Source organism: Pontitalea aquivivens (assembly GCF_046507575.1).
Lineage (GTDB): Bacteria > Pseudomonadota > Alphaproteobacteria > Rhodobacterales > Rhodobacteraceae > Pontitalea > Pontitalea aquivivens.
Window position 1 is genome coordinate 57051 of sequence record NZ_JBKFEY010000002.1, and the last position, 54981, is coordinate 112031.

General features: G+C 63.4%; 56 protein-coding genes, 2 tRNA genes and 1 pseudogene (2 of these 59 running past the window's edge). 26 read left to right on the plus strand and 33 right to left on the minus strand.

Annotated features, from left to right (window positions below; translation table 11 throughout):
- The 4 genes from ACK8OU_RS03820 to ACK8OU_RS03835 all read right to left on the minus strand — a co-directional run.
- Positions 1 to 260: the beginning of a hypothetical protein gene (locus ACK8OU_RS03820; RefSeq protein WP_410302068.1), read on the minus strand. It extends 457 nt beyond the left edge of the window; 260 of the gene's 717 nt are visible here — the first part of the coding sequence; the start codon lies at positions 258 to 260; the stop codon falls past the left edge of the window.
- Positions 261 to 320: 60 nt separating this feature from the next.
- Entirely contained in the window at positions 321 to 1754 is a 1434-nt protein-coding gene (locus tag ACK8OU_RS03825; protein WP_410302069.1) for an NAD(P)-dependent oxidoreductase, read from the minus strand.
- Between the two features lie 148 nt (positions 1755 to 1902).
- Positions 1903 to 2700, minus strand: coding sequence for an undecaprenyl-diphosphate phosphatase (locus ACK8OU_RS03830; protein WP_410302070.1), 798 nt, complete (start codon positions 2698 to 2700; stop codon positions 1903 to 1905).
- A complete protein-coding gene (locus ACK8OU_RS03835) occupies positions 2701 to 3690 on the minus strand; it encodes a complex I NDUFA9 subunit family protein (protein WP_410302071.1) in 990 nt (329 codons plus the stop codon).
- Between the two features lie 161 nt (positions 3691 to 3851).
- Between ACK8OU_RS03835 and ACK8OU_RS03840 the strand changes: the two genes are divergently transcribed.
- The 3 genes from ACK8OU_RS03840 (at position 3852) to cysN (ending at position 7082) form a co-directional block, all read left to right on the plus strand.
- Positions 3852 to 3936: transfer RNA gene (locus ACK8OU_RS03840), tRNA-Leu, on the plus strand.
- A 288-nt stretch (positions 3937 to 4224) separates the two neighbouring features.
- Positions 4225 to 5160, plus strand: coding sequence for a sulfate adenylyltransferase subunit CysD (gene cysD / locus ACK8OU_RS03845; protein WP_458524348.1), 936 nt, complete (start codon positions 4225 to 4227; stop codon positions 5158 to 5160).
- Positions 5160 to 7082: a sulfate adenylyltransferase subunit CysN gene (cysN, locus tag ACK8OU_RS03850; RefSeq protein ID WP_410302072.1), complete on the plus strand. Its 1923-nt coding sequence runs from the start codon at positions 5160 to 5162 to the stop codon at positions 7080 to 7082. Before cysD ends, cysN begins: the two co-directional genes overlap by 1 nt.
- A gap of 48 nt (positions 7083 to 7130) precedes the next feature.
- Here cysN and msrA read toward each other — a convergent pair whose 3' ends face one another.
- Positions 7131 to 7637 carry a peptide-methionine (S)-S-oxide reductase MsrA gene (gene msrA / locus ACK8OU_RS03855; RefSeq protein WP_410302073.1) on the minus strand — a complete coding sequence of 169 codons (507 nt, stop codon included), beginning with the start codon at positions 7635 to 7637 and terminating at the stop codon, positions 7131 to 7133.
- 1 nt (position 7638) lies between these two features.
- Entirely contained in the window at positions 7639 to 8085 is a 447-nt protein-coding gene (gene msrB, locus ACK8OU_RS03860) for a peptide-methionine (R)-S-oxide reductase MsrB (protein WP_410302074.1), read from the minus strand.
- A gap of 253 nt (positions 8086 to 8338) precedes the next feature.
- Between msrB and ACK8OU_RS03865 the strand changes: the two genes are divergently transcribed.
- From ACK8OU_RS03865 to ACK8OU_RS03895, 7 genes are all read left to right on the plus strand, one after another.
- Positions 8339 to 8953 (plus strand): ribonuclease D, encoded by a 615-nt coding sequence (locus ACK8OU_RS03865; RefSeq protein WP_410302075.1) that lies wholly within the window; start codon positions 8339 to 8341, stop codon positions 8951 to 8953.
- Complete coding sequence (locus tag ACK8OU_RS03870; RefSeq protein WP_410302076.1) at positions 8934 to 9899, plus strand: KpsF/GutQ family sugar-phosphate isomerase; 966 nt, start codon at positions 8934 to 8936, stop codon at positions 9897 to 9899. Before ACK8OU_RS03865 ends, ACK8OU_RS03870 begins: the two co-directional genes overlap by 20 nt.
- Positions 9899 to 10504, plus strand: a complete 606-nt coding sequence (locus tag ACK8OU_RS03875) for a hypothetical protein (RefSeq protein ID WP_410302077.1) — start codon at positions 9899 to 9901, stop codon at positions 10502 to 10504. Before ACK8OU_RS03870 ends, ACK8OU_RS03875 begins: the two co-directional genes overlap by 1 nt.
- Before the next feature lie 7 nt (positions 10505 to 10511).
- Positions 10512 to 10997, plus strand: a complete 486-nt coding sequence (lptA, locus tag ACK8OU_RS03880) for a lipopolysaccharide transport periplasmic protein LptA (protein ID WP_410302078.1) — start codon at positions 10512 to 10514, stop codon at positions 10995 to 10997.
- Positions 10997 to 11758, plus strand: a complete 762-nt coding sequence (gene lptB, locus ACK8OU_RS03885; protein ID WP_410302079.1) for an LPS export ABC transporter ATP-binding protein — start codon at positions 10997 to 10999, stop codon at positions 11756 to 11758. Before lptA ends, lptB begins: the two co-directional genes overlap by 1 nt.
- 224 nt (positions 11759 to 11982) lie before the next feature.
- Positions 11983 to 12558: a ribosome hibernation-promoting factor, HPF/YfiA family gene (gene hpf / locus ACK8OU_RS03890; protein WP_250044302.1), complete on the plus strand. Its 576-nt coding sequence runs from the start codon at positions 11983 to 11985 to the stop codon at positions 12556 to 12558.
- Between the two features lie 33 nt (positions 12559 to 12591).
- Positions 12592 to 13056 (plus strand): PTS sugar transporter subunit IIA, encoded by a 465-nt coding sequence (locus tag ACK8OU_RS03895; protein WP_410302080.1) that lies wholly within the window; start codon positions 12592 to 12594, stop codon positions 13054 to 13056.
- On the opposite strand, the gene ACK8OU_RS03900 is transcribed toward ACK8OU_RS03895, so the two are convergent.
- From ACK8OU_RS03900 to cysQ, 9 genes are all read right to left on the minus strand, one after another.
- Positions 13044 to 14450: a nodulation protein NodH gene (locus ACK8OU_RS03900; protein ID WP_410302081.1), complete on the minus strand. Its 1407-nt coding sequence runs from the start codon at positions 14448 to 14450 to the stop codon at positions 13044 to 13046. The two genes, ACK8OU_RS03895 and ACK8OU_RS03900, sit on opposite strands and share 13 nt — an antisense overlap.
- A gap of 4 nt (positions 14451 to 14454) precedes the next feature.
- A complete protein-coding gene (locus tag ACK8OU_RS03905; RefSeq protein WP_410302082.1) occupies positions 14455 to 16152 on the minus strand; it encodes a DUF5927 domain-containing protein in 1698 nt (565 codons plus the stop codon).
- Positions 16153 to 16162: 10 nt separating this feature from the next.
- Positions 16163 to 17149 carry a glycosyltransferase family 2 protein gene (locus tag ACK8OU_RS03910; protein WP_410302461.1) on the minus strand — a complete coding sequence of 329 codons (987 nt, stop codon included), beginning with the start codon at positions 17147 to 17149 and terminating at the stop codon, positions 16163 to 16165.
- A gap of 72 nt (positions 17150 to 17221) precedes the next feature.
- Positions 17222 to 18445, minus strand: coding sequence for a glycosyltransferase family 4 protein (locus ACK8OU_RS03915; protein WP_410302083.1), 1224 nt, complete (start codon positions 18443 to 18445; stop codon positions 17222 to 17224).
- Positions 18435 to 19421 (minus strand): UDP-glucose 4-epimerase GalE, encoded by a 987-nt coding sequence (galE, locus tag ACK8OU_RS03920; protein WP_410302084.1) that lies wholly within the window; start codon positions 19419 to 19421, stop codon positions 18435 to 18437. The genes ACK8OU_RS03915 and galE overlap by 11 nt, the downstream gene beginning before the upstream one ends.
- Before the next feature lie 4 nt (positions 19422 to 19425).
- Positions 19426 to 20319 carry a UTP--glucose-1-phosphate uridylyltransferase GalU gene (galU, locus tag ACK8OU_RS03925; protein WP_410302085.1) on the minus strand — a complete coding sequence of 298 codons (894 nt, stop codon included), beginning with the start codon at positions 20317 to 20319 and terminating at the stop codon, positions 19426 to 19428.
- A gap of 150 nt (positions 20320 to 20469) precedes the next feature.
- Entirely contained in the window at positions 20470 to 21711 is a 1242-nt protein-coding gene (locus ACK8OU_RS03930) for a glycosyltransferase family 2 protein (protein ID WP_410302086.1), read from the minus strand.
- Positions 21708 to 22508, minus strand: a complete 801-nt coding sequence (locus tag ACK8OU_RS03935) for a 3-deoxy-manno-octulosonate cytidylyltransferase (protein ID WP_410302087.1) — start codon at positions 22506 to 22508, stop codon at positions 21708 to 21710. The genes ACK8OU_RS03930 and ACK8OU_RS03935 overlap by 4 nt, the downstream gene beginning before the upstream one ends.
- Positions 22508 to 23302, minus strand: a complete 795-nt coding sequence (gene cysQ / locus ACK8OU_RS03940; RefSeq protein ID WP_410302088.1) for a 3'(2'),5'-bisphosphate nucleotidase CysQ — start codon at positions 23300 to 23302, stop codon at positions 22508 to 22510. Before cysQ ends, ACK8OU_RS03935 begins: the two co-directional genes overlap by 1 nt.
- Before the next feature lie 138 nt (positions 23303 to 23440).
- Here cysQ and ACK8OU_RS03945 point away from each other — a divergent pair, with 138 nt between their 5' ends.
- Positions 23441 to 24262, plus strand: coding sequence for an ABC transporter permease (locus ACK8OU_RS03945; RefSeq protein WP_410302089.1), 822 nt, complete (start codon positions 23441 to 23443; stop codon positions 24260 to 24262).
- Between the two features lie 23 nt (positions 24263 to 24285).
- Here ACK8OU_RS03945 and ACK8OU_RS03950 read toward each other — a convergent pair whose 3' ends face one another.
- A complete protein-coding gene (locus ACK8OU_RS03950; protein ID WP_410302090.1) occupies positions 24286 to 25317 on the minus strand; it encodes a LacI family DNA-binding transcriptional regulator in 1032 nt (343 codons plus the stop codon).
- 225 nt (positions 25318 to 25542) lie between these two features.
- Between ACK8OU_RS03950 and ACK8OU_RS03955 the strand changes: the two genes are divergently transcribed.
- Together ACK8OU_RS03955 and ACK8OU_RS03960 are read left to right on the plus strand one after the other, a co-directional pair.
- Positions 25543 to 25619 (plus strand) — tRNA-Arg (locus ACK8OU_RS03955).
- Positions 25620 to 25741: 122 nt separating this feature from the next.
- Positions 25742 to 26038 (plus strand): hypothetical protein, encoded by a 297-nt coding sequence (locus ACK8OU_RS03960; RefSeq protein WP_410302091.1) that lies wholly within the window; start codon positions 25742 to 25744, stop codon positions 26036 to 26038.
- A gap of 299 nt (positions 26039 to 26337) precedes the next feature.
- Here the strand turns inward: ACK8OU_RS03960 and ACK8OU_RS03965 are convergent.
- From ACK8OU_RS03965 to ACK8OU_RS03985, 5 genes and pseudogenes are all read right to left on the minus strand, one after another.
- Positions 26338 to 26547 (minus strand): annotated as a pseudogene (locus ACK8OU_RS03965) (hypothetical protein); the annotation flags it as partial.
- A gap of 104 nt (positions 26548 to 26651) precedes the next feature.
- Positions 26652 to 27887 carry a saccharopine dehydrogenase family protein gene (locus tag ACK8OU_RS03970; protein WP_410302092.1) on the minus strand — a complete coding sequence of 412 codons (1236 nt, stop codon included), beginning with the start codon at positions 27885 to 27887 and terminating at the stop codon, positions 26652 to 26654.
- A gap of 47 nt (positions 27888 to 27934) precedes the next feature.
- The gene (locus tag ACK8OU_RS03975; protein ID WP_410302093.1) at positions 27935 to 29029 is read right to left on the minus strand and encodes a carboxynorspermidine decarboxylase; all 1095 of its coding nucleotides are present in this window, start codon (positions 29027 to 29029) and stop codon (positions 27935 to 27937) included.
- Between the two features lie 77 nt (positions 29030 to 29106).
- Complete coding sequence (locus ACK8OU_RS03980) at positions 29107 to 29811, minus strand: winged helix-turn-helix domain-containing protein (protein WP_410302094.1); 705 nt, start codon at positions 29809 to 29811, stop codon at positions 29107 to 29109.
- Complete coding sequence (locus ACK8OU_RS03985; RefSeq protein WP_410302462.1) at positions 29783 to 30076, minus strand: hypothetical protein; 294 nt, start codon at positions 30074 to 30076, stop codon at positions 29783 to 29785. The genes ACK8OU_RS03980 and ACK8OU_RS03985 overlap by 29 nt, the downstream gene beginning before the upstream one ends.
- 168 nt (positions 30077 to 30244) lie before the next feature.
- Between ACK8OU_RS03985 and ACK8OU_RS03990 the strand changes: the two genes are divergently transcribed.
- From ACK8OU_RS03990 to ACK8OU_RS04000, 3 genes are all read left to right on the plus strand, one after another.
- Positions 30245 to 30766: a hypothetical protein gene (locus ACK8OU_RS03990; RefSeq protein WP_410302095.1), complete on the plus strand. Its 522-nt coding sequence runs from the start codon at positions 30245 to 30247 to the stop codon at positions 30764 to 30766.
- A 51-nt stretch (positions 30767 to 30817) separates the two neighbouring features.
- Complete coding sequence (locus ACK8OU_RS03995; RefSeq protein ID WP_410302096.1) at positions 30818 to 31453, plus strand: ribonuclease HII; 636 nt, start codon at positions 30818 to 30820, stop codon at positions 31451 to 31453.
- Positions 31454 to 31549: 96 nt separating this feature from the next.
- A complete protein-coding gene (locus tag ACK8OU_RS04000) occupies positions 31550 to 32665 on the plus strand; it encodes a site-specific DNA-methyltransferase (RefSeq protein ID WP_250045491.1) in 1116 nt (371 codons plus the stop codon).
- A gap of 113 nt (positions 32666 to 32778) precedes the next feature.
- Here ACK8OU_RS04000 and ubiG read toward each other — a convergent pair whose 3' ends face one another.
- On the minus strand, positions 32779 to 33522 hold the full coding sequence (ubiG, locus tag ACK8OU_RS04005) for a bifunctional 2-polyprenyl-6-hydroxyphenol methylase/3-demethylubiquinol 3-O-methyltransferase UbiG (protein WP_410302097.1): 744 nt from the start codon (positions 33520 to 33522) through the stop codon (positions 32779 to 32781).
- Positions 33523 to 33589: 67 nt separating this feature from the next.
- Between ubiG and pip the strand changes: the two genes are divergently transcribed.
- The 5 genes from pip to infB all read left to right on the plus strand — a co-directional run bounded on the left by pip (position 33590) and on the right by infB (position 40085).
- The gene (gene pip / locus ACK8OU_RS04010; protein WP_410302098.1) at positions 33590 to 34561 is read left to right on the plus strand and encodes a prolyl aminopeptidase; all 972 of its coding nucleotides are present in this window, start codon (positions 33590 to 33592) and stop codon (positions 34559 to 34561) included.
- Between the two features lie 139 nt (positions 34562 to 34700).
- A complete protein-coding gene (gene rimP, locus ACK8OU_RS04015; RefSeq protein ID WP_410302099.1) occupies positions 34701 to 35294 on the plus strand; it encodes a ribosome maturation factor RimP in 594 nt (197 codons plus the stop codon).
- A 5-nt stretch (positions 35295 to 35299) separates the two neighbouring features.
- Positions 35300 to 36913 carry a transcription termination factor NusA gene (gene nusA / locus ACK8OU_RS04020; RefSeq protein ID WP_410302100.1) on the plus strand — a complete coding sequence of 538 codons (1614 nt, stop codon included), beginning with the start codon at positions 35300 to 35302 and terminating at the stop codon, positions 36911 to 36913.
- A gap of 14 nt (positions 36914 to 36927) precedes the next feature.
- A complete protein-coding gene (locus ACK8OU_RS04025; protein ID WP_410302101.1) occupies positions 36928 to 37557 on the plus strand; it encodes an RNA-binding protein in 630 nt (209 codons plus the stop codon).
- Positions 37554 to 40085, plus strand: a complete 2532-nt coding sequence (infB, locus tag ACK8OU_RS04030; RefSeq protein ID WP_410302102.1) for a translation initiation factor IF-2 — start codon at positions 37554 to 37556, stop codon at positions 40083 to 40085. The genes ACK8OU_RS04025 and infB overlap by 4 nt, the downstream gene beginning before the upstream one ends.
- Before the next feature lie 50 nt (positions 40086 to 40135).
- On the opposite strand, the gene ACK8OU_RS04035 is transcribed toward infB, so the two are convergent.
- The 4 genes from ACK8OU_RS04035 to ACK8OU_RS04050 form a co-directional block, all read right to left on the minus strand.
- Complete coding sequence (locus ACK8OU_RS04035) at positions 40136 to 40273, minus strand: hypothetical protein (RefSeq protein ID WP_410302103.1); 138 nt, start codon at positions 40271 to 40273, stop codon at positions 40136 to 40138.
- Between the two features lie 70 nt (positions 40274 to 40343).
- Positions 40344 to 40742, minus strand: a complete 399-nt coding sequence (gene mutT / locus ACK8OU_RS04040; protein WP_410302104.1) for an 8-oxo-dGTP diphosphatase MutT — start codon at positions 40740 to 40742, stop codon at positions 40344 to 40346.
- Entirely contained in the window at positions 40739 to 42115 is a 1377-nt protein-coding gene (argJ, locus tag ACK8OU_RS04045) for a bifunctional glutamate N-acetyltransferase/amino-acid acetyltransferase ArgJ (RefSeq protein WP_410302105.1), read from the minus strand. Before argJ ends, mutT begins: the two co-directional genes overlap by 4 nt.
- A gap of 18 nt (positions 42116 to 42133) precedes the next feature.
- Positions 42134 to 42979, minus strand: coding sequence for a peptidylprolyl isomerase (locus ACK8OU_RS04050; RefSeq protein WP_410302106.1), 846 nt, complete (start codon positions 42977 to 42979; stop codon positions 42134 to 42136).
- Between the two features lie 186 nt (positions 42980 to 43165).
- Between ACK8OU_RS04050 and secA the strand changes: the two genes are divergently transcribed.
- Both secA and ACK8OU_RS04060 read left to right on the plus strand, forming a co-directional pair.
- On the plus strand, positions 43166 to 45826 hold the full coding sequence (secA, locus tag ACK8OU_RS04055; RefSeq protein ID WP_410302107.1) for a preprotein translocase subunit SecA: 2661 nt from the start codon (positions 43166 to 43168) through the stop codon (positions 45824 to 45826).
- A 52-nt stretch (positions 45827 to 45878) separates the two neighbouring features.
- Positions 45879 to 46373, plus strand: coding sequence for a hypothetical protein (locus tag ACK8OU_RS04060; protein WP_410302108.1), 495 nt, complete (start codon positions 45879 to 45881; stop codon positions 46371 to 46373).
- Between the two features lie 11 nt (positions 46374 to 46384).
- Here ACK8OU_RS04060 and radC read toward each other — a convergent pair whose 3' ends face one another.
- The 3 genes from radC to dnaK form a co-directional block, all read right to left on the minus strand.
- Positions 46385 to 47152 (minus strand): RadC family protein, encoded by a 768-nt coding sequence (radC, locus tag ACK8OU_RS04065; protein ID WP_410302109.1) that lies wholly within the window; start codon positions 47150 to 47152, stop codon positions 46385 to 46387.
- An 80-nt stretch (positions 47153 to 47232) separates the two neighbouring features.
- Entirely contained in the window at positions 47233 to 48378 is a 1146-nt protein-coding gene (dnaJ, locus tag ACK8OU_RS04070; protein WP_410302110.1) for a molecular chaperone DnaJ, read from the minus strand.
- A 63-nt stretch (positions 48379 to 48441) separates the two neighbouring features.
- Entirely contained in the window at positions 48442 to 50412 is a 1971-nt protein-coding gene (gene dnaK, locus ACK8OU_RS04075; protein ID WP_410302111.1) for a molecular chaperone DnaK, read from the minus strand.
- Positions 50413 to 50529: 117 nt separating this feature from the next.
- On the opposite strand from dnaK, the gene ACK8OU_RS04080 reads away from it, so the two are divergent.
- Positions 50530 to 51165: an alpha-ketoglutarate-dependent dioxygenase AlkB family protein gene (locus tag ACK8OU_RS04080; RefSeq protein ID WP_410302112.1), complete on the plus strand. Its 636-nt coding sequence runs from the start codon at positions 50530 to 50532 to the stop codon at positions 51163 to 51165.
- Positions 51166 to 51170: 5 nt separating this feature from the next.
- Here ACK8OU_RS04080 and ACK8OU_RS04085 read toward each other — a convergent pair whose 3' ends face one another.
- From ACK8OU_RS04085 to ACK8OU_RS04100, 4 genes are read right to left on the minus strand one after another with little or no spacing between them, the layout of a single operon-like run.
- Positions 51171 to 51611, minus strand: coding sequence for a MarR family winged helix-turn-helix transcriptional regulator (locus tag ACK8OU_RS04085; RefSeq protein ID WP_410302113.1), 441 nt, complete (start codon positions 51609 to 51611; stop codon positions 51171 to 51173).
- Complete coding sequence (locus tag ACK8OU_RS04090; RefSeq protein ID WP_410302114.1) at positions 51608 to 52438, minus strand: carbon-nitrogen hydrolase family protein; 831 nt, start codon at positions 52436 to 52438, stop codon at positions 51608 to 51610. The genes ACK8OU_RS04085 and ACK8OU_RS04090 overlap by 4 nt, the downstream gene beginning before the upstream one ends.
- A gap of 3 nt (positions 52439 to 52441) precedes the next feature.
- Positions 52442 to 52699, minus strand: a complete 258-nt coding sequence (grxC, locus tag ACK8OU_RS04095; RefSeq protein ID WP_410302115.1) for a glutaredoxin 3 — start codon at positions 52697 to 52699, stop codon at positions 52442 to 52444.
- A gap of 35 nt (positions 52700 to 52734) precedes the next feature.
- Entirely contained in the window at positions 52735 to 53493 is a 759-nt protein-coding gene (locus ACK8OU_RS04100) for a ComF family protein (RefSeq protein WP_410302116.1), read from the minus strand.
- 1 nt (position 53494) lies between these two features.
- On the opposite strand from ACK8OU_RS04100, the gene ACK8OU_RS04105 reads away from it, so the two are divergent.
- Both ACK8OU_RS04105 and hemH read left to right on the plus strand, forming a co-directional pair.
- Positions 53495 to 54331 (plus strand): methyltransferase domain-containing protein, encoded by an 837-nt coding sequence (locus tag ACK8OU_RS04105; RefSeq protein ID WP_410302117.1) that lies wholly within the window; start codon positions 53495 to 53497, stop codon positions 54329 to 54331.
- Positions 54332 to 54440: 109 nt separating this feature from the next.
- Positions 54441 to 54981 carry the 5' portion of a ferrochelatase gene (hemH, locus tag ACK8OU_RS04110; protein WP_410302118.1) on the plus strand. It continues 527 nt past the right edge of the window, so 541 of the gene's 1068 nt are visible here — the first part of the coding sequence; it begins with the start codon at positions 54441 to 54443; the stop codon falls past the right edge of the window.

Here is a 54981-nt window from a genome sequence, read left to right on the forward strand (position 1 = left end):
GCATGGCTGATCGATTCCATCCAGCGGGTTTCGGTGTCGATGCGGCTGGTGAAGAACAGGCCCTGCCCGTCTCCATAGGCGATCCAGCGGTCGCCGGGGGTGTCGCTGGCGCAACCGTAGTGATTGGCGACGGTGCATTGGCGATATTGCACCGTCACCAAAAGCGTGCAGCCCGGCGGCGGGGTGAAGGTCGCGCCGTGCGCGGGCAGGGCGGCCAGAAGCCCGCCCATCAATGCCGCGAAGGTGCGAAAGCCGAACATCTTGCGATCCTTCCAGAAAAGCGGGTCACGGGGACCCGCAAAGCACATGTGCAGGTGGCGCTATTCAGCGGCGACCATCGCGGGCTGGCCCAGGAACGACAGGATCGAGGCCCCGGCTTCGCGCCCGTCGCGGATCGCCCAGACCACAAGGCTTGCGCCGCGCACGATGTCGCCCACGGCATAGACGCCCGGCAGGCTGGTGGCATGGGTGCCGAAATCGGCACGCACGGTGCCCCAGCGGGTGACCTCCAGCCCGTCGGTGTTCCACAGTTTGGGCAGGTGTTCGGGTTCGAAGCCAAGGGCCTTGATGACCAGGCCGGCCTCTTCCAGATAGTCGGCGCCTTCGATCACCTCGGGGGCCTGGCGGCCGGTCGCATCGGGGGCACCAAGGCGCATCTTCTGCACCTGAACCCCCGTGACGGGGTTTCCGACAAAGCCCTTGGGCGCGGCCATCCAGACGAATTCGACACCCTCTTCCTCGGCATTCTGCACCTCACGCTGGCTGCCGGGCATGTTGGCGCGGTCGCGGCGGTACAGGCACTTCACGCTGGTTGCCCCCTGGCGGATCGCGGTGCGCACGCAATCCATCGCCGTGTCGCCGCCGCCGATCACCACCACACGCTTGCCCTCGGCGTTCAGCGTGCCATCGTCGAATTCCGGCACATCGTCGCCAAAGCTTTTGCGGTTTGAGGCGGTCAGATAGTCGATCGCCCGCACGATGCCGGCGGCATCGGCGCCCGGGTCGGTCAGTTCGCGGGTTTTGTAGACGCCGGTGGCGATCAGCACCGCGTCATGCTTGCCGCGGATCGCGTCAAAGGAAATGTCGGTACCTACGTTGCAGTTCAGCACGAATTGCACGCCGCCCTGTTCCAGCTGGCCGATGCGGTTCATCACCACGTCCTTTTCCAGCTTGAAGCCCGGGATGCCATAGGTCAGCAGCCCGCCCGCGCGGTCGTAGCGGTCATAGACCGTGACCTGCACCCCGGCGCGGCGCAGCACGTCCGCCGCCGCAAGCCCCCCCGGCCCCGCGCCGATGATGCCCACGCTTTCGGCCCGTTCCGTCACAGGCTTGATCGGTTGCACCCAGCCCATGTCCCAGGCGGTGTCGGTGATGTATTTTTCCACCGCGCCAATCGTCACCGTGCCGTGGCCGGATTGTTCGATGACGCAGTTGCCTTCGCACAGGCGGTCCTGCGGGCAGATGCGGCCGCAGATTTCCGGGAAGGTGTTGGTGGCCTGGCTAAGCTCATAGGCTTCCTGCAACCGGCCCTCGGCGGTCAGGCGCAGCCAGTCGGGGATGTTGTTGTGCAGCGGGCAATGCGCCTGGCAATAGGGCACGCCGCACTGGCTGCAGCGGCTGGCCTGTTCGGCCGCCTTGGCATCGGCGAATTCGCGGTAGATTTCGTGGAAATCATGGGCGCGCTGGATGGCATCCCGCTTCTCCGGCATTTCCTTCGGAGTCGAGACGAATTTGAGCATGCGTTGCTGAGCCATGGCTGCGCCCTCCATTCTTGGTGGGGCAGTGCTACATCGGCGCCGATTCAAATAAAAGTCAGCTGTACTGACCTAACCGCAGGAATTTTCCCTTGATGCGCCCAGTGGATCAAAAAATTCTCAAAAAATAGGTCAGCAGTAATTACCTTTATATCGCCAGGGCAATCAGAACGATGCTTCCAACGATGATTCGCCACCATCCGAAGGGCGCGTAGCCGTGGCGCGACACGAAGGCCAGCAGCCCGCGGACCACGAAAACCGCGGCGACAAAGGCCGTGACGAACCCCACCGCGATCAGGTTCAGATCGTCCGCGGACAGCACGTCGCGATTCTTGTACAGATCATAGGCAAAGGCACCGGCCATCGTCGGCATCGACAGGAAAAAGGAAAACTCGGCCGCCGCGCGTTTGGATACGCCAAAAGCCATGGCGCCAACGATCGTCGCACCCGACCGCGACACCCCCGGCACCATCGCAAGGCACTGGCACAGACCGATCCTGAAGGCCGTGCCAAGGGGCAGGCGCATCGCGTCGTCCTCGGTGACGGTCAGGTTCATCCGGTCAACCATCAGCAGGATCAACCCGCCAATGATCAGCATCACCGCGATCAGGACCGGGGTTTCAAACAACACCGTCTTGATGAAGCCATGTGCCATCACCCCGATCACGACCGACGGCAGGAAGGCCAGCAGAACCGACAGGATGAAACGCCGGGCGGCCGGGTCACGGGGGGCGGCGCCGAACACCTCGATCAGGCGTTTGGCATAGACCCCCAGGATCGCAAGGATGGCGCCCAGCTGGATCACCACCTCAAAGGCGCGCCCGGTGCTTTCAAATCCCAGGAAATGCCCGGCCAGCAGAACGTGCCCGGTCGAGGACACGGGAATGAACTCGGTCAGCCCTTCAAGAAAACCCAGAAGCGCCGCGACAAGCGTGGCATGTTCCATTCAGGACGGCTTGCGCAGGTTCTTGGCCGAGGCATGAATTGCGTCATATTGCCCGTCGGGCCGGAACCGCCACAGATAGTCGGGCAGAACGGCGGCCATCGGCGTGGGCGTGATGCCCAGATCGGCAAAGCCACGGGCACCTTCGGCCACGACGTTGTCGGTCCGCAGGTTCTTGACCTGATCGCGGGTCAGCACCCGGTTGGTAACCAGGCCGCCGGTGATGAACTGGACGAAATCGAACAGACCGCCGATGATCGAGGCTGCGAAGAACGGGGTGTTGATCACCAGCCGGCGGCGGTTGATGACCTTCAGCATGTCCGCCATCAGGTCGCGGAAGCGGCGCACATCCGGCCCGCCCAGTTCATAGATGCCGGGGGTGGCGGCGCCCAGAACGCCGGCAACGGCGGCGCGGGCGACATCGTCCACATAGACCGGCTGGAACCGTGTCCCGGCGCCGACGACCGGCAGGATCGGGCCAAAGCGCGTCATGCCGGCGAAGCGGTTGAAAAAGCCATCCTCGGGCCCGAAGATGATCGACGGGCGCAGGATCACCGCATCGGGATAGGCGGCCAGCACGGCGGCTTCGCCTTCGGCCTTGGTGCGGGCATAGGCGCTTTCGGACCCGCCGTCCGCCCCGATCGCGGAAATCTGCACAAGCCGCGGCACGCCGGTTTCCGCGGCGATCCGTGCGACCCGGCCGGCGCCTTCGGCCTGCACGGCGTCAAACTTGTTGCGGCCTTCGTTGACCAGGACGCCCACGCAATTGACCACCGCATCGGCGCCGCGCATTGCGGTCCGCACACTGGCATCATCACGGATGTTGCACAGAACAGGTTCCACCTGGCCAACCGCGCCATAGGGCTTGACGAAAAGCGCCTCATTCGGGCGGCGCACGGCGACGCGCACGCGCCACCCCTCTTTCGCCATCCGGCGCGCGATATAGCGCCCGACAAATCCCGAACCGCCGTAGATCGTGACCAGCTTTGTCATGGCCGACTGCCTTTCGTTCCCGAAAATCCGCCCCCTGATTAGCGCCAAGGCCCAAGCGGAACAAGGGCAAAGGGGGGGTCGTGGATCGCTGCGGAAAAAATCTTGCAGAACCCCCGTTGACACTGTCACGGCGGCTCTGTAAATCGCCCCTCACGACACCTGCCCAGGTGGCGGAATTGGTAGACGCGCACGGTTCAGGTCCGTGTGCCGCAAGGCGTGGAGGTTCGAGTCCTCTCCTGGGCACCATTAAAAAACCGCGCGGTGCAAGCCGCGCGGTTTTTTCTTTCCGTCCACCAGATTACCACCACAGCGCAAATCGGGCCGTCTTTCCGGGCGCCGGGCGCCGGGCCAAACACCGCTCCCTGCCGTGCAAGGCGATCGGAACCCGTGTTTCGCCTTTGCATGGCGGCGGGGAATATCCGCCCCGCAAAAAGGCGCGAAAACCGCCCCCGATACCCGTCTGGCGGGAATTATACCTTGGAAGCCGGGGGGAAATCTGCGAAGCCCTGCAGGCAAAATGCACGTTTGCGGAAGATGCCGATGACATTTGATGAACGCCCGCCGGTCAGCCAGCAAACGCTGACCCACCTGCAGCGGCTTGAGGCTGAAAGCATCCACATCATGCGCGAGGTTGTGGCCAATGCCGACAACCCGGTGATGTTGTATTCGGTGGGCAAGGATTCGGCCTGCATGCTGCATCTGGCGAAAAAGGCCTTCTACCCCGCGCCGCCGCCCTTCCCGCTGTTGCATGTGGACACGACCTGGAAGTTCCGCGCGATGTATGATCTGCGCGACAAGGCCGCGCGCGAGGCGGGGATGGAACTGATCGTCCACCAGAACCCCGAGGCGCTGGAACAGGGGATCAACCCCTTTGATCACGGCAGCCTGCACACCGACATGTGGAAGACCGACGGTCTGAAACAGGCGCTGACGAAATACAATTTCGACGTGGCATTCGGCGGCGCGCGGCGGGATGAGGAAAAATCCCGCGCCAAGGAACGGGTGTTCTCATTCCGCTCGGCCAATCACCGCTGGGACCCCAAGAACCAGCGCCCTGAATTGTGGAAGCTTTACAACACGCGCAAGGGCAAGGGCGAATCGATCCGCGTCTTCCCGCTGTCGAACTGGACCGAACTGGACATCTGGCAATACATCCATCTGGAAGGCATTGAAATCGTGCCGCTGTATTTCTCGCAGCCGCGCCCGGTGGTGGAACGGGGCGGGCTGTTGCTGATGGTCGATGACGACCGCTTCCCGCTGGCGCCGGGCGAGGTGCCGCAGATGCGGTCGATCCGGTTCCGCACGCTGGGCTGCTATCCGCTGACCGGCGCGGTGGAATCCACCGCCGCCACCCTGCCCGAGGTGATTCAGGAAATGTTGCTGACAACCACATCGGAACGTCAGGGCCGTGCCATTGATCACGATCAGGCCGCCAGCATGGAGAAGAAAAAGCAGGAGGGGTATTTCTGATGACCGCCGATCTGACCCCCAAGTCCCCCGCCTATGTCGCCGACCGGCTGATCGCCGAGGATATCGACGCCTATCTGGAACAACACCAGCACAAGACCATGCTGCGCTTCATCACCTGCGGCTCGGTCGATGATGGCAAGTCCACGCTGATCGGGCGGCTGCTGTATGACAGCAAGATGATCTTTGAAGATCAGCTGGCCTCGCTGGAAAAGGACAGCAAGGCCGTTGGCACCCAGGGCGGTGACATCGACTTTGCCCTGCTGGTTGACGGGCTGGCGGCGGAACGCGAACAGGGCATCACCATCGACGTGGCCTACCGCTTTTTTGCCACCGACAAGCGCAAGTTCATCGTGGCCGACACGCCGGGCCATGAACAATACACGCGCAACATGGTCACCGGCGCCTCGACCGCGGATCTGGCGGTGATCCTGATCGATGCGCGTCAGGGCGTTCTGACGCAGACGCGGCGACACAGCTATCTGGTCCACCTGCTGGGTATCCGCAACGTGGTGCTGGCGGTCAACAAGATGGATCTTGTCGGCTATTCCGCCGAACGGTTCTATGAAATCGTCAAGGATTATTCGCATTTTGCGCAACAGATCGGGATGGAATCGTTCCTGCCGATCCCGATTTCCGGGCTGAAGGGCGATAATATCGTGGCGCATAGCGCCAATATGCCCTGGTATCAGGGGCCGACGCTTCTGGCCCATCTGGAAGAAGCGCCGCTCAACGATGCGCGGATGCAGGACTATGCCTTCCGCATGCCGGTGCAATGGGTCAACCGCCCCCATCTCGATTTCCGCGGTTTCGCCGGGCAGATCGGTGCCGGCACGATCCGGCCGGGCGATGCGATCCGGGTGCTGCCCTCGGGCAAGACCTCGACGGTCAAATCCATCGTCACCTTTGACGGCGATCTGGATCAGGCGGTGGCGGGGCAATCGGTCACGCTGACCTTTGCCGATGAAATCGACTGTTCGCGCGGCGATGTCATCGTGCAGGCCGATGAACCCTGCGAGGTCGCCGATCAGTTCGAATGCACCCTGGTCTGGATGGCCGAAGCCGAGATGCTGCCGGGCCGGCCCTATCTGCTGAAACTGGGCACCCAGACGGTGACCGCCAGCGTGACCGAACCGAAATATGAAATCAACGTCAACACGCTGGAACATCTGGCGGCGCGGACGCTGGGGTTGAATGCGATCGGGGTGTGCAACATCTCGACCGACCGGCCGATCCCGTTTGAGGCCTATGCCGCAAATCCCGATCTGGGTGGTTTTATCCTGATTGACCGGATCACCAATGCCACCGTCGCCGCCGGGATGATCCATTTCGCCCTGCGCCGCAGCCAGAACATCCACTGGCAGGCGCTTGAAATCGACCGTCAGGCACATGCCGCGCAGAAGAACCAGGCGCCCAGGGTGGTCTGGTTCACCGGCCTGTCCGGTTCCGGCAAGTCGACGATCGCCAACCTGGTGGAAAAGAGGCTTTATGCCCTTGGCAAGCATTCCTTCCTGCTGGACGGCGACAACATCCGGCACGGGCTGAACCGCGATCTGGGCTTCACCGATGCCGATCGGGTGGAAAACATCCGCCGCGTGGGCGAGGTGGCGCGCCTGATGGCGGATGCCGGGCTGATCGTGCTGACGGCCTTCATCTCGCCCTTCCGGTCGGAACGGCGGATGGTGCGCGACCTGATGCCCGAGGGCGAATTCATCGAGGTTTTCGTCAACACCCCGCTGGAGGTGGCCGAAGCCCGCGACGTGAAAGGCCTTTACAAAAAGGCCCGCGCCGGCGCGCTGAAAAACTTTACCGGCATCGACAGCCCCTATGAGTTGCCCGAACTGGCCGAGATCGAGGTTGATACCGTCAGCATGAGCCCCGAGGAAGCCGCCGAACGGATCGTCAGCTACCTGCTGAACCGCTGAGCGGTGGCCCGGCCCGCGCGTGGCAGCCTGGGCCGGGGCGGCGGCTGATCACCCGGTCGCGCGCCTGGGCAAGACCCAGCCGGGTCGCGGGAAATGGCAGGTATAGCCGTTCGGGTGGCGTTCCAGATAATCCTGATGCTCAGGCTCTGCCTGCCAGAAATCACCTATAGGTTCCACTTCGGTCACCACCTTGCCGGGCCACAGCCCCGAGGCGTTCACATCGGCGATCGTGTCCAGCGCGATACGCTTTTGTGTCTCATCGGTATGGTAGATCGCCGAACGGTAGGACGGGCCACGGTCATTGCCCTGACGGTTGGGCGTGGTCGGATCGTGGATCTGGAAGAAGAATTCCAGCAATGTGCGATAGCTCAGGCGCGCGGGATCAAAGATCACCTCGATCGCCTCGGCATGGGTGCCGTGGTTGCGGTATGTGGCATTGGGCACATCGCCACCGCTATATCCCACCCGGGTGCGGATCACGCCGGGGCGCTTGCGGATCAGATCCTGCATCCCCCAGAAACATCCCCCCGCCAGAACGGCGCGTTCCTCGGTCATCCTATTTCCCCCTGACAAGATCGACATAATCGCCATAGCCTGCGGCCTCCATCTCCTGCAGCGGGACAAAGCGCAGCGCGGCTGAATTGATGCAATAGCGCAGGCCCCCCCGGTCGCGCGGGCCATCGGGAAAGACATGGCCCAGATGGCTGTCGCCATGGGTCGAACGGACCTCGGTCCGGGTCATGCCGTGGCTGGTATCGGCCAGTTCGCGCACATGCGCCAGCGTGGCGGGGCGGGTAAAGCTGGGCCAGCCGCAACCCGATTCGAACTTGTCGGCCGAGGTGAACAACGGCTCGCCCGAGACGACATCGACGTAAAGGCCGGGGGCGTGGTTATGCAGATATTCGCCGGTGCCGGGCCGTTCGGTGCCGTTCAGCTGCGTCACGCGGAATTGTTCGGGGCTAAGCGCGGCAAGGGCCTCGGGGGTTTTGGCGTAGGGTGTCATCATCCTCTCCTGCGCGGCGGGGCGTGTGGTGGCTCAGGGTCAAAGATGGGCCTGAATGGCGGCTTGTCCAGCCCCGTCGCCCGCGTGGCAGCGTTGACGCGCCCGCAGGCGGTGCCTAAAAGCAAAGCCATCCGGGCGCGGACAGTGGTGCGCGCCAGCAGTGCCGGACTGACCGGAGACATCGGCCCGAAAGGGCCATCACGGCGGGGGTTGCCGTCCCGGGCGCCGGACCCCTCGCAGCCAGGGGTTTGAAGTGACCGTATATCTGCACAAGCACGACCTTCCCGAAGGTCTGGACCTTGGTCCTGTCGTGGCCATCGACACCGAAACGATGGGCCTTGACCCGCGACGCGACCGGCTGTGCCTGGTTCAGCTGTCGTCGGGCGATGGAAACGCCCATCTGGTCAAGATCGCCAGGGGCCAGACCGGGGCGCCGAACCTGTGCCGGATGCTGGCCGATCCGGAAACGGTCAAGCTGTTCCATTTCGCCCGGTTCGACATCGCCGCACTTTATGCGGCCTTCGGCGTCGTCACGGCCCCGGTTTTCTGCACCAAGATCGCCTCAAGAATGGTGCGCACCTTCACCGACCGGCATGGACTGAAATACCTGTTGCAGGAACTGGTCGGGGTGGACATTTCCAAGCAACAGCAGACCTCGGACTGGGGTGCCGACGAACTGACCCCGGCGCAGATGGAATATGCGGCCTCGGACGTTCTGTATCTGCACCGGCTGAAGGCGGAACTTGAAACGCGTCTGGTGCGCGAAGGCCGCACCGGGCTTGCGCAGGCCTGTTTCGATTTCCTGCCCACGCGCGCCCGGCTGGACCTTCTGGGATGGGAGGAGCCGAATGACATCTTCCACCACTGATTATCTGGCCACCGCCCGCCGTGTGATCAGCATTGAGGCCGAAGGCCTGGCGCAGCTTGCCCAGACGCTGGACGACAGTTTCGCCCGCGCGGTCGAAATGATCCTGAAGGCACGGGGCCGCGTCATCGTGTCGGGCATGGGAAAATCGGGCCATATCGGGCGCAAGATCGCGGCAACACTGGCCTCGACCGGGACGCCCGCGCAATTCGTTCATCCGGCCGAGGCCAGCCATGGCGATCTTGGCATGGTGACACAGGATGATGTGGCGCTGGTTCTGTCGAACTCGGGCGAGACGCCGGAACTGTCGGACATCATCGCCCATACGCGCCGTTTCTCGATCCCGCTGATCGGGGTGGCCAGCCGCGCGGAATCAACCCTGTTGCGGCAATCCGATGTGGGAATCGTGCTGCCGCAGGCGGCCGAGGCCTGCGGGTCGGGCATCGTGCCCACCACGTCCACCACGATGACACTGGCACTGGGCGATGCGCTGGCGGTGGCGCTGATGGAACATCGCAGCTTCACGCCCGAACATTTCCGCACCTTTCATCCCGGCGGCAAGCTGGGTGCGCGGCTGGCACGGGTGGCCGACCTGATGCACCTGCAGATGCCACTGGTCAATGAGACCACGCCCATGGGCGAGGCGCTGCTGGAAATCAGCCGCAAGGGTTTTGGCGTGGTGGGGGTCACCGACACGGCAGGGCGGCTGACCGGCATCATCACCGATGGTGACCTGCGCCGCCACATGGAGGGGCTTTTGTCCCATACCGCCGTGCAGGTGATGACGCGCGATCCGCGCACCATCGACCCCGGCGCGCTGGCGGAACGGGCGGTCGCGGTGATGAACGAACGCAAGATCACCTGCCTGTTCGTCGTGGCGCCCGAAGGCGATGGCCGACCGGTCGGCATCTTGCACATCCACGATTGCCTGCGCGCCGGGGTGGCGTGATGGCCGCCTATGACAACAGCCATTCCTGGTTGGTGGCGGGTGCCAAGATCGCCCTGCCGCTGGCCGCACTTGCGCTGTTGTCGACCCTTTTCCTGCTGGCGGAACGGGTGGACCCCACCGCCGCCATTCCCTATGCGCGCATCAATGTCGAGGAACTGGCCCGCGAACAGCGCGTCACCGCCCCCCAGTTCGCCGGCATGACCGAGGATGGTGCCGCGCTGAGCATCACCGCCGAAACCGCACGCCCCGATCCCGATGGCGGTTCGGGGGCCAGTGCCGCGAAACTTCTGGCGCATATGGAAACGGCTGGCGGTCTGGTGGCGGATCTGTTTTCGCTTTCGGGGCGGATCGATCCATCGGCGGGGCATGTGATCCTGTCGGACGGGGTGCGGATAGAAACCTCGACCGGCTATCTGCTGACCACCCAGCGCCTTGAGGCGCGCACCGACCGATCCGAAATGATCGCGCCCGGCCCGGTGCAGGCGCAATCGCCGCTGGGCAGGATCGAGGCCGGTTCCATGGCCCTGATCTCGAATGACGGGGGCGTGACGCATCAGCTTGTTTTCAAGGATGGCGTCAAGCTGATATACCAGCCCGAGAAATGAGGTTCCGATGCGTCGCCTGATTCAGACCCTTGCCCTTTGCCTTTGCCTTGCCCCGCTTGCCGCGGCGGCGCAGCAACTGGCCTTTGGCGGCATCAAGGCCGATACGACCGCCCCGGTCGAGATCGTCTCGGATACGTTTGCGGTCGATCAGACCGACGGCACCGCCACATTCACCGGCAATGTGATCGTGGTCCAGGGTGACATGCGGTTGCAGGCCGAGACGGTGGTGGTGGATTATGTGGACAATGACAACAGCCGGATCGACCGGCTGCATGCAACGGGCGGGGTGACGCTGGTATCGGCCAGCGATGCGGCCGAATCTGCCGAAGCGATCTATGAGGTGGCGGCAGGCCGGGTCACGATGACCGGCAACGTGCTGCTGACGCAGGGGGCCAACGTGATGTCCGGCCAGCGGCTGGCGGTTGATTTGAACAATGGCACCGGCCAGATGGAAGGCCGCGTCCGCACCATCCTGCAGCCGGGGGGCAATTGATGGCCCCCGCGCCCGATCTGCGCCTTACGCCGGGCGAAGGCGGCCTGCGCGTCATCGGCCTGCGCAAAAGCTATCGGCGGCGGCCGGTGATCCGCGATGTCTCGCTGGATCTGAACCGGGGCGAGGTGGTGGCGCTGCTGGGGCCCAACGGATCGGGCAAGACCACATGTTTTTATAATATCGCCGGCCTGATCCCGCCCGATTCCGGGCAGGTGCTGATCGACGGGCGCGATGTGACCGCGCTGCCGATGTATCGCCGCGCCAAGCTGGGTATCGGCTATCTGCCGCAAGAGGCCTCAATCTTCCGCGGCCTGTCGGTTGAGGGCAACATCATGGCGGTGCTGGAAATCGCCGTGTCCGAACCCCATAAACGGCGCGAACGGCTGGAGGAATTGCTGGGCGATTTTTCCATCGGCCACCTGCGGCAGGCCCCGGCGCTGGCGCTGTCGGGCGGCGAACGCCGCCGCGTCGAAATTGCGCGCTGCCTTGCGGCAGATCCGAAATACCTGCTGCTGGATGAACCCTTCGCCGGCGTCGACCCGATTGCCGTGGCCGAGATCCGCCATCTTGTCGCGCAGCTGAAGGACCGCGGCATCGGGGTGCTGATAACCGACCATAACGTGCGCGAAACGCTGGAAATCGTGGACCGCGCCTATATCCTGCACGACGGCAAGGTGCTGATGTCGGGCACCACCGAAGAGGTCGTGCGCGATGAAAACGTTCGCCGGGTCTATCTGGGGCAGAACTTCCGCATCATCTGACGGCAGGGTTCCGCGCTGCGGCGAAGGATGGCCGTTGACACCCCCGCCGATCCGTTCCCAAATAAGACAAATGCGTGAACACCGCCCCCTTGCCAGAGCGACCGCGCCGCACGATTCCCGGCAGCCGTCAGGCATTGTGCCCATCACGCCCTTTCCGAATTTAACCGGTCCGAAATCCGCGCCATGCAAGGCTCGGGCTTGGCCATACACGTGAAGGAGAAGCCATGCGTTACCAGATCAGCGGAAAACAGCTTGACGTCGGTGAAGCGCTGCAAACCCATGTCAAATCCGAACTGGGCGAGACGGTGGAAAAATACGCCCAGCGCCCGACGGATGCGATCGTGGTGTTTTCGCGCAATGCGCATGAATATCTTTGCGAGGCGACGGTGCACCTGTCCACCGGCCTGACCGCGACGGCCAAAGGCCACGCGACGGAAATCTATGCCGCCTTTGAATCGTGCCGCGAAAAGATGGACAAGCAGATGCGCCGCCACAAGCGCCGCCTGAAGGACCATCACCGCGACCGGGTGGAGCCTGTTGAATTCGGCCCGGCGGGGATGTATGTGCTCGCCGCAGAAGAGGATGAGACAGAGCACAACGGCACCAGCCTGGCCCCCGTCATCGTTGCCGAGATGGAAGCCAAGGTTCCCACCCTGTCGGTCGGCGAGGCGGTGATGCAGATGGAACTGGCCGGTGCGCCGCTGCTTGTCTTCCGCAATGAAAAACATGGCGGTGTCAACGTTGTCCACCGCCGCGATGATGGCAATGTGGGCTGGATCGACCCGCGCAACAGCAAATAAGCGCCTGTATTGGGCGCGGAAGTGACAGGACTCATGGAACTTTCCAATCTGCTCAAGCCGGCGGCCGTCAAGGTCCTGGCACATATCACGAGCAAGAAGCGCCTTTTTCAGGATCTTGGTGAAATCGCGCATTCAGTCTACGGGCTGAATGCGCCCGAAACGGTGGATGCGCTGCAGGAACGCGAAAGCCTTGGGCCGACGGGCGTGGGGCATGGCGTTGCCCTGCCGCATGCCCGCCTGCATGGGCTTAGCCAGGTCGTAGGCGTGTTCCTGCGGCTGGAAAAGCCGCTGGATTTCGACGCGGTGGACCGCCAGCCTGTGGACCTTGTGTTTTCGTTGTTCGCGCCCAAGGATTCCGGCGTGGAACACCTGAAGGCGCTGGCGCTGGTGTCGCGCACGATGCGCAACAGCGAAACCTGCGCCAAGCTGCGTGCCAACAGCGACCCTGCCGCGCTGCATGCGGTGCTGACCGATGCGACCGGCGTTCAGGTCGCCTGAGCCTGCCAATCCGTAAATCCGAACTGGATGAAATCGCGCGCATAGGTCTCACGCGCGGCGCTTTCCATTTCGGGGGTCCAGATATCGGCCAGACGCCGGGCTGCGGGGTCAGGTTCTGCGGAAAAGGGTGGCGCGGTGACACCGGCCGCCTGCGCCAGATGATCAAGGTCGCGGGCCAGCCGGTCTTCGCGCGCGATCAGGTCGGGCGGGGATATCTGCGCCAGCCCCTGCAGCGCCACCGACTGGCTGGCCCAAAGCGGGTTGACCGGCAGGCTGGTCTGCGTGTTCAGATTCTGTTTCAGCCAGCGCAGAAAGGCCAGAAAGGCCGTGCCATGATCGGTGGTGGACGCCGGTACCTGCCCGTCGGGGATGTCGATGCCATAGTGTTTGCCCAGAACCTGCCGCTGATCGGTCATGGCGGGATTGGCGGCGAAGGTCTCAAAGGCCAGAAAGGCGCGCAGCAGCGGGTGGCGCAGGACGGTAAAGCTGCGATGACCGGGGTGGGCGCGACGCCACTGCCGCAGGGTTTTTTGCGAAAAGCTTTCCGCAAGACCGCCCCCGCCCAGGGATGCCAGCCAGTCGCGCAGCGCCGCATCAAGGCCCGGCCGGATCGGCATGTATAAAAGCCCCGCATCCGCCGCGGCCACAAAGCCCGGCACATTGGGCCCGCGCCGCGGTTCGAAATTGGGGGTGCGCGACAGGTTGAACCGATCAAGCCGCGCCAGCGAGGCCTCCATATCCGCGAAATTCTCGACCTTTTCTTCCAGCGCCTCGGGGTTTTGCGGCACCAGCGTGTCGGGCAGGCTGTCCAGACGGCCCTCGACCCCAAGCCAGGCGGCAAGCCCGTTCAGAACGCCAAGATCCTGCGCATCTTCATAATCCAGATAGAAGGCGGTCTGGCCCGATATCTGCAGCGCACGCAGGATGCGCAGCTGAAACCCCTGCAGCATGCCAAGGTGGTCTTCGAAATCCTGCGGGTCAAAGCGGGCGCGGGCGGCTTCGCGGTTGCGGGCATCGCGCAGCTTCCATTGGCCGGTGGCGCGGGCGATCTGCAGGCTGACATAGCTTTCCGCCGGATTGCGGGTCAGCACGATCTTGGCGCAGGATCGGTCAAACAGCAGTGCGTCCAGCATGCGGGGGTCGTGATCGTGGAAATATCGGCAGCCGTTCAGCCCGTCCGCCGCTACGATCCGGGCCCATAATGCAAAGGGGTCGGAATCGCGTTCCTGCAGGGTCAGCCCCAGCAGCGCGGATGTGCCGGGATAGCCGATCATTACGGGGTTGAACGCCTCGCCGTGGCAGGTCACGCCCGGCAGGCGGTTCAGCGCCGCTTCGACCAGGTTGGACCCGGTGCGCATTTCCGCCAGCAGGACAAAGCTTTCAAACCGCGCCATCGGATCACTTTACGACATAGGGGCGCCTGCGGCGCAGGCCTTGGGCGGGCAAGGCATCGTTGACCGTGAAGTCACCCATCAGCCGTGGCTGCATGCCCTGATTCTTGAGATTCTGAAGGAACCGGCCAAAGCCCGTCAGGTCAACCATTTGCGGCGCCTCGGTCAGGCGGCGCAGGGCGCGGGGGCTGATTTCGTCGATGATGGCCTGCAGCGGCTCCATCGGGGTTTCGATGAAATCGGCCAGGGTCCAGATCCGCACACGGGCTTTCACATACATGGATTGCAGGATCTTCATCTGCTCGATTTCAATCTGCTGCAGGCGCGCAGCTTCGCGGCGGATCGTGGCAAAGTTCTGGTTCGCGCGAAACAGCGGGATCGCCCAGGCCCCGGTGATGACCGAAATCTGCGCATTCGGATCGGTGACCATGAACCAGTTCAGCGCCTGCGTATCGCGGGGCGAAAACATGAAGCACTGCCGCTCGCCGCGGGCATTCCAGATCAGATTTGTCAGAAACGCCTTGGGGTTATAGTCGCGCAATGTCGCGCTGTTGGTCAGGGCGCCGTTGAAGACGGTTTCGCCGGCCGCGAATTCCGCCCGGTCGGGGGCGAACAGATGGCCATGCACCCGCGCGCCCACATGTTTGGACAACCAGCCATCAAAATTTTCGAACAGCTCGGAAAAGCCCTGGAACACCGAATAGGGTGCCGATGTCTTGCCATTTTCGCGGTCCTGCCAGGGAAAGCGGCTTTGCATGTAAAGACCTGGCCGTCCGCGGGTTCGCCGTTCCACCGCCTTGGCGAACAGGCGGTCGATCTTGGACGGGTTCGGTTCTGTCAGCACATCCGCGCGGGGGCGGGGCGTAAGGAAGGTATCGTAAAGCCGGTCGGCGCGGGGCCAGATCTTGCGCGCGACGAAACAATCCGACCGGCGCAGAAGCTGCAGATGGTCATCGTAGAAGATGTGCGGCTTGCCCTGAAAGTCGAATTTCGACAGCGTCAGCGACCGGCTTTCGATTGAGGTCGCATAAAGCCGGGCCAGCGTCTGGAAATAGCTTTCATCCGGGATCCAGACCTTGCGGAAATAGCGGTCAAAGCGCGGGCGTTCCGGGTCTTGCAGGATCGCGCTCAGCGTCTGGCGGGTCAGGCACCACCACTGGCTGCCCAGATGCGGGACGATCCCCTTGGGGATGGTCCGCTTGAACCCCACGCGGCGCTGTAGCCGGACATATCCGTCGAACAGGCGCCGACGCTTCTTCCAGGAAAAGGGGAAGCGCAGGGTAAAGCGTTCCATGTCGATGCCGCCGACGGTCCATTCCACCTCGGCGGTGGTGACGCTTTCGATGAAATCGGTATAGGGCCGGGCATCAAGATAGGCGCGCAATTCCTCTAGCGGGCGCAGCGGCAGGCAGGATCCCGAGGCAAGAAAGACATGGCGCACATTGGCGTGGCGGGCCAGCATGTCCTCGGCGGCGGATTGCGCGGCCGCGACAAGCGACCAGGTGCCCCATTCACAGCGATACCGTTGCGAAAAGCTGACGATGGGCAGATCGGCCAGGCTTTCGGCAAAGGCGGCGAATTCGGGCGCGGGGACGCGTTGATCGACATGGATGACCACCGGCGCGCCACCTTCGGCCCAATGGCGGGCGACCTGGGCGGCACGGTGCAGGGCCGTGTGGCACATCATGATGAAGCCGACCGTCATCCGCGCGCCCTCATGCCCAGTTGCCCTTGGACATCAGGCCCAGAATTTCCATCTGGCGCCAGTTGATGTATTTCTCGGACCACTTGCACCAAAGGTCCGGTCTTTCCGGTATCCGTTCGGCATAGGCGCGGTATTCGCGCGATCCGGCAAAATGCTGCTTGCGCGTCAGTTCTTCGGTGACCTTGTCGGTCAGCGTCGAGAGGAACTTGGCATGCAACAGGCAACCGCTGGCCTTTTCGCCGCCCCATTCGTCATAAACCGCATTAAGCCCGCGCGGCAAAAGCGAATGGGTTGAACTGACATAGACAAAGCCGCGTTCCCATTTCACTAGCGGGATCTTGTTCAGCGAGGGCGCCTCGGCGGGCCGGTCGGAAAAGAACACGCGCGCGCGCGGTCCGCCCTGTATCCACAGGTTCTGCAATTCGGGGTTCTTTGAGATCATATAGTTCCCGCTATCGAACCAGCAGGCAATCTCAAACGGGTTCTGGCCCTCGGCATAGGGGACGGCATCGACCGGGCCCTTGGGATACATGTCCACCAGCATCGCCGGAAAGGACCGGATGTCATAGGTATCCAGCCAGTCGGTCAGCGCCTCAAGCGGGCGGGTATCGCAGAAGGGGTAGATGAAGAATTCATCCGGATCGACCGTCAGCGTCCAGTGGCCTGTGCCGTATTTGCGCAACAGCCGGTTCATCCAGTCCATCCCGAACCGCGCGCGCCGGTAGCTGGCCTGCGTCCGCCAGACCGAGACATCGGGCTGCTGCGCCAGATAGTCCGCGCTGCCATCCTCTGACCCGTTGTCGACGATCAGGAAATGCCCGATCCCAAGGCTGCGGTAATAATCCAGGAAATAGGGCAGGCGGATGCGTTCGTTGCGCAGGGTGGCGAACAGCAGGATATCCTTGCGCGCGATCATCGCGGTGCGGTCGCAAAACGCGGTAAGTTCACGCCTTTTCCGGAAAGCGCGGATCAAAAGACGCTTGCGCCGAAGTCGCAGGCGATATTTTTCCCTGATACGCAACCACACCCTTTCGAACCGATACGGCACATTCACACGCGGAACATCTTGTCAGATCAAGGTAAAGACCTTGTTGAAATGGTCTTCCCAACTGGGCACGGCGATTGTGCCATGATCAGGTTGATCCTGTGGGCCCTGGCTGATCATCCGAAGGAGTTCCGCGCCCCAAGCATATCGATCCGGTGATTCGGGGTAAATGGCTGCCGCGCCTAACAGTTCTTTTGTTGCGGGCAGTGGCGTTGCGATCACGGCGGTGCCAAGCGCTGCCGCCTCAAGCGTGGGCAGGCCGAACCCCTCGGCCAGCGAGGGGGCCAGCAGGGCGCGCGCGCCGGTCAGCAGGGCGGCAACCGCGCCATCGGGCAGGTCGGGCAGTTCATGCACGACCCGGCCCATATAGGGCGCCGTGTCCAGCCGTTCGAACAGCGCCTCATTGCGCCAACCGCGCCGGCCCAGGATCAGCAGGCGTGGCGCCTGATCCGCGGGTATCCGGGCCAGCAGGTCTTCCCACACGTCCAGCAGCAGGGCGTGGTTCTTGCGCGGCTCGATCGTGCCGATGGTGACGAAATACTGCGGCAGCAGGTCAAGATCGGCGGGCACCAGATCGGGGGCAGGCTGTGGCACATCAAGCCCCAGATGCGCCACCAGCAGCGGCGGGGTTCGGCCGCGCACATGGCGCCTGACGTCGGCGGCCGTGGCATTGGAATTGCAGATCACCAGATCGGCATGGGTCAGAACGGCGTCGAACGCGGCGCGGAACCTTTCCGGCTCGGACCTGCTGGCGAATTGCGGGAAATCAAGCGGGATGGTGTCGTGGATCATCACCGCGATGTGCAGGCCGGGCACCCGCTTTAGCCGCGCCAGCGTGTTCGGGCGCACCGTGGTCTGGCCCACGTTGATATAGCTGACCGGCGCGGGCAGGTTGCGCCCCACCAGGGCGGCCAACCGCGCATGGGGGGCGCGTGCCAGGGCCCGCGCGCGCAGACCCGCCTCAAGCCGGGGGCGCGGCCCGCCGCGACCACGCAGCCGGTCGATCAGGCTGGCACGTGGCAGGGTGTCCGGCGCGCTGAGACCGGCGAACAGGAATTCCGCCGCCGCCCCGGGCAGCAGCAGAAAGCCATAGGCGGTGCGGCACAGCAGATAAAGCGGCACTGGCGCTGCGCGCAGCGCCCGAAGGTAGGCGGCCTCGACCCGGTCGACGCCGGTCAGTGGGCCTTGGCCCACACGCGACACAAGCCGCGTGATGTCCAGCAGCCGTGATGCTGGCCTAGCGCCCATATCCGCCGGTCTGATGCCAGCGCCAGGCATCGGCGATCATGGCGCGCAGGTCCGACCGTTTCGGCCGCCAGCCCAGGTCACGTTCGGCCCGGGTGGACCCCGAAACCAGAACCGCCGCATCGCCGGGCCGCCGCGCGCCTTCGGTGATCGGAACGGGGCGGTTGGTGACGGCGGCAGACTGATCGATCACCTCGCGCACGGAAAACCCCTTGCCCGAGCCAAGACAGAACACCGACGATTCCTTGCCCGCCCGCAGCCATTCCAGCCCCAGAACATGGGCGTCGGCCAGATCGCAGACATGGACATAGTCGCGGATGCAGGTTCCATCGGGCGTCGGATAATCGGTGCCAAAGATGGTCAGCGCCGGGCGCTTGCCGTCGATCGCATCCAGCATCAGCGGGATCAGATGGGTTTCGGGCTGATGGAACTCGCCCACCTCGGCCTCGGGGTCGGCGCCGGCCACGTTGAAATAGCGAAAGATCACATGGCGCAGGCCGTGCGATCCGGCAAAATCGGCCAGCATGTCCTCGATCGCGCGTTTCGAGGCGCCGTAGGCGTTGATCGGCATCTGACGGGTGGCTTCATCCAGGATCACCCCGTCCTGATCGCCATAGGTCGCGCAGGTCGATGAGAAGATGAAATCCAGGCAACCCGCCGCGCAGGCCGCCTCGATCAGGTTCAGCGAGGCCAGCACATTTCCACGCCAGTATTTGCCCGGGTCCTTCATCGATTCACCCACCAGGCTGAGCGCGGCGAAATGCATCACCGCGACGGGCTTCCAGCGGGTGAACACCTCATCCAGACGTGCGCGGTCGGTCAGGCAGCCTTCCTCGAAGGGGCCGAACTTCACCGCCTCATGCCAGCCGGTGGACAAGTTGTCGAAGGTGACGGGCACATAGCCGGCCACCCTCAACGCCTTGCATGCATGCGCGCCGATATAGCCCGCCCCGCCCGTGACCAGAACGTGATCTGCCATCCGGTTACTGGGCCGCAGAACGCATCGACATCAGGTCCGACAGGTAATCCGAGAATTCATCCCGAAGATCCTCACGCGCAAGGCCGAAGGCCACGGTCGCCTGCAGGAACCCCGCTTTCGAACCACAGTCATAGCGTTGCCCGCGGAAGCGATAGCCATAGACCTTTTCACCCGCGGCGATTTCCGCTGCGATGGCGTCGGTCAGCTGGATTTCCCCGCCCGCGCCGGTCTTCATCTTGTGCAGATGCTGCATGACATTGGGCGTCAGGATATAGCGGCCGATAACCGCCAGGTTCGACGGCGCATCTTCGGGCTTGGGCTTTTCCACCATGCCGCGGGTCTCGACGATGGCGCCCATGTCGTTGGCGACATCCAGAATCCCGTAGGACGAGGTCTTTTCGCGCGGCACTTCCATCGTGGCAACCATGCTGCCGCCGGTTTCGGCATAGGCTTCCATCATCTGCTGCAGGCAGGGTTTTTCGGCCGCGATCACGTCATCGGTCAGGATCACGGCGAAGGGTTCGTTGCCAACCAGCCGGCGCGCGCACCACACCGCATGACCAAGGCCCAGCGGCTGGTTCTGGCGCACATAGGCGATTGCGCCGGAATCCATGTTCGTGGTTTTCAGCGTTTCCAGCAGTGCCGTCTTGCCGGATTTGCGCAGCGCGGTTTCCAGTTCCGGCGCCACGTCGAAGTAATCTTCAAGCGCGGATTTCCCGCGCGAGGTGACGAAGATGAATTCCTTGATACCGGCGGCGCGCGCTTCGTCGATCGCATATTGGATCAGGGGGCGGTCAACCAGCGTCATGATCTCTTTCGGGATCGCTTTCGTGGCGGGAAGGAAGCGGGTACCAAGCCCGGCAACAGGAAAAATCGCTTTTGTGACCTTGCGTTTCATAATTCACCTATTAAGGCCGGGCAAAGGGCCCGGGCGGCCGGACATTAGTCTGGAACGCGCCGGAAACTCAATAGACACCCATGAACGCGGTGAATGGGCGGCGGGGTTTGCGGCGGCTTGATGGCCGGATATTTCAAGACTTTGGCAAATTTATGCCGGTTCCGCCCCTACCGGACGCAGGGCGGCGATGCGGGCGGTTTCCTGCCGGATGCGCGCCCCAAAGCCGATCATCCGCAGCAGTGGTTCCTGCCGGTCTGCCGGGCCCCAGATGCCGCCGCGCTGTTCCCAGTATCCGGCCGGATCAAAGCGCATCCGATGCGGTCGCGCCGAGGGCTCCAGCAGGATCAGGGTCACGATCGCGCCTTCGGCTGCGGCGCGGGTGGCGGCGCGGCGCAGGGCGCGGGCCTGCCAGATGCGCCCGGAAATCACCCGGCCGGGACGGGCCGTGGCAGGGAACCGCAGGAAGGGCGATGTGGGTTCGGGCAGCGGCGGAAGGGTGTTCAGCGGTCGCATGCGGCCTTGGGCGAGGCCGTCGTGCAGGCTGTGCAATATCTGCGGCACCTCGCGCGGTTCCAGCCCGCCGCCGATCATGTGCCGGATCAGCCGCGCTCGTTCCGATGCGATCAGCCTGCGCTCTGCCAACGACAGATCCATCCCGGGTGCGGCGTGCTTGCGCCAGAACACCGCGGCAGAGGCGCCGATTTCGTGCAGGTCGCGCGGGGCGCGGTCGGGGGCCCGGATCGCCGAGGGGGCAAATCCGTGATGCACCTGGGCGCCCGGCACGATGGCGGTGATCTGCCCGGATGCCGCAAGGCGCAGGTTCACGTCGGTTTCATCCAGAAAGAACCGAAAGGCCGGATCAAACCCGCCCATTTGCGCCAGAACATCCCGCCGAAAGGCGCAATTCGTGCCTTCCGTGCGGATTGCCCGTCCCGGCTGGCCACGATGCAGGGTGGTTGCGGTTTCATTCACATTCAGCGCAACGCTTTGGCCAAGGGCATCGGCGGTTCGCGCCTTCCACTGGAACGACAGGCCGTTGCGACCGCGCACAAAGCCCGCCGCAGCCACAACGGCGGCGTCGCCAAAGGGCGCGCACAGCCGGGTCAGCCAGGTGGGTTCGGGCACGGCATCGTCATCGATGAAGGTCACCACCGCGCCCGCCGCCGCCGCCAGCCCGGCATTGCGCGCCGCCGAGATATTGGCCTGGTCGAAGGCCACGCGCTTGACCGGCAGAGCGCCGGTCGCCGCAAGGCCCGCCGTATCGGCGACGACGATCACCTCAAAGTCGGGATGGTCAAGCTGGCTAATCCCGGCAAGGCATCTGGTCAGGTGCTGCGGGCGGTGGCGCGATACGACGATCACGCTGCATCGCGCCGCAGCGGCCTGCGTCATTCCAGCCCCATCTCGGCCATCATGGCCTCGATCCGCGCCACGTCCGAGGGGTTGTTCAATTCCCAGAACTGGCGGCCACGGGCCTCGACCTCAACGCACAGGACGGCGCGGCCGTTTTCCAGAAAGCGCAGCTGTTCCAGCCCTTCCAGCGTTTCCAGCGGGCCTGTGGGCCAGGTGGGATAGGCGGCCAGCGTGTCGGGGCGGTAGGCATAGACACCGACGTGGTGAAACACCGGCGTCGGATCGGCGGGACCATAGCTGGTGGGGGTGAAGGGGATCACCTCTTTCGAAAAATACAGGCCTCGGTTGCCTGCGCCGAACACCGCCGTGGTGCCGCCCACGCGTCCCTGCGCGCGATCTTCGCGCAGCGAGGCCAGCATCGCGCCTTCGCAACGCAGAACGGGGGTGGCAAGTTCGGCCCAGGGGTTGGCGCGCAGGCCAGCCACCAGATCCTCGATGAACCAGGCGGGTGTCAGGGGCGCATCGCCTTGCAGGTTGACCACGATGTCATGGCCGCCCCCCAGATTTGCCAGCGCCTCGGCGCAGCGTTCGGTGCCGTTCTGGCAGGCCTGCGAGGTCATTGCCACATCCGCCCCGAAGGCCCTGGCGTGATCGGCGATGCGGTCGTCATCGGTGGCGACGACGACGCGATCGGCGCCCTGCACGGCCATTGCCGCCTCCCAGCTACGCTGAATCAGGGTCTTTTGCAGGCCCGTGGCCCCCGTCAGCGCAACCAGCGGCTTGGCCGGATAGCGGGTCGAGGCATAGCGGGCGGGGATAACGATCAGGACGGACATCATTTCACCAGAAGAACGCCGGGCGCATAGGCAATGAAGAAGGGGTTTTCGAAACCGGGCTTGCCATAGGTGAAGGGGCCGTGGTTGTCAAAACGCACCATTTCACCGCCCGCGCCGCGCAGCACCGCATCGCCCGCGGCGGTGTCCCATTCCATGGTGCGGCCAAGGCGCGGGTACAGATCGGCCTCGCCTGTCGCCACCAGGCAGAACTTCAACGACGACCCGGCCGAGGTCATGTCGCGCACCGCATAATGCGCGATGTAATCATCTGTCGCCTGATCACGGTGCGATTTCGAGGCAACGATCATCAGCCCGCGATTGTCGGGCACCGAAACGGTGATCGGTCTCTGTTCGCCGATGGCGTCCTTGTCGAATGGACCGGTTTCTTCGACCGCGCGGCCATCGGCCAGGGTGTAGAACAGCCGCCCCTTGGCCGGGGCATAGACGACACCGCGCAGCGGAATGCCGTCTTCGACATAGGCGATGTTCACCGTGAAATCGCCACGACGCTGGATGAATTCCTTGGTTCCGTCCAGCGGATCGACGATCAGGAAGGTGGTAGCGGTCTGGCCGTGGCTGGCGGCCTGTTCCTCGGTTACCAGGGCAATCTGCGGAAAGGCCTCGGCCAGCCCTTCCGAGATCAGCGCATCGGCGGTCTCATCGGCCTTGGTCACGGGACTGGCGTCGGATTTCACGCGGACTTCGAAATCGGGGGCATTGTAGATCTGCATGATCCGGTCCCCCGCTTCCAGCGCCAGACGGCGCATGACGGTGACAAGGCGATCGTGATCCATGTTCCTCTCCTGTCCTGGCCGCATGCGGCCGGATTGCCATGACTGTTGCCTCCCCTTATGATCGCGCGTCAAGGGAACGGCAAGTTTTCCGGGCGACACTGGGCAAGACGCAGCCTTTCACGGCGGGAACCGGACGCGATGTTCAAGGCAAGACGCAGCAATTCCACGCTTGGGTCGGGCTTCGCCCTGCTGGAGCTGATCTATCACGCCACCGTGCGATCGGTGCGCAAGACGCATGGCAATGCGGTGATCGGGCTGCTGCTGAACATGCTGCAGACGGTGATGCTGGTGCTGGTGTTCTATTTCATGCTTGACATCCTAGGGATGCGCGGCGTGGCGATCCGGGGGGATTTCCTGCTGTATATCATGAGCGGGATCTTTCTTTACATGACCCACACCAAGACGCTGACGGCCGTCACAACGGCCGAGGGGTCCACGTCGCCGATGATGAAACATGGCCCGATGACCACCGCGGTTTCCATCGCTTCGGCGGCGCTGGGCGCGCTTTACCTGCAGATCCTGTCCATGGTCGTGGTGCTTTACATCTATCATGCGGGCTTTAACCCGATCGAGATTGAAAATCCGATTGCCGCGATGGGCATGGTGCTGCTGGCCTGGTTCACCGGGGTCGCGATAGGCCTGGTTTTCATGGCGTTGAAGCCCTGGGCGCCCGAAGCCGTGCAAATTGTCCAGCTGATCTACATCCGCGCCAACATGTTCGCCTCGGGCAAGATGTTCGTGGCCAACATGCTGCCGGCCTTCATGCTGGGCATGTTCGACTGGAACCCGCTGTTTCACATGATCGATCAGGCCCGCGGCTTCACCTTTATCAACTACAGCCCGCATTTTTCATCGGTGACCTACCCGCTTTATGTCGGGATGGCGTTCATGGTCATCGGTCTGATGGGGGAATTCTATACCCGCCAGTACAATTCGATCAGCTGGAATGCCAAGCGCTGATCCCGGGTGGTTTGTGGGCGCGATCAGGGTTCGCGGATCGTGTCGCCGGGCTGCAGAACGGGCTGCAGTTCGATGATCTCGCCGCCGATCAGGCCCGATGGGCTGCGACCCGCGATGATCGCGGCGGCACGTTGGCCGATTTCGCGCCGGCAGGCGTCCATCGTGGCCAGACGGCGGGGCAGGCCCTCCAGCAGGTCGACGCCGTTGAACCCGGCAAGACCGATCTGATTGGGCACATCAATGCCGTTTTCCAGGCACCACAAAAGCCCACCTGCACCGATCATGTCATTGGAGTAATACAGGAAATCAAGGTCGGGGCTGCGTTTCAGGATCGCTTCGGTCATCTCGCGTCCCTTCAGAAGCGCCGACCCGCCGGCATAGAATTCCTGATCGGCCAGGGACAGACCCGCGGCCTCCAGCCCCTCTTTAAAGCCTTCCAGACGTTTGCGCGCGCGGTGGTCCTCGGGCATCTTCGTGCCCAGAAAGCCGATGCGGCGGTATCCGGCGGCAACGATTGCCTCGGCCATCTTCAACCCGGCCCGGCGATGCGAGATGCCGACGACGGAATCGATGCCCTTGCCATCGACATCCATGATCTCGACAATCGGGATGCCCGCGTTTTCCAGCATGGCGCGCGCGGCATCCGTATGTTCCAGTCCCGCGATGATTACCCCCGAGGGACGCCAGGACAGCATTTCGTAAAGAACCGTCTCTTCCTTTTCCAACGCGTAGTTGGTGACCCCAACCACCGGCTGCAGTCCGGTATCTTCCAGCTCTTTCGAAATCCCGGTAAGAACCTCGGGGAAGACCAGGTTCGACAGCGACGGGATGATCACCGCCACCAGGTTGACCCGCTGCGAGGCAAGCGCGCCCGCGATCTTGTTGGGCACATACCCCAGCGCCTTCGCCGCCTCGAGCACCTTTTCACGCGTGGCATCGGACACATCGCCACGGTTGCGCAACACGCGGCTGACCGTCATTTCCGATACGCCCGACGCTTCAGAAACATCGCGCAGCGTCAGGGCTCGGCGGGAATCGGCGGGGGAACGGGACACGCTGGGCACCTTTCGATGGGGGCTTTCACAAGGTTTAGCGCCAAAACTTTCCCCTGCGCAAGCGCCGCGATCCGGTACTGTTAGCGATAACCGCCAGTGTCTGGCGGGTTACGGCACACTTGCGGACGACCGGACCAATGTGGCACTAACCACGCAAGCATATCGACGGACTTGCGGTTGCATTGCGGTTGCATGGCGCGCAATTGCCCGCGATAAGGAGATCGTGGCCCCGTGGCTCAACTGGATAGAGCAGCCCCCTCCTAAGGGGCAGGTTACAGGTTCAAATCCTGTCGGGGTCACCAACAAAATCAACGACTTGCATGCGATCGACGGTGGCCATATGGCGTCGTGTTTCTGTGGTTCGTCACAGATACCGTCAGAATCGCAGCGCTCAGGTTATCCGGAAAAGAAAAGCCCTGATGCGATGGCGGTCGCAATCGGGGCGGATCTTAAGAAACGGGCCAATGGAAAAATAGCCACGCTTCAGAAGCAAGAATACATGCTCCGGATCGACCGGGCAAGAGACCTCTGCACAGCAATCAGCGAGACCCGCCCGGATGATGCGCGCCAGATCCTGACGGCAGCCCTGGTCGATCTATGCGCAGGTTTTCCGCTCCCTTCTCTGATGGAAGATCACCGGGAAGATGCGCGCTGGTGGGCAGCTTTGTCCCGCAAAGCGGCCGCTCATCACGCGATCGCTGCCCCGGTGTGGGCCAAATGAAAACCCAGGCGCGGCGGCAACCGAAACCGGGGGCAAAGTTCATGTGAAAGCATCCGGCTTTCCCGACGCTCATAGCCTCGCAAAAGAGTGGGCGCCCAGAAAAGAGGCGCTGTCATGAAGCGGCATCTGGCGCACGGTGGCCTTTCCGAGGGCATGACGCGCTGGCAGTTCTTTGGGTTGATCAAAAGGCATGACGTCAGCTTGGCCTTGGCAAGGGCGCAATCTCCTACCTGAAGGTCGCGATCTCCAACACGATGGACAAGGATTTTCTTGCAGGCCGGATTTGCAGCTTCTGGACCTCAGCGGCCTTGTTTCACAAACGGGCTGATGGGCGGAGTTCCCCTTTCCCCGGACAGACCTGTCCTGTGGCCTGGTGATAGGGCGTGCCGAGCGTGGTGAGTGGGGGGCGCACGCACCGCGAACTTGGCCACCTGACGGTCGAAATCCCGTCCGCTCAGGTGTTGGACGAGCAATTTCACGCGGTGCATCTTGGTCCCTGCGCGACTTCGGGCCTGGCAATAGTGTCCCCTGCATCTCTTGATCGATTTGGCGGTTCGCCTGTTCTGCCGGGGTCACCACGGAAAACGCCGCCCTTTCGGGCGGCGTTGTCATTTCAGATAGTGCGGTCGGTCCCGTCGATGTCGATCACACGGGTCGGCAGGCCGATTTCACCCAGAAGTTCCAGGAATGGGCGGGGGTCAAGTTCTTCGACATTGGCCATGTGGCCCACATCCCAGGTGCCCTTGGCGATCAGTATCGCGGCGGCGACCGGGGGTACGCCGGCGGTATAGCTGATACCCTGGCTGCCGACCTCTTCGTAGGCTTCCTTGTGGTCTGCGACGTTGTAGATGAAGACCTTGGCGGGTTTGCCGTCTTTCGTTCCCGTCACCAGGTCGCCGATGCAGGTCTTGCCGGTATAGTCCGGCGCAAGGCTGGCCGGGTCGGGCAGGACGGCCTTGACAACCTTGAGCGGGACCACCTCTTGCCCCTCGGCGGTCTTGACCGGCTTTTCGGACAGAAGGCCCAGGTTCTTCAGCACGGTGAAGACGTTGATGTAGTGATCGCCAAAGCCCATCCAGAAGCGCACATCCGCCTGCGGATAGCGCGCGGCCAGCGAATGGACCTCATCATGGCCGGTCATGTAGGCCTTTTGCTTGCCGACCACGGGCAGATCCCATTCCTTGCCCACTTCGAACATCTTGTTCGACTGCCAGCCGCCGTTCTGCCAGGAATAGACCGTGCCGGTGAATTCGCGGAAGTTGATTTCCGGGTCGAAATTCGTGGCGAACCATTTGCCGTGGCTGCCGGCGTTGATGTCCACGATGTCGATGCTGTCGATCGTATCGAGGAATTCGTTTTCCGCCAGCCGCGCGTAGGCGTTCACCACGCCGGGGTCAAAGCCGACGCCCAGAATCGCGGTGACGCCGGCGGCCTTGCAGGCCTCGCGCCGCTTCCATTCATAGTTGCCATACCACGGTGGCGTTTCGCAGATCTTGGCCGGATCTTCATGGATCGCGGTGTCCATATAGGCCACGCCGGTTTCGATGCAGGCCTCAAGCACGGTCATGTTCACGAAGGCCGAGCCCACGTTGATCACGATTTGCGCGCCCGTCTTGCCGATCAGATCGGCCACGGCGGCGGTGTCCATTGCATCGACCGCATGAGCCTGAAACGTGCCCGGCACCTTCATCGCGTTCTTTGCATGAACGCTTGCGATGATTGCATCGCATTTCGCCTTCGTGCGCGAGGCGATGTGCAGATCGCCCAGAACGTCATTGTTCTGCGCGCATTTATGGGCGACGACTTGCGCCACGCCACCGGCACCGATGATGAGCACGTTACGTTTCACTTCGGCTGTCTCCTTTTCAACAGGACAGGGGAAGGGGGCTTGCGCCCTCAGGACAGGCTAGAGGCGTAATCCTCATAGCCGAATTGCCGGACAAGGCGGGTGGTTCCGTCCAGTTCCCGGATCGCGATGGCGGGCATGGCCACGCCGTTGAACCAGTTTTTCTTGACCATCGTGTAGCCCGCCGCATCCTGCACCGAAATGCGGCTGCCGATCGTCAAGGGTGTGTCAAAGCGCGCATCGCCAAAGATATCGCCGGCCAGGCAGGATTTGCCGCAGATCTGGTATTCGTGTGGGCCATTCTGCGGCAGCCTGGCAGGCTGGCGATAGATCAGCAGGTCCAGCATATGCGCCTCGATGCTGCTGTCGACGATGGCCAGTTTCTTCTGGTTGTCCAGCAGGTCCAGCACCGTCACCTCAAGCGTGGTGGAATTGGTGATCGCCGCCTCGCCCGGTTCCAGATAGACCTGCACGCCGAACTTCTCGGCAAAGGTCTTCAGCCGCGCGGCCAGTTTCATCAGCGGATAACCCTCGCCGGTAAAGTGGATGCCGCCGCCCAGGCTGACCCATTTCAGCCGTGACAGAACCCCTGCGAATTCCCCTTCGATCCGGGTCAGTTGCTGGTCGAACAGGTCGAAATCGGCGTTTTCGCAGTTGTAGTGGATCATGACGCCGGAAATCCGGTCGATGACCTTTTCGATCTTGGCCACATCCCATTCGCCCAGGCGCGAGAAGGGGCGGGCCGGATCGGCCAGGTCAAATCCCGAGGTCGAAAACCGCGGGTTCAGCCGCAGCCCGCGTTCGATGCCCGCGGCCTTGTCGGCGAAACGGTCCAGCTGGCCGATGGAATTGAAGATGATCTTGTCGGCGTAACCAATCGCCTCGTCGATCTCATGATCGGCCCAGGCGACGGAATAGGCATGGGTTTCGCGCCCGAACTTTTCGCGCCCCAGACGCAGCTCGAACAGCGAGGACGATGTGGTGCCATCCATGTAATCGCGCATGAAATCGAAAACCGACCAGGTGGCGAAACATTTAAGCGCCAGCAGCGCCCTGGCGCCCGAGGCTTCGCGCAGTGCGGCGATCTTTTCCATGTTGGAAAGCAGGCGCGATTTGTCGATCAGATAGTAAGGCGTCTGAATCATGGCTGCCCCCCGTTCCCGGCCCAACGGTAAAGTGAAGCCGCGATATAGGGCCCCGCCCCCCCCTTCGCAAGCGAAAGTCAGTCCACGCGGATCGCATTGGGGGCGATGGCGAGGGTATAGCCCTTGCGTGAAATGTTTCTGACAAGCAGCTCCGCCACCAGCTGATTGCCAAGGGCGTCGCGCAGCCGCTTGATGCGGGTGGCCCCGGCGGCCTCGTCGCAATCGGCGGCGTCCCGGCCGGATATGGTGGCCTCAATCTGCGCGCCGGTCAGGATTTCATCATCCATCCGCGCCTCGGCCAGAACGGCCAGGGTTTCGATCGCGGCGGGGGTCAGGGTAAAGGCCATGTCGTTCAGCAAGACCGCATTCTCGGCCCGCAGGATGCGTAACGCCTGCACCTCGATCCCGGCGCGGCGGATCGCGGCCATGCGCCGGTTCAGCGTCATGATCGTCAGCAGCAGCACCAGCGCCGCCACCAGAAGCGCCACGCCAAAGACCATCAGGATGAAGATGATGACCCGGTAGGTTGCCAGCACCTCGGCAAAGGTGGTGCCGGATTGCGCCAGGATTTCCAGCAACCGGATTTCGGATGGGGCGGTCAGGGCGTCATTTTCGATAAAGATGCGTTCGACACGGGTGTTGAAGGCATTGGCATCGGGCAGGGCAAGAAACAGCATCGCCGCCGCTGCGCCCAGTATGGCCACGATCGCCGCGACGCCCCAGACAATCGCGCGCGACCCGGTCCGCAACCCCTCAGTAACGGAGGAAATATGGTCCGGCACTGTCTTTCCTTTGCTTCAGCCCCTCGGGCCCGAAGATGGACAGAATGTTCAGCAGCGTCCAGCCTTCCCGGGCCAGCCGTGGCGCCAACTGGCGTGAAGCCGCCTGCGGGTTGCAGGCCGTGTCGGGCAACCGGGCAACCCCGTAATGCAGGCGCAGGGGGGGGGTGTCCTGCTTGGCCTTGTAATCGGCATAGCACTCGGCCCGGGCCGGGGCGGCGGCCAACAGGGCAAGGGCCAGCAAGGGGATCAGAAGTGCGTGTTTCATCATGTGCAAAAGCTGCGCCGGGGCAGGCGGTTATGCAATAGCAAAGGGCGGGGTAGGCGGCTGTTATCCGATAGCAGCGTGGTGATATTGCTTGGCCATGCAGATCGGGGTGAGCCTTGGGCATCGTTATCCGGCGGGCCATCCCGCCTTTGCAGAAAGGATTACATCATGTCCGCGACCAAAGGGTTTCGTGCCCGCCTGACCGCCCTGATGATTGCCGCTTCCGTTGTGCTGGGCGCGGTGCCCGCCGCAGCGCAGCAGGTTTATCCAGGCAACGATACCCGCAGCATCCTGCCCGCCATCGCCGGCGTGGTGGCACTTGGGCTGATTGTGGACGGGATCGACAAGAAGAAGGAACGTGAGAGAGAGCAGGAACGCCAGGCCCAGGAACAGCGCCACTATGGCGACTACCGCGATCGTGATCGCTGGGCCGAACAGGGCGACCGCCGGCAGGATCGCAACCAATGGCAGCGACGCGATCAGCGGCTGATCCCGGCGCATTGCGTTACCGACATCCGGGTTGACCGCAAGAAGCGCGACGTGGTTGCCGAACGCTGCCTGCGGCGCGAAGGGCTTGATCGCCGCATGCCGCAGGCCTGCGCTTTCGACATCCGCACCGAACGCGGGCGTGGCACGGTGTACGGCCTGAATTGCCTGCGCGAACGGGGCTTCAGGGTCGCCCGGCGCTGATCCGCGCGCTTTGCCGTTGCGCTGGGCCATGATCCGGGGCATCCCCCGATCATGGCCCAGTTCCCTGATCAAAGCTTTGAACAGGCCGCGCGCGCCCGCGGCCTTTTGCGCATCGCCGGTGTGGATGAGGTGGGCCGCGGCCCGCTGTGCGGCCCGGTGACCGCCGCCGCGGTGGTGCTGGACCCGCTGCACATCCCCGAGGGGCTGAACGATTCCAAGAAGCTGTCGCCCGCCCGCCGCGCCGGCCTGGCGGCCCGGATCATGGCAAGCGCCGATTGGTGCGTGGCCCATGCCAGCGTCGAGGAAATTGACCGGCTGAACATTCTGCAGGCATCACATCTGGCGATGTGCCGGGCGCTGTCCGGGCTGTGCCTGCCGCCCGATCATGTGCTGGTCGATGGCAACCGGGTGCCACGCGATCTGTCCCTGTCGGCCGAGGCGGTGGTGAAGGGCGATGCGCGTTCGGTCTCGATCGCGGCGGCCTCGATCCTGGCGAAACAGGCGCGTGATGCGCTGATGGTGGATTTGGCGCAACAATACCCCGGATACGGTTGGGAACGGAATGCGGGCTACCCGACCAAGGACCACCTGCAGGCGCTTCTAGATCTTGGGGTAACCCCTGTTCATAGACGTTCGTTCAAGCCGGTGCACAACATCTTGTATCAAGGCAAATTCATAAGTGATTGATTCAAAAAAGAATTTGACGCCGAATCGGCTTTGACTCATCTTTGTCCCCACAGACTGGCACCAAGCCGGCACCCGATCGGGACAAAAGAGGCAGAGATGACAAAGACCATGACCAAGGCAGCCGCGGCGGCGCTGCCCTTGAACCAGATCCTTGCAGGCGACTGCATTGAGATGATGAACAGCTTGCCCGAGGCAAGCGTAGACCTGATCTTTGCCGATCCGCCCTATAATCTGCAGCTGCGCGGCGATCTGCACCGGCCCGACAATTCCAAGGTGGATGCGGTTGATGATGCCTGGGATCAGTTCGCCTCTTTCGCGGCCTATGACAGCTTTACCCGCGACTGGCTGGCCGCTGCGCGCCGTCTGCTGAAACCCAATGGCGCGATCTGGGTGATCGGGTCGTATCACAACGTCTTCCGCATGGGGGCCGAGCTTCAGAACCAGGGCTTCTGGATCCTGAACGACGTGGTCTGGCGCAAGTCCAATCCGATGCCGAATTTCCGCGGCAAGCGGCTGACCAATGCGCATGAAACGCTGATCTGGGCGTCAAAATCCGAAGGCGCGAAATACACCTTTAACTATGAGGCGCTGAAGGCGCTGAACGAAGGCGTGCAGATGCGGTCTGATTGGGTGCTGCCGATCTGCACCGGGAATGAACGGCTGAAGGATGCGCAGGGCGACAAGGCCCATCCGACGCAAAAGCCCGAATCGCTGTTGCACCGCGTGATCGTGGGCACCACGAACCCGGGCGACGTGATCCTTGATCCGTTCTTCGGCACCGGCACCACCGGCGCCGTGGCCAAGATGCTGGGCCGCGATTTCATCGGGATTGAGCGCGAGGCCGCCTATCGTGAGGTTGCCGAAAAGCGCCTGGCCCGGATTCGCAAATTTGACAAGGAAGCGCTGGAAATCACCGGCTCGAAGCGCGCCGAACCGCGTGTGCCCTTTGGCCAGCTGGTCGAACGCGGCATGCTGCGCCCGGGCGAAGAGCTGTTTTCCATCGGCAACCGCTTCAAGGCCAAGGTGCGGGCCGATGGCACGCTGGTCGGCAATGACGTCAAGGGATCAATCCATCAGGTGGGTGCGCATCTGGAAGGCGCGCCGTCCTGCAATGGCTGGACCTACTGGCACTTCAAGCGCGACGGCAAGATGGTGCCGATCGACCTGCTGCGTCAGCAGATCCGGGCCGAACTGGAAGACCGCCCGAACTAAGCCCCCCGAATTCAAGGTTACCGCCGGTGCCTGTGGTCCGCCCGCAGGCGCAGCCTTGCCCCGCCGTGTTCCGGCGGGGTCTTTTCATGGTTGCCGGGCGCGATCGGGCCGGCCTAGCACTTGATGCTGGCGGTGACGTAATTCACCGACAGGTCCCGGTCCGACAGCGACCAGCGCCAGGTGATGGGGTTGAAGACCATGCCCTTGCGGTCCACCGGGTCCAGGCCCGCGGTGCGGATCAGGGCGTAGAGTTCATCGGGCGTGATGAATTTTGACCAGTCATGCGTGCCCCTGGGCAGCCAGCGCATCACATGTTCCGCGCCGACAATCGCCATAAGCCAGCTTTTGGGATTACGGTTCAGGGTGGAACAGATCATCAGCCCGCCCGGCTTCAGAAGCTCTTGGCAGGTGGTGATAAAGCCCTGTGGGTCGGCGACATGTTCGACCACCTCCATGTTCAGCACCGCGTCAAAGCGTTCGCCTGCGGCGGCCAGCGCCTCGGCGGTGGTGTGGCGATAGTCGATGTCCAGGCCCGATTGCTCGGCATGCAGCCGCGCCACCGGAATGTTGCGTTCGGCGGCATCTGCGCCCACCACAGTTGCCCCAAGCCGCGCCATCGGTTCCGACAGCAGGCCGCCACCGCAGCCGATGTCCAGCAGGCGCACCCCCTCAAGCGGGCGGGGGGATTTCAGGTCGCGACCGAATTCCGCGGCAATCTGGCCAGAGATGTAATCCAACCGGCAGGGATTAAGCATGTGCAGCGGCTTGAACTTGCCATTCGGGTCCCACCATTCGGCGGCCATAGCCTCAAATTTCGCCACCTCGGCGGGATCGACGGTATTCGTCGCGCTTTGCATCGCAAACCTCGCTTCTTACTGCGCGCAACCCGTGGCGGGCTACGTTTTTGCGTTATATAGTCCTGTCATGGACAGAACCGCAGGGCAAAAGCGCACATCGGGCGCCTTTCTTTACCCGCCGATCGAACCCTTCGATCAGCGCATGGTCGATGTCGGCGACGGTCACCGCCTTTATGTCGAGCAATCGGGCCATCCGCAGGGCAAGCCGGTGGTGGTTCTGCATGGCGGCCCGGGGGGTGGGTGCAGCCCGCAGATGCGACGATTTTTCGACCCGGCGCATTACCGGGTGATTCTGTTCGATCAGCGCGGCTGCGGCCTGTCGCGGCCCCATGCCTGTGTGCAGGCCAATACCACCTGGCACCTGGTGGCAGATATCGAACGTATTCGTGACCTGCTGGGCATTCCGTCCTGGACCGTGTTCGGCGGCAGCTGGGGGGCGACACTGGCGCTGGTCTATGCGCAGACCCATCCCGACCGGGTCGATCATCTGGTGCTGCGCGGCGTGTTCCTGGCCACCAAGGCGGAACTTGACTGGTTTTATGGCGGTGGTGCGGGGGGGTTCTATCCTGATCTGTGGGCAAATTTCCGCCGCCCCATCCCGGAAGATGAGCAGGGCGATCTGATCGAGGCCTATCACAAGCGCCTGTTTTCTGGCGATTACGCGACCGAGGCCCGCTTTGGCCGGTATTGGGCGCATTGGGAAAATGCGTTGGCCAGTGTCGATACCGATACCCCCCCGGGCGAGGCGCCGCCCGATTATGCCCGCGCCTTCGCCCGGCTGGAAAACCATTATTTCAAACACCATGCCTTTCTTGAGGAAGATGGCCAGATCCTGCGCGACCGGCCGCGAATCGAGCATATTCCCGCGACCATCGTGCAGGGCCGGCTGGACATGATCTGCCCGCCGGTGTCCGCCTGGCGGCTGACCCAGGGCTGGGCGCGGGCCGATTTGCGGATGGTTCCGGCGGCGGGGCATGCGCTGTCCGAACCCGGCATCACCGCGGCGCTTGTGGCGACGATGGACCGGCTGCGCGGCTGAACATGCAACAGGCTTGCGCGACCGCTGTCTTTGGCCTATATGCAGATCCAACAGCGGCGCTGCGGGGTCCAAACCCGAAGCCCACCGGGAAAGTGCAACGGGCCGCGCGGCCCGTTTTTTGTTTTTGAGGATCGGAACCATGACCGACCTGATCGCCAAGACCGCCATCGACCGGCGCCTTGCGGAAATCGTCACCCCCGTGATTGAGGGGATGGGCTTTGAACTGGTGCGCATCCGCCTGATGGGTGGCAAGACGCCGACGTTGCAGATCATGGCGGACCGCCCCGAGGGCGGGATCGTCGTGGACGAATGCGCCCGCATCTCGACCGCCGTTTCGGCGGTGCTGGATGTCGAAGACCCGATCGAGGAAAATTACAACCTTGAAGTTTCGTCCCCCGGGATCGACCGGCCGCTGACCCGGCTGAAGGATTTTGACATGTGGGAAGGCTATGAGGCCCGCATCGAAACCGCCGAACAGATCGACGGGCGCAAGCGATTCAAGGGCATCCTGCGCGGCGCCGAGGGCAATGAGGTGCTGATCGAGATCGAGAATGCCGGCGAAATGGTCGTGATCGGCCTGCAATTCGACTGGCTGTCCGATGCGAAACTTGTGCTGACCGACGAATTGATCACCGAGATGCTGCGCCAGAAGAAGGCCGCCGGCGTTATCGACGAAGACATGTTCGACGAGATCGAAACCGAAACGGATACCCCCGACCCCGAGGAGGCTTGAGACCCATGGCAATCACCTCTGCCAACCAGCTGGAACTGTTGCAGACGGCCGAGGCTGTCGCGCGCGAGAAGATGATCGACCCGGATCTGGTGATTCAGGCGATGGAAGACAGTCTCGCCCGCGCCGCAAAGTCGCGCTACGGGTCCGAGATGGATATCCGCGTCAAGATCGACCGCAAGACGGGCCGGGCAACCTTTACCCGCGTGCGCACCGTGGTTGCCGATGACGAGCTGGAAAATTACCAGGCGCAGGTGACCGTGGAACAGGCCCGCCAATACCTGGCCGACCCGCAGATTGGCGATGAAATCGTGGACGAGGTGCCCCCCGTCGATCTGGGCAGGATCGCCGCGCAGTCGGCCAAGCAGGTGATCCTGCAAAAGGTCCGCGAGGCCGAGCGCGACCGCCAGTATGACGAATTCAAGGACCGCAAGGGCACAATCATCAACGGTGTCGTCAAGCGCGAGGAATACGGCAACATTATCGTCGATATCGGCCGGGGTGAGGCGATCCTGCGCCGCAACGAAAAGATCGGCCGCGAAAGCTATCGTCCGAACGACCGCATCCGCGCCTACATCAAGGATGTCCGGCGCGAGGCGCGCGGGCCCCAGGTCTTCCTGTCGCGCACCGACCCGCAGTTCATGGCGGAACTGTTCAAGATGGAGGTGCCCGAAATCTATGACGGCATCATCGAGATCAAGGCCGTTGCGCGCGATCCGGGCAGCCGCGCCAAGATCGCCGTGATCAGCCGCGACAACTCGATCGACCCGGTTGGTGCCTGCGTGGGGATGCGTGGCAGCCGCGTGCAGGCCGTCGTGGGCGAATTGCAGGGCGAGAAGATCGACATTATCCCGTGGAACGAAGATCAGGCGACCTTCCTTGTGAACGCGCTGCAGCCGGCCGAGGTATCCAAGGTCGTGATCGACGAGGAAGCCGGCAAGATCGAGGTGGTGGTGCCCGATGAACAGCTGTCGTTGGCCATTGGCCGTCGCGGCCAGAACGTGCGCCTGGCCAGCCAGCTGACTGGTCTGGATATCGACATCCTGACCGAGGCCGAGGAAAGCCAGCGCCGGCAGGCCGAATTCGCCGAACGCACCAAGCTGTTCGTCGATGCGCTGGATCTGGACGAATTCTTCGCCCAGCTGCTGGTGGCCGAAGGCTTTACCAGCCTTGAAGAGGTCGCCTATGTGGACCTGGATGAACTGCTGTCGATCGAAGGCGTGGACGAAGGCACCGCCGAAGAACTGCAGGCCCGCGCCCGCGATTATATCGAGGAACAGAACCGCAAGGCCCTGGAAGCCGCCCGCGAACTGGGTGTCGAACAGTCGCTGTTCGAGTTTGAGGGCCTGACCCCGCAGATGATCGAGGCGCTGGCGAAAGACGGCATCAAGACGCTGGAAGATTTCGCCACCTGCGCCGACTGGGAACTGGCCGGTGGCTGGACCACGGTGGATGGCGCGCGGGTCAAGGATGATGGCATCCTTGAAAAGTTCGACATGAGCCTGGAAGAAGCGCAGCAGCTGATCATGACTGCCCGCATCCAGCTTGGCTGGGTGGATCCGACGGAACTGGAAGCCGAAGCCGAGGACGAGACCGGCGAAGACGAGGAGGCCGAGGCCTGAGCCTCGGGTGAAGCATGACCCGTGGGGGCCGCGACAAGGACAGGACAGAGCCGGAACGGCGCTGCATCGTCACGGGTGACGTGCAGCCCAAGGCCGGGCTTGTGCGCTTTGTCGTCGGGCCCGACGGTGCGATCTATCCCGACCTGGCGGAAAAGCTGCCGGGCCGGGGTGTCTGGGTCACGGCTGATCGCGACCTGATCGCCCGTGCCGCCGCCAAGGGCCTGTTCGCCCGTGCCGCCCGCGCCCCCGTCACCGTGCCGGAAAATCTGGTGGATATGGTGGAACAGGGGCTTGCGCATCGTGTGGTCGAACTTATCTCTCTGGTGCGCAAATCGGGCCGGGCGGTGATCGGGTTCGAAAAGGTGAAGGGCTGGTTGGCCGAAGGCAGGGCCAAGGTTCTTCTGCAGGCCTCGGACGGGTCCGAACGGGGCAAGGGCAAGCTTTGGACCCCGGAAGGTGGCCGATGGTTCGGCTGCCTCACTTCTGCGGAATTGGGTTTGGCTTTCGGCCGCGATCATGCCATACACGGCGCGCTTGCGGCTGGCGGACTCACTCCACGTGTTATAAGCGAAGCGGCAAGGCTTGCGGGATTGCGCAGGCAGGACGGCGGCCAGACCGCCGGGAAGGATACGAAGACGGCATGAGCGATACTGACGGCAAAAAACCCCTGGGTCTTGGCGGCGCGCGTCCCGGTCAGGTGAAGCAAAGCTTCTCCCACGGCCGCACGAAAAGCGTGGTGGTCGAAACCAAGCGCAAGAAGGTGGTGGTGCCCAAGCCCGGCGGTGCCCCCGCGAAGGGTGCCGGTTCTTCCAATCCGGCCCTGGGCGATCCGTCGAAACGCCCGGCGGGCATTTCCGATGCGGAAATGGAGCGCCGCCTGAAGGCGCTTCAGGCCGCCAAGATCCGTGAGGTTGAGGAAGCTGCGCAGCGCGAGGCCGAGGAAAAGGCCCGCGAAGAAGAGCGTGAGCGCCGTCGCGCCGAAATCGAGGCCAAAGAGCGTGAGGATCGCGAACGCGAGGAAGCCCTGCGCCTGAAAGCCGAAGAGGATGAGCGCAAGGCCCGCGAGGCCGAGCTGCGCGCCCAGAAGAAGGAAGAGGTCCGCAAGGCCCCCGCCAAGGCCGAGGCCCCCGCAGACCCGGCCGCAGCCGAGGCCGCCGCGGCGCGCGCCGCGACCAAGGGCGTTGCGACCGTCGGCCCGCGCAAGACCGACCGTGACCGCGATGATCGCGCGGCCGATCGTGATTCGCGCAGCAAGGCCAAGGGTGACGAAGGCCGCCGCACCGGCAAGCTGAGCCTGTCGGACGCACTGGAAGGTGGCGAAGGCGGGCGGCAACGCTCGCTCGCCGCGATGAAGCGCAAGCAGGAAAAGGCGCGCCAGAAGGCGATGGGTTTTGGCCAGAAGGCCGAAAAGATGGTCCGCGACGTACAGCTGCCCGAAACCATCGTGGTGTCCGAACTTGCCAACCGGATGGCCGAACGCGTGGCCGATGTCATCAAAACGCTCATGAAGATGGGCATGATGGTGACCGCGAACCAGACCATCGATGCCGACACCGCGGAACTTGTGATCGAGGAATTCGGCCACAAGGCGGTGCGCGTGTCCGATTCTGACGTGGAACAGGTGATCGACACGGTTCAGGACCGCGACGAAGACTTGCAACCGCGCCCGCCGATCATCACGATCATGGGCCACGTCGACCATGGCAAGACCTCGCTTCTGGATGCGATCCGCAACGCCAACGTCGTTTCGGGCGAAGCGGGCGGGATCACCCAGCATATCGGTGCCTATCAGGTGACGACCGAATCGGGGGCGGTGCTGACCTTCCTCGACACGCCCGGTCACGCCGCCTTCACCTCGATGCGGGCCCGTGGCGCGCAGGTGACGGATATCGTTGTGCTGGTGGTGGCTGCCGATGACGCGGTGATGCCGCAAACGGTCGAGGCGATCAACCACGCCAAGGCCGCCGGTGTTCCGATGATCGTGGCGATCAACAAATGCGACAAGCCAAGCGCGAACCCGCAGAAGGTGCGCACCGATCTGCTGCAACACGAAGTTGTCGTTGAGGCGATGTCGGGCGATGTGCAGGACGTCGAGGTTTCGGCCAAGACCGGCAAGGGGCTGGATCAACTGCTGGAGGCCATCGCGCTTCAGGCGGAAATCCTGGAACTTCGCGCCAACCCGAACCGTGCCGCGCAGGGCGCCGTGATCGAAGCCAAGCTGGACGTGGGTCGCGGCCCGGTCGCCACCGTTCTGGTGCAGCACGGCACGCTGAAGCGCGGCGACATCTTCGTTGTCGGTGAACAGTGGGGCAAGGTGCGCGCGCTGGTCAATGACAAGGGCGAACGCGTCGATGAAGCGGGTCCCTCGGTCCCGGTTGAGGTGTTGGGCCTGAATGGCACGCCCGAAGCCGGTGACGTTCTGAACGTCGTGGAAACCGAAGCCCAGGCGCGTGAAATCGCCGACTATCGTGAACAGGCCGCCAAGGACAAGCGCGCCGCCGCAGGGGCCGCCCGCACGCTGGAACAGTTGATGGCGAAGGCCAAGGCCGATGAAAGCGTGGCGGAACTTTCGGTGGTCGTGAAGGCCGACGTGCAGGGGTCTGCCGAGGCGATCACGCAGGCGCTGGAAAAGGTCGGCAACGAAGAGGTGCGCGTGCGCGTACTGCATTCGGGCGTGGGTGCGATCACCGAATCCGATATCGGCCTTGCCGAAGCCTCGGGCGCGCCGGTGATCGGTTTTAACGTGCGGGCCAATGCGCCGGCACGGGCCAGTGCCAACCAGAAGGGCGTTGAAATCCGCTATTATTCGATCATCTACGATCTGGTCGATGACATCAAGGCGGCGGCCTCGGGCCTGCTGAAGGCCGAAGTGCGCGAAAACTTCATCGGTTACGCACAGATCAAAGAGGTCTTTAAGGTTTCGGGCGTGGGTAAGGTGGCGGGCTGTCTTGTCACCGAAGGCGTGGCGCGGCGTTCCGCCGGCGTGCGTCTGCTGCGCGACAACGTGGTGATCCACGAAGGCACGCTCAAGACGCTCAAGCGCTTCAAGGATGAGGTCAAGGAAGTGCAATCCGGCCAGGAATGCGGGATGGCCTTTGAAAATTACGATGACATCCGTCCCAACGACGTGATCGAGATTTTCGAACGCGAAGAGATTGAGCGCACGCTGTAACGAAAACGGGGGGCGATGCCCCCCGGCTATAGACCCCGAAACGCCGCCGCTCAGGCGGCGTTTTTTGTTACCGGAACCCCTGTAAAACGGTCCTCGCCAACCCGGACCACGGCCTTTCCGTCATCACGCAGCTTTTCCAGCATGCCCTGAATGAAGATGTAGTTTCCAATGGTGATCGTGCAGAACATGTTATCCCCCTGTTGTTCTGACAACAGGGATAGCGCCCGAATCTTAACGGAAACCGAACAGCGTCGGCGTCTAAAGCCAGTCGCGCAGGATCGGGATCAGCGGTTCATCGGCGGGCGGCATCGGATAGCGGCGCAGGTCCGTCGCCCGCACCCAGGCCAGTTGCTGCCCCTCGCGCGGCTGCACGATGCCCTGCCACTTGCGGCAGGCGAACAGGGGCATCAACAGGTGGAAATCGGGATAGCTGTGGCTGGCGAATGTCAGCGGCGCCAGGCATGAGGCCCAAGTGTCGATCCCCAGTTCCTCATGCAATTCGCGGATCAACGCGGCCTCGGGCGTCTCGCCGGGTTCGACCTTGCCGCCGGGGAATTCCCACAGCCCGGCCATCGACTTGCCCGCAGGGCGCTGCGCCAGAAGGATGCGGCCGTCGGCATCAATCAGTGCGACGGCCGAAACAAGGATGGTCTTCACGAACGATAATCCGCGTTGATGTCGATGTAGCGGTGCGTCAGATCGCAGGTCCAGACGGATTTCGCCGCCGTGCCAAGACCCAGATCCACCCCGATCACAAGCTCTTGCCGCTTCATATAGGCCGAGGCGGCGGCCTCGTCATATTCAGGCACACGCCAGCCCTTTTCGGCAAGGACCATGTCCCCAAAGCTGATCTTCAGCCGGTCGCGGTCGGCCTTGGCGCCCGATTTGCCCACGGCAGCCACGACGCGGCCCCAATTTGCATCCCCGCCCGCGATGGCGGTCTTGACCAGCGGCGAATTGGCGATGGACATGGCGACGCGATGGGCATCGGCGGCATCGGCGGCGCCGGTCACGCGGACTTCTACGAATTTCGTCGCACCCTCGCCATCCTTCACCACCTGATGGGCCAGATCCATCATCACGGCGCGCAGGGCAGCCTCGAAATCGCGGGCGGGCTTGGACCGCATGTCCTTGATTTCCGCTGCCGCGCTGCGCCCGGTTGCCGCGACGATCAGCGCGTCCGAGGTCGAGGTGTCGCTGTCAACGGTGATGGCGTTGAACGTATCATCCACCTGGCGCGAAACGATTTTCTGTAGGTTCGCGGCCGAGATCTTCGCATCGGTGAAAATATAGACCAGCATCGTCGCCATGTCGGGCGCGATCATGCCCGACCCTTTGGCAATGCCGGCGATGCGGATCACGCCGCCGTCGCCCTGCACCTCGGCGCCGGCGCCCTTGGGGAAGGTGTCGGTCGTCATGATGGCGCGCGCGGCAAGTTCAATCGCTGCGCCGTCCAGCGCCTGCGCCAGATCGGGCACCTTGGCGGTGATCCGGTCATAGGGCAGCGGCTCGCCGATGACGCCGGTGGAGGACGAAAAGACGCGACTGGCGGGCAGGCCAAGTTCAGCCGCGACCGCGCCGGTGACGGCATCGACGGCCTCTTGCCCGGCGGCGCCGGTGAAGGCGTTGGCATTGCCCGAATTCACGATGATCGCGGCGCCCGCATTCGCCGGAACTTTCATCTTCAGCTTTGCCTGACAGTCAAGCACACAGGCCGCGCGGGTCGAGGACCGCGTGAAGGCACCGGCGACGACCGTCCCCGGCGCAAGGCGGGCCAGCATCACATCGGTGCGGCCTGCATAGCGCACGCCCGCCGCGATCGCGGCAAAATCCACGCCGTCGATCTGCGGCAGGGCGGGGAACGCCGCGGGGGCCAGCGGCGAAATGGGGTTGGCCGCCTTTGCCTTTTGCGCGGCCTCGGCGACCGCCTCGACCGTGGCTTCAAGGCCGTGCTCGATCTGACCCTTCAGCAGCTTCACCTTGGCCTTCAGCTTTTCGACCTTGGCCTTGAGTTCTTTCCGTTTCGCCATCGTGCCCGCCCCTTTGGATCAATCGCCCAGTATCGTGCTGTCCTTGAGGACCGCCGGATCGACACCCTCGACATTGCGTTCCACCTTGGCTTGATCGACGGCCTCTGTCACGCGGCTTTCAACGGCTTTCTGGCGCAAATCGCCTTCCAGTTCCATCCGGACATCCTCGATCGTCGGCGCCTCGGCCAGGCGCGTTTCGATCAGCTTCACGACGTGCCAGCCGTATTCGGTCTGCACGGGGCCTGCGATGTCGCCGGGCTGCATGGCGGCCACGGCATCGCCGAAGGGCTTGACCATCACGTCCAGCCCGAACCAGCCCAGATCGCCCCCATTCGCGGCGGCGCCATCGGCGGATTTTTCGCGCGCCACGGTGGCAAAATCGGCACCGTTCTCAATCTGGGCCTTGATCGCGGCGGCCTCTTCCTCGGTTGCGACGATGATATGGGCGGCATTGTATTCGCGCGAGGGTTCCGCATCGGCAAAGCGGGTGTTGTAGGCGTCCTGGATGCTTTCCTCGGTGACCGCCGCGGTGGCGGTGCGGTCCAGCACGGCACCGGCCAGATAGGCGCGGCGATCCACCTCCAACGCGGTTTCGTCGCGCTTGGTCAGATTGCCGGCGCCGATCTCGGCCAGGGCGGTTTGCTGGATCAGCTGGTCCAGGATGCCGTTGAACAGGATGTCATCGGGCAGCTGCTGATATTCCGCAGGCAGGCCGTCGCGCACCGCAATCATGTGGCCCAGGGTGATTTCCGTGCCATTGACGGTGGCCATCACACTGTCCGCGGTCAGCCCTTCGGCCACTGCCCCCTGTGCCAGCGTCAGCGACAGCGCGGTTGCGCCAAGGAATCGGGTCACAAGGGACATATTAAGCCTTTCCATCCGGGCCGCGGTCCCCCGCGGCGTTGACACTCTGACAGGCGGCGCTTACATCGCCTAGGGTCCTGTGAAGGCCGCTCCGCCCTTTTATTCGCTTGCCGTTCTAGGCTTGCGCGAGGACGCGGGCAAGGCCACGCGTCACACGATTTGGTCAAGCGAACCCGCGGAGAAAAAATGCTCGGGCTAGGAACACTCGCGAAGAAGGTCTTTGGCACGCCGAATGACCGCAAGGTGAAATCGGTCCGCCCGATCGTGGCGAAGATCAACGCGCTGGAGCCCGAGTTCGAAAAGCTCAGCGATGCGGGGCTGAAGGAAAAGACGGCTGAACTGAAGGCGCGGGTGCAACAAGGCGAAAGCCTGGATGCGCTGTTGCCCGAGGCCTTCGCCAATTGCCGTGAGGCCGCCAGGCGCGCCCTGGGCCTGCGGGCCTTTGATGTGCAGCTGAAGGCCGGCATCTTCCTGCATCAGGGCAATATCGCCGAAATGAAGACCGGCGAAGGCAAGACCCTGATGGCGACCTTCCCGGTCTATCTGAACGCGCTGACCGGGCGCGGGGTGCATGTCGTCACCGTGAACGACTATCTGGCCCGGCGCGATGCGGAATGGATGGGCAAGGTCTATGGCGCGCTGGGGCTGACCACCGGCGTCGTCGTACCGTTCCAGTCCGATACCGAAAAGCGTGCCGCCTATGCCGCCGACGTGACCTATGCCACGAACAATGAACTGGGCTTCGACTATCTGCGTGACAACATGCGCAGCCGGGTTGAGGACATGATGCAGCGCGACCATTATTTCGCCATCGTCGATGAGGTCGATTCCATCCTGATCGATGAGGCGCGCACCCCGCTGATCATCTCGGGGCCGTCGCAGGACCGTTCCGAACTGTACAAGACGCTGGATCGCTTCATCCCGGAAATCCAGCCCGAACATTTCAAGCTGGATGAAAAGGCGCGCAACGCGACCTATTCCGAAGAAGGCAACGAATTCCTGGAAAAGCGCCTGCAGGAAGCGGGCATCCTGCCCCCCGGCCAGTCGCTTTACGACCCGGAAAGCACGACCATCGTGCACCACGTCACCCAGGCGCTGCGGGCGCACAAGTTGTTCTACAAGGATCAGAATTACATCGTGCGCGACGGCGAGGTTGTCCTGATCGACGAATTCAGCGGCCGGATGATGCCGGGCCGACGCCTGTCTGACGGGCTGCATCAGGCGATCGAGGCGAAAGAGGGCGTGACGATTCAGCCCGAAAACGTGACGCTGGCCAGTGTGACCTTTCAGAACTACTTCCGCCTGTATGAAAAGCTGGCCGGCATGACGGGCACCGCCGCCACCGAGGCCGAGGAATTCATGGAAATCTACAAGCTGGGTGTGGTCGAGGTGCCGACCAACCGCCCCATCCAGCGCAAGGACGAACACGACCGCGTCTATCGCACCCAGCGTGAGAAATACGCCGCCGTGATCGAGGCGATCAGGGAATCGCATGCCAAGGGCCAGCCGATCCTGGTGGGGACCACCTCGATCGAGAAATCCGAAATGCTGTCGGGCATGCTTCAAAAGGAAGGCATCGCGCATAACGTCCTGAATGCGCGCCAGCACGAACAAGAGGCCAGGATCGTGGCCGAAGCCGGTCGCTTCGGCGCGGTGACGATCGCCACCAACATGGCTGGCCGCGGAACGGATATTCAGCTGGGCGGCAATGTCGAGATGAAGGTTCTTGAAGAACTGGCCGCCAACCCCGAAGCGCATCCCGATGAGATCCGCACCCGGATCGAGGCGGAACATGCCGCCGAAAAGGCCAAGGTGCTGGAGGCGGGCGGCCTGTTCGTTCTGGCCACCGAACGCCACGAATCGCGGCGCATCGATAACCAGTTGCGTGGCCGTTCGGGGCGGCAGGGCGATCCGGGCCGGTCGCTGTTCTTCCTGTCGCTGGAGGACGATCTGATGCGGATCTTCGGCTCGGACAAGTTGGATGCCGTGCTGTCGAAACTGGGCATGAAGGAAGGTGAGGCGATCGTTCACCCTTGGGTGAACAAGTCGCTGGAACGGGCGCAGGCCAAGGTTGAGGGCCGCAACTTCGACATCCGCAAGCAGCTGCTGAAGTTCGACGACGTGATGAATGACCAGCGTAAGGTCATCTTTGGTCAGCGCCGCGAGATCATGGAAGCCGAGGATATTGAGGAAATCGCCCGCGACATGCGCCATCAGGTCATCGATGACCTGGTTGATGAATACATGCCACCGAAATCCTATGCAGATCAATGGGATATCGAAGGTCTGCGCAAGGCCGCGACCGAGGCGCTGAACCTTGATCTGCCGATCGCTGATTGGGCGGCCGAGGAAGGTGTGGATCAGGACGGCATTCGCGAACGCCTGGAAGCCGCGGCCGATGGCTATATGGCGCAGAAGGCCGAAGCCTTCGGCGCCGAAAACATGCGCTCGATCGAAAAGCAACTGTTGTTGCAGACGATCGACACCAAGTGGCGCGAGCATCTGGTGACGCTGGAACATCTGCGTTCGGTCGTGGGCTTTCGTGGTTATGCGCAGCGCGACCCGCTGTCAGAATACAAGACCGAAGCGTTCCAGCTGTTTGAAACCATGCTGGACAGCCTGCGCGCCGATGTGACCAAGCGGTTGGGCCAGATCCGCCCGCTGACCGCCGAGGAACAGGCCGAGATGCTGCGCCAGATGACCCCCGCAGCGGGTGCGGCCAATCCGAAGGCCCGCCCCGGTTTTGATGAAAACGATCCGGCAACCTGGGGCGATCCGGCGCGCAATGATCCCTGTCCCTGTGGTTCGGGGGAAAAGTTCAAGCATTGCCACGGGCGACTCGCCTGATTGGGGCGAAATCGGGCAAAGACGGGGCGGCCTTCGCCATCCTTTCAATATCTTGCTGGTCCACGCGAAGGCCGCGCAAGATTTGCTGCGCGCCACGGTTATCAAATGGTTAATGCTGCCATTCCAGAGTCACGCCATCGCCGTATTTGTTCCCTACGATTCTGGTCATGATCGCTACGACTTGGGGGGCATCATGTGGACGAAGCACCGGATTGTTACGATTGCCGCGACGCTGGCCCTGGCTGGCGGTATCGGCCATCTGATGCAACATGCCGATGTCATCGGTGAACGGATCGCATATGCGCTGCAGGCCACTGACGCATCTACAGACGGTGCGACAAACTTGGGCATCCGCAACGTGACCCCGGTGATGGCAACAATTTCCGCGCCCCGGGCGGGTATCGCGCTGAAACCGCTGGCGGCGGGGTTGCGGCTGCCAGATCTGCCCGTGCGGCGCATTCCCAGGGATCAGGACGTGCCGACCCCGCCCCAGGACGCCCGCGCCGACCTTGCCTGTGGCGGGCCGCCCTGCGCCAATCGGCGCTGAAAAAAACGTGGTCAAAGGTATCCGCTGCCGCGAAAGCTCAGCTCGCGGTTTTTGCCGATGATCAGATGGTCGTGAAGAACGATACCAAGAACGGCCGCCGCTTCCTGAATCTGGGCGGTCATGGTGATGTCCGCCTCTGACGGGGTTGGATCGCCTGAGGGGTGATTGTGTGCAAGGATCAGCGCCGAGGCGTTCAGTTCCAAGGCGCGCTTGACCACTTCGCGCGGGTAGACCGGCACATGGTCAACGGTGCCGCGCGCCTGTTCCTCATCCGCGATCAGAACGTTCTTGCGGTCCAGATACAGAACGCGGAACTGTTCCGTTTCACGATGCGCCATCGCGGTATGGCAGTAATCCAGCAGCGCATCCCAGGATGACAAGACCGCCCGGTTCATCACCCGTGCGCGCGCCATGCGATGCGCCGCTGCCTCGACGATCTTAAGTTCCTGTATCACGGCCTCGCCAACGCCCGGAACCTTTCCCAAGCGCGCGGGTGGGGCGGACAGAACACGGTTGAAATCGCCGAATGTCTGTAAAAGGCGGTGCGCCAACGGTTTTACATCTTGCCGTGGAATGGCGCGGAACAGGATCAGTTCCAGAAGCTCATAATCGGGCATGGCCACAGCGCCGCCCTGGATGAACCGGCTGCGCAGGCGCTTGCGATGGTCCTGGATGTAGGATGGCAGGCGGTCCCCCCGCAGCGGCAGAGCGATGGCCTCATCGGTATCGCCGAAAAGCGGAAGGGGGACTTCGTTAAAGGCGTTCGGGTGCTGGCTCATGTCGGCAGCTTCGCCGATTCGGCATGAAAAAAGGGTTAACTCGCCACCGGCATGTGAAAAGGGCGCCCGCAGGCGCCCCGTCAGCCTTTCATTCCATCCCAGAAGGTCTTGACCTTCTTGAAGAATGACGCCCCTTCGGGGTTGTTCTCGGCTTCGATCTTCTCGAATTCGCGCAGCAATTCCTTTTGGCGTGCCGTCAGGTTAACCGGCGTTTCGACTGCCAGTTCGATCACCATGTCACCAATGCCACCGCCGCGCAGCGCGTGCATGCCTTTGCCACGCAGCCGCATCTGACGCCCCGACTGGCTGCCAGCCGGAATTTTTACCCGGCTGCGGCCGCCTTCGATCGTTGGCACCTCGACCTCGCCGCCAAGGGCTGCGGCGGTGATCGACACGGGCACGCGGCAGAACAACGTCACCCCGTCGCGCTGGAAAATCGCGTGGTCGCGCACTTCGATGAAGATGTACAGATCGCCCGACGGCCCCCCGCGCAGACCTGATTCGCCCTCTCCGGCCAGACGGATGCGGGTGCCGGTTTCCACCCCTGCAGGGATGTTGACGGCAAGCGTCCGTTCTTTCTCGATCCGGCCGGAACCGTGGCAGGCGCGGCAGGGGTTCTTGACCACCTGGCCTTGGCCGCCGCAGGTCGGACAGGTCCGTTCGACCGTGAAAAACCCGTTCTGCGCACGGACCTTGCCCATGCCGGAACATGTCGGGCAGGTCACGGGTTCGACCCCGCCTTCGGCCCCGGTGCCGTTGCAGGCGGTGCAACCGGCCGATCCCGGCACGGTGATCTGCTTTTGCGCGCCGGCAAAAGCCTCTTCCAGCGTGACGCGCATGTTGTAGCGCAGGTCCGATCCGCGGGTGGCGCGCGAACGCCCGGCGCCCTGGCCGCGGCCCCCCATGAAATCGCCGAACAGATCCTCGAACACATCGGAAAAGGCGCTGGCGAAATCGCCCTGGCCATAACCACCACCGCGCGGACCGCCACCCATGCCGCCTTCGAACGCGCCGTGACCGAACCGGTCATAGGCTGCCTTCTTGTCGGCATCCTTCAGCACGTCATAGGCTTCGTTCACTTCCTTGAACTGGGCTTCGGCGTCGGGATTGTCCTTGTTGCGGTCGGGGTGAAGTTCCTTCGCCTTCGTGCGATAGGCCTTCTTGATCTCATCGGCCGAGGCCCCGCGGGCCACGCCCAGAACCTCGTAGAAATCGCGTTTTGCCATTCATGCACCCCCTGGGGGAACGTGGAACGGGCCCGATCGGGGCCCGCTCTGCAGTTCCGGCGCTTACTTGCGCTTGTCTTCGCCCATATCCTCGAAGTCGGCATCGACGATGTCATCGTCCACGTCGCGCGGACCGTCTTCATCGGCAGGGCCGGCCTCGGCCTGCTGCGCCTTATAGATCGCCTCGCCCAGTTTCATCGCGGCATCGGTCAGGTTCTGGATGCCGCCCTTGATCTTGCCGGCATCTTCGGACTTGAGCGTTTCTTCCAGCGCATTGGCGGCCAGCTCGATCGCCTCAACGGTCGAGCCGTCGACCTTGTCGCCATGTTCTTCCAGCGACTTGCGGGTCGAATGCAGCAGGCTTTCGGCCTGGTTCTTCGCCTCGACCAGTTCCTTGCGCTTCTTGTCGGCTTCGGCATTGGCCTCGGCGTCGCGGACCATCTTTTCGATTTCGTCATCGGACAGACCGCCCGAAGCCTGGATCGTGATGTTCTGCGATTTGCCGGTGCCCTTGTCCTTGGCGCTGACCGACACGATGCCGTTGGCGTCGATGTCGAAGGTCACCTCGATCTGCGGCATGCCGCGCGGCGCGGGCGGAATGTCTTCCAGGTTGAACATGCCCAGCAGCTTGTTGTCGGCCGCCATTTCACGTTCGCCCTGAAACACGCGGATCGTCACGGCGTTCTGGTTGTCTTCGGCGGTCGAAAAGATCTGTGACTTCTTCGTCGGGATCGTGGTGTTGCGGTCGATCAGGCGGGTGAACACACCGCCCAGCGTTTCGATGCCAAGGCTCAGCGGTGTCACGTCCAGCAGCACGACATCCTTCACGTCGCCCTGCAGCACGCCGGCCTGAATGGCGGCGCCCAGTGCCACGACCTCATCGGGGTTCACGCCCTTGTGCGGCTCTTTCCCGAAGAAATTGGTCACCTCTTCCACGACCTTGGGCATGCGGGTCATGCCGCCGACCAGAACGACCTCATCGATATCGCCCTTGGACAGGCCCGCGTCCTTCAGCGCCGCGGCGCAGGGCTTGAGCGAGGCCTTGATCAGGTCGGCCACCAGGCTTTCCAGCTTGGCGCGGGTCAGTTTCATGACCATGTGCAGCGGCGTGCCGGATTTCATGTCCATCGAGATGAACGGCTGGTTGATTTCCGTCTGCTGGCTGGACGACAGTTCGATCTTGGCCTTTTCCGCCGCCTCTTTCAGGCGCTGCAGGGCCATCTTGTCCTTGGTCAGGTCGACGCCATGTTCCTTTTTGAACTCCTCGGCGAGGTAGTTCACGATGCGCATGTCAAAGTCTTCACCGCCCAGGAACGTGTCGCCGTTGGTCGATTTCACCTCGAACAGGCCATCGTCGATTTCCAGGATGGTGATGTCGAAGGTGCCACCGCCAAGGTCATAGACCGCGATGGTTTTGGTTTCCTTCTTGTCCAGGCCATAGGCCAGCGCGGCCGCGGTCGGTTCATTGATGATCCGCAGCACTTCAAGGCCGGCAATCTTGCCCGCGTCCTTGGTGGCCTGACGCTGGGCGTCGTTGAAATAGGCGGGAACCGTGATGACCGCCTGGGTCACCTCTTCGCCCAGATACGATTCTGCGGTTTCCTTCATCTTCTGAAGGATCACGGCCGAAACCTGCGCGGGGGAATATTTATCGCCGCGAACTTCGACCCATGCATCGCCGTTGCCCCCGTCAACGATGTTGTAGGGCACCAACTTGCGGTCCTTTTCAACCTCAGCGTCGGTGACGCGGCGGCCGATCAGGCGCTTGACGGCAAAGATCGTGTTGGCGGGGTTGGTGACGGCCTGACGCTTGGCGGGCTGGCCCACAAGGCGTTCGCTGTCGGTATAGGCGACGATCGAGGGCGTCGTGCGCGCCCCTTCGGAATTTTCGATCACACGGGGCTGCGACCCGTCCATGATGGCAACGCAGCTGTTGGTGGTCCCGAGGTCGATCCCGATGACTTTGGCCATGATTTGCACCTCTTGTTGCGGCGATGTAGCGGGGTCCGGGTCCGATAAGGCCCCCGGCCCCAATCCCTGGGTTTCACATGTCTGCCGGTTCCCGACCCTGTCGGAACCCGGCGTCCCGGCGTATATAAGGAGGGGTCATGGACCCTGCAAGCACCCGCGCCAAAGGAACATCGCAAGAAAATGACGGATTTTCCAGAACCCGCCGAAACCCGCCCCGATCCGGTCGAAATCCGCGGTTTTCTGCATTTTCCCGGATGGCTTGATCTGCAAGAGCAACGCGCGATGGTGGCGGATCTTCGCGCGGTGGCGGCCGCGGCGCCGCTGTTTTCGCCGATGACGCCCTATGGCCGCCCCATGAGCGTCCGGATGACCTCGGCGGGGCGCTTTGGCTGGGTCTCGGACCGGCGCGGCTATCGCTATAGCGAAACCCATCCCGAAGGGCTGCCCTGGCCCGCGATCCCGCACAGCGTTCTGTCGGTCTGGCGCGCGGTGTCCGGTTCGGCCCGGATGCCGGAATGCTGTCTTGTGAACTTTTACGACGGCCATGCCCGGATGGGGATGCATCAGGACCGGGATGAGACCGATTTCACGCAGCCGGTCGTGTCCATTTCACTGGGCGACGACGCGCTGTTCCGGATCGGCAATGAAACCCGGGGCGGGCGGACACAAAGCCTGTGGCTGCGGTCGGGCGATGTGCTGGTGATGGGCGGGGCCGCGCGGCTGCTTTATCACGGGGTCGACCGCATCGCGCCGGGCAGCTCGCCCCTGTTGCCCGGTGGCGGGCGGATCAACCTGACGCTGCGGGTGGTGACCTGAATGGGCTAGCCGTCTTCCAGCCGGATGCGCAATTCGCGCAGCACGGGCAGGGCGGCACGGACCTTGTCGGGGCCGATGTCGCGCACGATGTCCGAGATGACCGGCATGAAAGCGGCCAGCGCCGCATCGCGCGCGGCGCGCCCGGCGGGGCTGATGGCGACGAACTTGCGCCGGGCATCGTCCCAATCGGGGCGGATGTGGACATGGCCGGCCCAGACCAGCTTGGACAGCGTGTTCGTCATGGCGCCGCGGGTCACATGGAAGGTCGCGGCAAGCTGGGCGGGGGTGCGTTCCTCGTTGATGTGGGCCAGATGATTAAGCACCGAGAAATGCGAAATCTCCATCCCCTTCGGCAAAACCCGGCTGATGCGGTTGCGCGCCAGCTGATCGGCCATGAAGACCTCGGAAAACAGCGTTGCCGCAAGCGGATCGACAGTCTCGGTCATGGGCCTGTGAAGTCCCGGTCATGGGTGATCGAGGGCACGCGGCCGCGGGCCTGATCGACGCGCGCCATGTCCAGATCAACCAGGGTGATGCCCGGCGCATCGCCGCCATCTGCCAGGACCTCGCCCCAGGGGGCAACGGCCAGGCTGTGGCCATGGGTGCGCCGCGCGCGTCCGGCATGGGCGGCATGGGTGCCGCATTGCGCAGGTGCCAGCACGAAGCAGCCGTTTTCAATCGCACGGGCGCGCAGCAGGCTTTCCCAATGCGCGGCGCCGGTGGTGTTGTTGAAGGCCGCCGGCACCGTCAGGATCTGCGCGCCCGCCTTGGCAAGGCGCCGGTACAGATGCGGGAAGCGCAGGTCATAGCAGATGCTAAGCCCGATCGCGGCGAAGGGGGTCTGTGCCAGGACCGCCCGTGCCCCGGGCCGGTAGCCCTCGGATTCGCGGTAGCGTTCCGTTTCCGACACATCGACGTCAAACATATGAATTTTGTCATAGCGCGCCGCAATCGACCCATCGGGGGCGATCAGGAATGACCGGTTCGCAAAGCGTCCGTCCGCGTCACCCGATTTCAGGCCCAGCGATCCGATCAGCAGCCAGATCCCCAGTCCCGCCGCCTCGGCCCGCAGGGCGGCAAGTGTCGGATCGGTGGCTTCGTCATGCAGAACGGCCTTTTGGTGCGCCCGGTCCGACGACAGCAGGTTGGTGCATTCCGGTGTCAGCACGAACCCCGCCCCCTGCGCCGCGGCCTGGCGGACAAGGCCGGCCGTTACCGGCAGGTTCGCTACCGGATCATCGGAAACCGACAGCTGGATCAGGGCCGCGCGCATCGCTTAGCCCGCCAGAAGCTGGTCAAGCTTGCCGGCGTGGTCCAGTGCATGCAGATCGTCGCAGCCCCCCACATGCCGCCCGCCGATGAAAATCTGCGGGACGGTGCGGCGGCCATTGGCCCGCTGCATCATCGTGGCACGCAGGGCGGGGTCGGCGCCGACGTCGGTTTCCTCAAACGTAACACCTTTTTTTGTCAGCAGCGCCTTGGCGGCGATGCAATAGGGGCAGGTGCGGGTGGTATAGATCTCGACGCGTTTCATGCAACATCCCTTCCGTCGGCAAAGACTATAGGGATTTAGGCATCCTTCGCAACGCGCGCCAGTGAAAGAACGGATACGTCTGCGGCCCCCGCTGCCAGACAGGCCCTGGCGGCGGCGGTGAATGTCGCGCCGGATGTCATCACGTCATCCACCAGCAGCACATGCCGCCCTTGCACCAGCTTTGTGCGCCGGGGCGCCACGCGGATCGCACCGTCCAGATTGGCAAAGCGTTCGGCGCGGCTGCGATGATCCTGGCTTGGGGTGGCGTGGGTGCGTTGCAAAAGATCGGGGCAATGGTCCAGTCCTGCCCGTGCCGCCAGCTTGGCCGAAAGCAAGGCGGACTGATTGTAGCGCCGTTTCAGCAGGCGCAACCGATGCAGCGGAATCGGCGTGATCAGCATGCCTGGCCGCAGGATCGGTCCGGCCGCCCGATACAGCCAGCCCGCCATCGGCGGCACAAGGTCAAGCCGGTCGCCATGCTTCAGCGCCAGCACCAGCCGTCGCGCCGTACCGTCATAGGCCAGCGCCGCGCGGCCCCGCCCCCAGGGGCGGGGAACGCCAAGGCAGTCGTCACAACGGTCATCCTCCGTTCCTTCGCCCGGCAGGGGGGCGCCGCATTGGTCGCAGCACAGGCCCGTCAGAAAGGGCGTCTCGCGCCAGCAGGGGCCGCACAGGCCGAAATCATCCCCCACCGCCTCGCCGCAGGCGATGCAGCGCGGCGGAAACACCAGATGCAACGCGCGCGTCATCGCCGCTGGCATCCCGGCCCGAAGCGCCTTAATCTTCGCCCCCATCATGACCACACCGCCCCTTCTGACCGATCGTTCCGCCCTTGACCGAAACCGCGCCCGCGCGCGGCGCAGCGGACCTGCGCTGTTCCTGCACGACGACGCCGCCGCCGAGCTTGAGGAAAGGCTGAACGAGGTTAACAGAACGTTTACGGCACCGGCTGTCGTGACGGCTTTTCCTGATCCGTGGCGCGAAACCCTGCCTGCGGCCCGGATCGTGGCGGATGATGAGGTGCTGGACCTTGCCCCCGGCGCGCATGATCTTGTGGTGCATGCACTGGCTTTGCATTGGGCCAATGACCCGGTCGGCCAGATCGTGCAGGCCGCGCGGGCCTTGCGCCCTGACGGGTTGTTCATCGCGGTGATGTTTGGCGGTCAGACGCTGGCGGAACTGCGCGCCGCCCTGGCCGAGGCCGAGGTGGCCGTGACGGGCGGTCTGTCGCCCCGTGTCCTGCCGATGGGCGAAATCCGCGATCTGGGCGCTTTGTTGCAACGCGCGGGCCTGGCCCTGCCGGTGGCTGACAGCGTGTTGCGCCGTGTCAGCTATGCCGATCCGTTCCGGCTTATGGCCGATCTGCGTGCCATGGGCGAGGCCAATGCCCTGACCGGCCGGCGCAGAACCCTCACGCCCCGAGCGGTCTTTGCCCAGGCCGCCCGGCGTTATGCCGCGGCCTATGCCGAACCCGGTGGCCGCGTTCGCGCCAGCTTTGACATGGTCTGGCTGACCGGGTGGAAGCCGCATGAAAGCCAGCAAAAGCCGCTGCGTCCCGGATCGGCGGCGGCGCGTCTTGCCGATGCGCTGGGCGCGGCCGAACAATCCGCCGGTGACAAGGCCGGGCAATAACGCCGCGGACCGAACCACAAGGCCGCATTGACGCCCCCGCAAAACGCTATAAGTCGGGCTCAATCCAAAAGCCGATGCCAAAAGCCCAAGACAGCACAGGACGACAGTGATGACCAAGGAATTGATTCACCCCGGCCACGGCCGCCTTGCCCATGCCCCCGCCGATCACCCGCCGGTGCCGCGCAAGAAGATCGGGGTACTGCTGGCCAACCTGGGCACGCCGGACAATTACGACTATTGGTCGATGCGGCGCTATCTGAGCGAATTCCTGTCGGACAAGCGTGTGATCGATTACCCGCGCTACCTGTGGCAGCCGCTGCTGCAGCTGGTGATCCTGACGAAACGCCCCTTTACTTCGGGGGCGAATTACAAGTCGATCTGGAATCATGAGGCAAACGAAAGCCCGCTGATGACGATCACCAGGGCGCAGACCGCCAAGATCGCCGCCGCCGCGCAGGCCGCCTGGGGCGATGAGGTGATCGTCGATTTCTGCATGCGCTATGGCAATCCCTCGACCAAATCGGTGGTGGACCGGCTGGTTGAACAAGGTTGTGAAAAAATCCTGTTCTTCCCGCTGTATCCGCAATATGCGGGCCCCACCTCGGCCACGGCGAATGATCAGTTCTTCCGCGCGCTGATGGATATCAAGC

Bases quoted from the DNA above. Each gene is read 5' to 3' on its own strand.
- ACK8OU_RS03985 (WP_410302462.1), bottom strand. From the start codon at position 30,076: ATGAAACACGCACTTCTGATCCCCTTGCTGGCCCTTGCCCTGTTGGCC.
- ACK8OU_RS03895 (WP_410302080.1), top strand. From the start codon at position 12,592: ATGGAACTTTCCAATCTGCTCAAGCCGGCGGCCGTCAAGGTCCTGGCA.
- ACK8OU_RS03960 (WP_410302091.1), top strand. From the start codon at position 25,742: ATGGCGGTCGCAATCGGGGCGGATCTTAAGAAACGGGCCAATGGAAAA.
- ACK8OU_RS03875 (WP_410302077.1), top strand. From the start codon at position 9,899: ATGGCCGCCTATGACAACAGCCATTCCTGGTTGGTGGCGGGTGCCAAG.
- ACK8OU_RS04080 (WP_410302112.1), top strand. From the start codon at position 50,530: ATGACGGATTTTCCAGAACCCGCCGAAACCCGCCCCGATCCGGTCGAA.
- ACK8OU_RS03990 (WP_410302095.1), top strand. From the start codon at position 30,245: ATGTCCGCGACCAAAGGGTTTCGTGCCCGCCTGACCGCCCTGATGATT.
- radC (WP_410302109.1), bottom strand. From the start codon at position 47,152: ATGAGCCAGCACCCGAACGCCTTTAACGAAGTCCCCCTTCCGCTTTTC.
- ACK8OU_RS03935 (WP_410302087.1), bottom strand. From the start codon at position 22,508: ATGTCCGTCCTGATCGTTATCCCCGCCCGCTATGCCTCGACCCGCTAT.
- argJ (WP_410302105.1), bottom strand. From the start codon at position 42,115: ATGGCGAAACGGAAAGAACTCAAGGCCAAGGTCGAAAAGCTGAAGGCC.
- rimP (WP_410302099.1), top strand. From the start codon at position 34,701: ATGACCGACCTGATCGCCAAGACCGCCATCGACCGGCGCCTTGCGGAA.
- grxC (WP_410302115.1), bottom strand. From the start codon at position 52,699: ATGAAACGCGTCGAGATCTATACCACCCGCACCTGCCCCTATTGCATC.
- ACK8OU_RS03870 (WP_410302076.1), top strand. From the start codon at position 8,934: ATGACATCTTCCACCACTGATTATCTGGCCACCGCCCGCCGTGTGATC.
- ACK8OU_RS04035 (WP_410302103.1), bottom strand. From the start codon at position 40,273: ATGTTCTGCACGATCACCATTGGAAACTACATCTTCATTCAGGGCATG.
- ACK8OU_RS03825 (WP_410302069.1), bottom strand. From the start codon at position 1,754: ATGGCTCAGCAACGCATGCTCAAATTCGTCTCGACTCCGAAGGAAATG.
- ACK8OU_RS03975 (WP_410302093.1), bottom strand. From the start codon at position 29,029: ATGATTCAGACGCCTTACTATCTGATCGACAAATCGCGCCTGCTTTCC.
- infB (WP_410302102.1), top strand. From the start codon at position 37,554: ATGAGCGATACTGACGGCAAAAAACCCCTGGGTCTTGGCGGCGCGCGT.
- lptB (WP_410302079.1), top strand. From the start codon at position 10,997: ATGGCCCCCGCGCCCGATCTGCGCCTTACGCCGGGCGAAGGCGGCCTG.
- ACK8OU_RS03930 (WP_410302086.1), bottom strand. From the start codon at position 21,711: ATGACGCAGGCCGCTGCGGCGCGATGCAGCGTGATCGTCGTATCGCGC.
- galU (WP_410302085.1), bottom strand. From the start codon at position 20,319: ATGAAACGCAAGGTCACAAAAGCGATTTTTCCTGTTGCCGGGCTTGGT.
- ACK8OU_RS04090 (WP_410302114.1), bottom strand. From the start codon at position 52,438: ATGCGCGCGGCCCTGATCCAGCTGTCGGTTTCCGATGATCCGGTAGCG.
- ACK8OU_RS03900 (WP_410302081.1), bottom strand. From the start codon at position 14,450: ATGGCGCGGTTTGAAAGCTTTGTCCTGCTGGCGGAAATGCGCACCGGG.
- ubiG (WP_410302097.1), bottom strand. From the start codon at position 33,522: ATGCAAAGCGCGACGAATACCGTCGATCCCGCCGAGGTGGCGAAATTT.
- msrA (WP_410302073.1), bottom strand. From the start codon at position 7,637: ATGACCGAGGAACGCGCCGTTCTGGCGGGGGGATGTTTCTGGGGGATG.
- ACK8OU_RS03905 (WP_410302082.1), bottom strand. From the start codon at position 16,152: ATGACGGTCGGCTTCATCATGATGTGCCACACGGCCCTGCACCGTGCC.
- ACK8OU_RS03830 (WP_410302070.1), bottom strand. From the start codon at position 2,700: ATGGAACATGCCACGCTTGTCGCGGCGCTTCTGGGTTTTCTTGAAGGG.
- ACK8OU_RS04085 (WP_410302113.1), bottom strand. From the start codon at position 51,611: ATGACCGAGACTGTCGATCCGCTTGCGGCAACGCTGTTTTCCGAGGTC.
- ACK8OU_RS03945 (WP_410302089.1), top strand. From the start codon at position 23,441: ATGTTCAAGGCAAGACGCAGCAATTCCACGCTTGGGTCGGGCTTCGCC.
- msrB (WP_410302074.1), bottom strand. From the start codon at position 8,085: ATGACACCCTACGCCAAAACCCCCGAGGCCCTTGCCGCGCTTAGCCCC.
- ACK8OU_RS04025 (WP_410302101.1), top strand. From the start codon at position 36,928: ATGACCCGTGGGGGCCGCGACAAGGACAGGACAGAGCCGGAACGGCGC.
- lptA (WP_410302078.1), top strand. From the start codon at position 10,512: ATGCGTCGCCTGATTCAGACCCTTGCCCTTTGCCTTTGCCTTGCCCCG.
- ACK8OU_RS03995 (WP_410302096.1), top strand. From the start codon at position 30,818: ATGGCCCAGTTCCCTGATCAAAGCTTTGAACAGGCCGCGCGCGCCCGC.
- pip (WP_410302098.1), top strand. From the start codon at position 33,590: ATGGACAGAACCGCAGGGCAAAAGCGCACATCGGGCGCCTTTCTTTAC.
- hpf (WP_250044302.1), top strand. From the start codon at position 11,983: ATGCGTTACCAGATCAGCGGAAAACAGCTTGACGTCGGTGAAGCGCTG.
- cysN (WP_410302072.1), top strand. From the start codon at position 5,160: ATGACCGCCGATCTGACCCCCAAGTCCCCCGCCTATGTCGCCGACCGG.
- cysQ (WP_410302088.1), bottom strand. From the start codon at position 23,302: ATGGATCACGATCGCCTTGTCACCGTCATGCGCCGTCTGGCGCTGGAA.
- galE (WP_410302084.1), bottom strand. From the start codon at position 19,421: ATGGCAGATCACGTTCTGGTCACGGGCGGGGCGGGCTATATCGGCGCG.
- ACK8OU_RS04100 (WP_410302116.1), bottom strand. From the start codon at position 53,493: ATGGGGGCGAAGATTAAGGCGCTTCGGGCCGGGATGCCAGCGGCGATG.
- ACK8OU_RS03835 (WP_410302071.1), bottom strand. From the start codon at position 3,690: ATGACAAAGCTGGTCACGATCTACGGCGGTTCGGGATTTGTCGGGCGC.
- ACK8OU_RS03915 (WP_410302083.1), bottom strand. From the start codon at position 18,445: ATGGGCGCTAGGCCAGCATCACGGCTGCTGGACATCACGCGGCTTGTG.
- secA (WP_410302107.1), top strand. From the start codon at position 43,166: ATGCTCGGGCTAGGAACACTCGCGAAGAAGGTCTTTGGCACGCCGAAT.
- cysD (WP_458524348.1), top strand. From the start codon at position 4,225: ATGCCGATGACATTTGATGAACGCCCGCCGGTCAGCCAGCAAACGCTG.
- ACK8OU_RS04050 (WP_410302106.1), bottom strand. From the start codon at position 42,979: ATGTCCCTTGTGACCCGATTCCTTGGCGCAACCGCGCTGTCGCTGACG.
- ACK8OU_RS04000 (WP_250045491.1), top strand. From the start codon at position 31,550: ATGACAAAGACCATGACCAAGGCAGCCGCGGCGGCGCTGCCCTTGAAC.
- ACK8OU_RS04105 (WP_410302117.1), top strand. From the start codon at position 53,495: ATGACCACACCGCCCCTTCTGACCGATCGTTCCGCCCTTGACCGAAAC.
- dnaJ (WP_410302110.1), bottom strand. From the start codon at position 48,378: ATGGCAAAACGCGATTTCTACGAGGTTCTGGGCGTGGCCCGCGGGGCC.
- nusA (WP_410302100.1), top strand. From the start codon at position 35,300: ATGGCAATCACCTCTGCCAACCAGCTGGAACTGTTGCAGACGGCCGAG.